General features: G+C 36.0%; 63 protein-coding genes and 1 other annotated feature (1 of these 64 only partly in view). Of the genes, 51 read left to right on the top strand and 12 right to left on the bottom strand.

Annotated features, from left to right (window positions below):
• The 17 genes from Q5760_RS18920 to Q5760_RS18840 form a co-directional block, all read left to right on the top strand.
• Positions 1-1073: the 3' portion of an HD family phosphohydrolase gene (locus tag Q5760_RS18920; protein ID WP_428912631.1), read on the top strand. 1075 nt of this gene lie to the left of the window's left edge; 1073 of the gene's 2148 nt are visible here — the last part of the coding sequence; its start codon lies off the left edge, out of view; it ends in the stop codon at positions 1071-1073.
• Positions 1070-1540 (top strand): rRNA maturation RNase YbeY, encoded by a 471-nt coding sequence (ybeY, locus tag Q5760_RS18915; protein ID WP_428909167.1) that lies wholly within the window; start codon positions 1070-1072, stop codon positions 1538-1540. The genes Q5760_RS18920 and ybeY overlap by 4 nt, the downstream gene beginning before the upstream one ends.
• Positions 1518-1892, top strand: a complete 375-nt coding sequence (locus tag Q5760_RS18910; RefSeq protein ID WP_428909166.1) for a diacylglycerol kinase family protein — start codon at positions 1518-1520, stop codon at positions 1890-1892. The genes ybeY and Q5760_RS18910 overlap by 23 nt, the downstream gene beginning before the upstream one ends.
• A gap of 210 nt (positions 1893-2102) precedes the next feature.
• Positions 2103-2486: a cytidine deaminase gene (locus Q5760_RS18905; protein ID WP_428912630.1), complete on the top strand. Its 384-nt coding sequence runs from the start codon at positions 2103-2105 to the stop codon at positions 2484-2486.
• A complete protein-coding gene (gene era / locus Q5760_RS18900) occupies positions 2479-3405 on the top strand; it encodes a GTPase Era (protein WP_428909165.1) in 927 nt (308 codons plus the stop codon). Before Q5760_RS18905 ends, era begins: the two co-directional genes overlap by 8 nt.
• A gap of 152 nt (positions 3406-3557) precedes the next feature.
• Positions 3558-3701, top strand: coding sequence for a YqzL family protein (locus tag Q5760_RS18895; protein WP_428909164.1), 144 nt, complete (start codon positions 3558-3560; stop codon positions 3699-3701).
• A 29-nt stretch (positions 3702-3730) separates the two neighbouring features.
• On the top strand, positions 3731-4474 hold the full coding sequence (recO, locus tag Q5760_RS18890) for a DNA repair protein RecO (protein WP_428909163.1): 744 nt from the start codon (positions 3731-3733) through the stop codon (positions 4472-4474).
• A 52-nt stretch (positions 4475-4526) separates the two neighbouring features.
• Positions 4527-4723: a binding site (T-box leader), on the top strand.
• A 64-nt stretch (positions 4724-4787) separates the two neighbouring features.
• A complete protein-coding gene (glyQ, locus tag Q5760_RS18885) occupies positions 4788-5672 on the top strand; it encodes a glycine--tRNA ligase subunit alpha (protein ID WP_428909162.1) in 885 nt (294 codons plus the stop codon).
• Positions 5672-7747 carry a glycine--tRNA ligase subunit beta gene (glyS, locus tag Q5760_RS18880; protein ID WP_428909161.1) on the top strand — a complete coding sequence of 692 codons (2076 nt, stop codon included), beginning with the start codon at positions 5672-5674 and terminating at the stop codon, positions 7745-7747. The genes glyQ and glyS overlap by 1 nt, the downstream gene beginning before the upstream one ends.
• 172 nt (positions 7748-7919) lie before the next feature.
• The gene (locus tag Q5760_RS18875) at positions 7920-8564 is read left to right on the top strand and encodes a helix-turn-helix transcriptional regulator (protein WP_428909160.1); all 645 of its coding nucleotides are present in this window, start codon (positions 7920-7922) and stop codon (positions 8562-8564) included.
• A gap of 36 nt (positions 8565-8600) precedes the next feature.
• Entirely contained in the window at positions 8601-9419 is an 819-nt protein-coding gene (locus tag Q5760_RS18870) for a pyruvate, water dikinase regulatory protein (protein ID WP_428909159.1), read from the top strand.
• Positions 9420-9956: 537 nt separating this feature from the next.
• On the top strand, positions 9957-11768 hold the full coding sequence (dnaG, locus tag Q5760_RS18865; RefSeq protein WP_428909158.1) for a DNA primase: 1812 nt from the start codon (positions 9957-9959) through the stop codon (positions 11766-11768).
• A 34-nt stretch (positions 11769-11802) separates the two neighbouring features.
• Entirely contained in the window at positions 11803-12927 is a 1125-nt protein-coding gene (rpoD, locus tag Q5760_RS18860; RefSeq protein WP_428909157.1) for an RNA polymerase sigma factor RpoD, read from the top strand.
• Positions 12928-13100: 173 nt separating this feature from the next.
• Complete coding sequence (locus Q5760_RS18855) at positions 13101-13622, top strand: hypothetical protein (RefSeq protein ID WP_428909156.1); 522 nt, start codon at positions 13101-13103, stop codon at positions 13620-13622.
• A 146-nt stretch (positions 13623-13768) separates the two neighbouring features.
• Positions 13769-14131 (top strand): cytochrome c550, encoded by a 363-nt coding sequence (gene cccA, locus Q5760_RS18850; RefSeq protein WP_428909155.1) that lies wholly within the window; start codon positions 13769-13771, stop codon positions 14129-14131.
• Positions 14132-14519: 388 nt separating this feature from the next.
• Complete coding sequence (locus tag Q5760_RS18845; protein ID WP_428909154.1) at positions 14520-15230, top strand: tRNA (adenine(22)-N(1))-methyltransferase; 711 nt, start codon at positions 14520-14522, stop codon at positions 15228-15230.
• The gene (locus tag Q5760_RS18840) at positions 15227-16342 is read left to right on the top strand and encodes a Nif3-like dinuclear metal center hexameric protein (protein WP_428909153.1); all 1116 of its coding nucleotides are present in this window, start codon (positions 15227-15229) and stop codon (positions 16340-16342) included. Before Q5760_RS18845 ends, Q5760_RS18840 begins: the two co-directional genes overlap by 4 nt.
• 32 nt (positions 16343-16374) lie before the next feature.
• On the opposite strand, the gene Q5760_RS18835 is transcribed toward Q5760_RS18840, so the two are convergent.
• A complete protein-coding gene (locus Q5760_RS18835) occupies positions 16375-17316 on the bottom strand; it encodes a 4-hydroxy-3-methylbut-2-enyl diphosphate reductase (protein WP_428909152.1) in 942 nt (313 codons plus the stop codon).
• A gap of 275 nt (positions 17317-17591) precedes the next feature.
• Positions 17592-18143, bottom strand: a complete 552-nt coding sequence (gene vrrA, locus Q5760_RS18830) for a VrrA/YqfQ family protein (protein ID WP_428909151.1) — start codon at positions 18141-18143, stop codon at positions 17592-17594.
• Between the two features lie 229 nt (positions 18144-18372).
• Between vrrA and Q5760_RS18825 the strand changes: the two genes are divergently transcribed.
• Positions 18373-19677: a DEAD/DEAH box helicase gene (locus Q5760_RS18825; RefSeq protein ID WP_428909150.1), complete on the top strand. Its 1305-nt coding sequence runs from the start codon at positions 18373-18375 to the stop codon at positions 19675-19677.
• Positions 19678-19701: 24 nt separating this feature from the next.
• Positions 19702-20595 carry a deoxyribonuclease IV gene (locus Q5760_RS18820; protein ID WP_428909149.1) on the top strand — a complete coding sequence of 298 codons (894 nt, stop codon included), beginning with the start codon at positions 19702-19704 and terminating at the stop codon, positions 20593-20595.
• A gap of 388 nt (positions 20596-20983) precedes the next feature.
• On the opposite strand, the gene Q5760_RS18815 is transcribed toward Q5760_RS18820, so the two are convergent.
• Complete coding sequence (locus Q5760_RS18815; RefSeq protein WP_428909148.1) at positions 20984-21238, bottom strand: DUF2624 domain-containing protein; 255 nt, start codon at positions 21236-21238, stop codon at positions 20984-20986.
• A gap of 161 nt (positions 21239-21399) precedes the next feature.
• On the opposite strand from Q5760_RS18815, the gene Q5760_RS18810 reads away from it, so the two are divergent.
• The 4 genes from Q5760_RS18810 (at position 21400) to Q5760_RS18795 (ending at position 24249) form a co-directional block, all read left to right on the top strand.
• Positions 21400-22185 (top strand): metal ABC transporter ATP-binding protein, encoded by a 786-nt coding sequence (locus Q5760_RS18810; protein WP_428909147.1) that lies wholly within the window; start codon positions 21400-21402, stop codon positions 22183-22185.
• 3 nt (positions 22186-22188) lie between these two features.
• The gene (locus Q5760_RS18805) at positions 22189-23031 is read left to right on the top strand and encodes a metal ABC transporter permease (protein ID WP_428909146.1); all 843 of its coding nucleotides are present in this window, start codon (positions 22189-22191) and stop codon (positions 23029-23031) included.
• Positions 23032-23041: 10 nt separating this feature from the next.
• Positions 23042-23461 carry a Fur family transcriptional regulator gene (locus tag Q5760_RS18800; RefSeq protein WP_428909145.1) on the top strand — a complete coding sequence of 140 codons (420 nt, stop codon included), beginning with the start codon at positions 23042-23044 and terminating at the stop codon, positions 23459-23461.
• Positions 23462-23622: 161 nt separating this feature from the next.
• Positions 23623-24249, top strand: coding sequence for a hypothetical protein (locus Q5760_RS18795; protein WP_428909144.1), 627 nt, complete (start codon positions 23623-23625; stop codon positions 24247-24249).
• A 46-nt stretch (positions 24250-24295) separates the two neighbouring features.
• Here Q5760_RS18795 and ispG read toward each other — a convergent pair whose 3' ends face one another.
• Together ispG and Q5760_RS18785 are read right to left on the bottom strand one after the other, a co-directional pair.
• On the bottom strand, positions 24296-25384 hold the full coding sequence (ispG, locus tag Q5760_RS18790) for a flavodoxin-dependent (E)-4-hydroxy-3-methylbut-2-enyl-diphosphate synthase (protein ID WP_428912629.1): 1089 nt from the start codon (positions 25382-25384) through the stop codon (positions 24296-24298).
• Positions 25385-25526: 142 nt separating this feature from the next.
• The gene (locus tag Q5760_RS18785) at positions 25527-25859 is read right to left on the bottom strand and encodes a hypothetical protein (protein WP_428909143.1); all 333 of its coding nucleotides are present in this window, start codon (positions 25857-25859) and stop codon (positions 25527-25529) included.
• Between the two features lie 147 nt (positions 25860-26006).
• Here Q5760_RS18785 and Q5760_RS18780 point away from each other — a divergent pair, with 147 nt between their 5' ends.
• The 3 genes from Q5760_RS18780 to Q5760_RS18770 all read left to right on the top strand — a co-directional run bounded on the left by Q5760_RS18780 (position 26007) and on the right by Q5760_RS18770 (position 29247).
• On the top strand, positions 26007-26672 hold the full coding sequence (locus tag Q5760_RS18780; RefSeq protein WP_428909142.1) for a GntR family transcriptional regulator: 666 nt from the start codon (positions 26007-26009) through the stop codon (positions 26670-26672).
• Between the two features lie 399 nt (positions 26673-27071).
• Positions 27072-28520 (top strand): hypothetical protein, encoded by a 1449-nt coding sequence (locus Q5760_RS18775; RefSeq protein WP_428909141.1) that lies wholly within the window; start codon positions 27072-27074, stop codon positions 28518-28520.
• Between the two features lie 67 nt (positions 28521-28587).
• Positions 28588-29247 (top strand): NAD(P)-binding domain-containing protein, encoded by a 660-nt coding sequence (locus tag Q5760_RS18770; protein ID WP_428909140.1) that lies wholly within the window; start codon positions 28588-28590, stop codon positions 29245-29247.
• Positions 29248-29301: 54 nt separating this feature from the next.
• Here the strand turns inward: Q5760_RS18770 and Q5760_RS18765 are convergent, their stop codons facing one another.
• On the bottom strand, positions 29302-30675 hold the full coding sequence (locus tag Q5760_RS18765) for a hypothetical protein (RefSeq protein WP_428909139.1): 1374 nt from the start codon (positions 30673-30675) through the stop codon (positions 29302-29304).
• A 410-nt stretch (positions 30676-31085) separates the two neighbouring features.
• Positions 31086-31421, bottom strand: a complete 336-nt coding sequence (locus tag Q5760_RS18760) for a hypothetical protein (RefSeq protein ID WP_428909138.1) — start codon at positions 31419-31421, stop codon at positions 31086-31088.
• A 399-nt stretch (positions 31422-31820) separates the two neighbouring features.
• Between Q5760_RS18760 and Q5760_RS18755 the strand changes: the two genes are divergently transcribed.
• The 9 genes from Q5760_RS18755 (at position 31821) to Q5760_RS18715 (ending at position 38353) form a co-directional block, all read left to right on the top strand.
• Positions 31821-32153, top strand: a complete 333-nt coding sequence (locus tag Q5760_RS18755) for a 2Fe-2S iron-sulfur cluster-binding protein (RefSeq protein WP_428909137.1) — start codon at positions 31821-31823, stop codon at positions 32151-32153.
• 39 nt (positions 32154-32192) lie between these two features.
• A complete protein-coding gene (locus tag Q5760_RS18750; RefSeq protein WP_428909136.1) occupies positions 32193-32960 on the top strand; it encodes a creatininase family protein in 768 nt (255 codons plus the stop codon).
• Between the two features lie 197 nt (positions 32961-33157).
• On the top strand, positions 33158-33889 hold the full coding sequence (locus Q5760_RS18745; RefSeq protein WP_428909135.1) for a TenA family transcriptional regulator: 732 nt from the start codon (positions 33158-33160) through the stop codon (positions 33887-33889).
• Between the two features lie 164 nt (positions 33890-34053).
• The gene (locus Q5760_RS18740) at positions 34054-35517 is read left to right on the top strand and encodes an aldehyde dehydrogenase family protein (protein WP_428909134.1); all 1464 of its coding nucleotides are present in this window, start codon (positions 34054-34056) and stop codon (positions 35515-35517) included.
• A 16-nt stretch (positions 35518-35533) separates the two neighbouring features.
• On the top strand, positions 35534-36007 hold the full coding sequence (locus Q5760_RS18735; protein WP_428909133.1) for a GlcG/HbpS family heme-binding protein: 474 nt from the start codon (positions 35534-35536) through the stop codon (positions 36005-36007).
• Positions 36008-36113: 106 nt separating this feature from the next.
• Entirely contained in the window at positions 36114-36707 is a 594-nt protein-coding gene (locus tag Q5760_RS18730; RefSeq protein WP_428909132.1) for a chromate transporter, read from the top strand.
• Positions 36704-37234, top strand: coding sequence for a chromate transporter (locus Q5760_RS18725; RefSeq protein WP_428909131.1), 531 nt, complete (start codon positions 36704-36706; stop codon positions 37232-37234). Before Q5760_RS18730 ends, Q5760_RS18725 begins: the two co-directional genes overlap by 4 nt.
• 35 nt (positions 37235-37269) lie before the next feature.
• Positions 37270-37950, top strand: coding sequence for a GntR family transcriptional regulator (locus Q5760_RS18720; protein WP_428909130.1), 681 nt, complete (start codon positions 37270-37272; stop codon positions 37948-37950).
• A 52-nt stretch (positions 37951-38002) separates the two neighbouring features.
• Positions 38003-38353, top strand: a complete 351-nt coding sequence (locus Q5760_RS18715; protein ID WP_428909129.1) for a 2Fe-2S iron-sulfur cluster-binding protein — start codon at positions 38003-38005, stop codon at positions 38351-38353.
• A gap of 37 nt (positions 38354-38390) precedes the next feature.
• On the opposite strand, the gene Q5760_RS18710 is transcribed toward Q5760_RS18715, so the two are convergent.
• A complete protein-coding gene (locus Q5760_RS18710) occupies positions 38391-39167 on the bottom strand; it encodes a DUF1189 domain-containing protein (RefSeq protein ID WP_428909128.1) in 777 nt (258 codons plus the stop codon).
• A 152-nt stretch (positions 39168-39319) separates the two neighbouring features.
• Between Q5760_RS18710 and Q5760_RS18705 the strand changes: the two genes are divergently transcribed.
• Entirely contained in the window at positions 39320-39799 is a 480-nt protein-coding gene (locus Q5760_RS18705; protein ID WP_428909127.1) for a DUF456 domain-containing protein, read from the top strand.
• A 62-nt stretch (positions 39800-39861) separates the two neighbouring features.
• Here Q5760_RS18705 and Q5760_RS18700 read toward each other — a convergent pair whose 3' ends face one another.
• On the bottom strand, positions 39862-40566 hold the full coding sequence (locus Q5760_RS18700) for a Crp/Fnr family transcriptional regulator (protein WP_428909126.1): 705 nt from the start codon (positions 40564-40566) through the stop codon (positions 39862-39864).
• 248 nt (positions 40567-40814) lie between these two features.
• On the opposite strand from Q5760_RS18700, the gene Q5760_RS18695 reads away from it, so the two are divergent.
• The 7 genes from Q5760_RS18695 (at position 40815) to phoU (ending at position 49218) form a co-directional block, all read left to right on the top strand.
• Entirely contained in the window at positions 40815-42047 is a 1233-nt protein-coding gene (locus Q5760_RS18695) for an MFS transporter (RefSeq protein WP_428909125.1), read from the top strand.
• 159 nt (positions 42048-42206) lie between these two features.
• Positions 42207-44324 carry a peptidoglycan D,D-transpeptidase FtsI family protein gene (locus Q5760_RS18690; RefSeq protein ID WP_428909124.1) on the top strand — a complete coding sequence of 706 codons (2118 nt, stop codon included), beginning with the start codon at positions 42207-42209 and terminating at the stop codon, positions 44322-44324.
• 235 nt (positions 44325-44559) lie between these two features.
• Positions 44560-45567, top strand: a complete 1008-nt coding sequence (locus Q5760_RS18685; protein ID WP_428909123.1) for a PstS family phosphate ABC transporter substrate-binding protein — start codon at positions 44560-44562, stop codon at positions 45565-45567.
• A gap of 126 nt (positions 45568-45693) precedes the next feature.
• Positions 45694-46668 (top strand): phosphate ABC transporter permease subunit PstC, encoded by a 975-nt coding sequence (gene pstC, locus Q5760_RS18680; RefSeq protein WP_428909122.1) that lies wholly within the window; start codon positions 45694-45696, stop codon positions 46666-46668.
• Between the two features lies 1 nt (position 46669).
• Positions 46670-47554, top strand: a complete 885-nt coding sequence (gene pstA, locus Q5760_RS18675) for a phosphate ABC transporter permease PstA (RefSeq protein WP_428909121.1) — start codon at positions 46670-46672, stop codon at positions 47552-47554.
• Between the two features lie 44 nt (positions 47555-47598).
• The gene (gene pstB, locus Q5760_RS18670; protein WP_428909120.1) at positions 47599-48417 is read left to right on the top strand and encodes a phosphate ABC transporter ATP-binding protein PstB; all 819 of its coding nucleotides are present in this window, start codon (positions 47599-47601) and stop codon (positions 48415-48417) included.
• A 141-nt stretch (positions 48418-48558) separates the two neighbouring features.
• Complete coding sequence (gene phoU / locus Q5760_RS18665; RefSeq protein WP_428909119.1) at positions 48559-49218, top strand: phosphate signaling complex protein PhoU; 660 nt, start codon at positions 48559-48561, stop codon at positions 49216-49218.
• A gap of 86 nt (positions 49219-49304) precedes the next feature.
• Here phoU and Q5760_RS18660 read toward each other — a convergent pair whose 3' ends face one another.
• The gene (locus tag Q5760_RS18660) at positions 49305-49682 is read right to left on the bottom strand and encodes a hypothetical protein (protein WP_428909118.1); all 378 of its coding nucleotides are present in this window, start codon (positions 49680-49682) and stop codon (positions 49305-49307) included.
• A gap of 538 nt (positions 49683-50220) precedes the next feature.
• Between Q5760_RS18660 and Q5760_RS18655 the strand changes: the two genes are divergently transcribed.
• The 6 genes from Q5760_RS18655 to Q5760_RS18630 all read left to right on the top strand — a co-directional run bounded on the left by Q5760_RS18655 (position 50221) and on the right by Q5760_RS18630 (position 54719).
• Positions 50221-50829, top strand: coding sequence for a hypothetical protein (locus tag Q5760_RS18655; protein WP_428909117.1), 609 nt, complete (start codon positions 50221-50223; stop codon positions 50827-50829).
• 238 nt (positions 50830-51067) lie between these two features.
• On the top strand, positions 51068-51217 hold the full coding sequence (gene rpmG / locus Q5760_RS18650) for a 50S ribosomal protein L33 (RefSeq protein ID WP_428909116.1): 150 nt from the start codon (positions 51068-51070) through the stop codon (positions 51215-51217).
• A gap of 69 nt (positions 51218-51286) precedes the next feature.
• Complete coding sequence (locus Q5760_RS18645; RefSeq protein WP_428909115.1) at positions 51287-51850, top strand: 5-formyltetrahydrofolate cyclo-ligase; 564 nt, start codon at positions 51287-51289, stop codon at positions 51848-51850.
• On the top strand, positions 51850-52635 hold the full coding sequence (locus tag Q5760_RS18640; RefSeq protein ID WP_428909114.1) for a DUF92 domain-containing protein: 786 nt from the start codon (positions 51850-51852) through the stop codon (positions 52633-52635). The genes Q5760_RS18645 and Q5760_RS18640 overlap by 1 nt, the downstream gene beginning before the upstream one ends.
• A 65-nt stretch (positions 52636-52700) precedes the next feature.
• Complete coding sequence (locus tag Q5760_RS18635; protein ID WP_428909113.1) at positions 52701-52895, top strand: hypothetical protein; 195 nt, start codon at positions 52701-52703, stop codon at positions 52893-52895.
• Between the two features lie 270 nt (positions 52896-53165).
• Positions 53166-54719 carry a rhomboid family intramembrane serine protease gene (locus Q5760_RS18630; RefSeq protein ID WP_428909112.1) on the top strand — a complete coding sequence of 518 codons (1554 nt, stop codon included), beginning with the start codon at positions 53166-53168 and terminating at the stop codon, positions 54717-54719.
• Here Q5760_RS18630 and Q5760_RS18625 read toward each other — a convergent pair.
• Positions 54676-55554 (bottom strand): hypothetical protein, encoded by an 879-nt coding sequence (locus Q5760_RS18625; RefSeq protein WP_428909111.1) that lies wholly within the window; start codon positions 55552-55554, stop codon positions 54676-54678. The genes Q5760_RS18630 and Q5760_RS18625 overlap by 44 nt on opposite strands.
• Before the next feature lie 350 nt (positions 55555-55904).
• Here Q5760_RS18625 and Q5760_RS18620 point away from each other — a divergent pair, with 350 nt between their 5' ends.
• A complete protein-coding gene (locus Q5760_RS18620; RefSeq protein WP_428912628.1) occupies positions 55905-56108 on the top strand; it encodes a YqgQ family protein in 204 nt (67 codons plus the stop codon).
• A gap of 84 nt (positions 56109-56192) precedes the next feature.
• Positions 56193-57380 (top strand): M14 family metallopeptidase, encoded by a 1188-nt coding sequence (locus Q5760_RS18615; RefSeq protein WP_428909110.1) that lies wholly within the window; start codon positions 56193-56195, stop codon positions 57378-57380.
• Positions 57381-57419: 39 nt separating this feature from the next.
• On the opposite strand, the gene Q5760_RS18610 is transcribed toward Q5760_RS18615, so the two are convergent.
• Complete coding sequence (locus Q5760_RS18610; RefSeq protein ID WP_428909109.1) at positions 57420-57593, bottom strand: DUF2759 domain-containing protein; 174 nt, start codon at positions 57591-57593, stop codon at positions 57420-57422.
• Between the last annotated feature and the right edge of the window lie 78 nt (positions 57594-57671).

Below are 57671 nucleotides of genomic sequence, written 5' to 3'. Positions count from 1 at the left end.
AAAAGCTAGCAATCTTTACAGCCCTTATTACAACGATTTGTGGAAGCATTATGTTTAATGAAGGGGTTACAGGAACCTTTCACATGACAATTGGGGTTTATATCTTATGTAGCGGGATAGCGGGAATTATGTTCTTGCGAAACTATAATAACCGGTCTAACATATTAATGACCGGCTTATATGTTGCTTTCATTAATGTACTTGTCATTTTAGCGATTGTGCTTCTAAGAAATGGGCAGTACAATTTACAGGATTATGGGGGGATAGGTGTGATAGCCCTGATTTCGGGTCTATTATCATCAGTCCTAACCATCGGATTAGTACCATTTTTTGAGGCAGGATTTGGTATTTTATCAACGATGAAATTAATTGAGTTATCGAATCCGAACCATCCTTTATTGAAAAAGTTACTGATTGAAGCACCTGGAACCTATCATCATAGTGTCATGGTAGCGAATTTAGCAGAAGGTGCATGTGAAGCAATTGGTGCTAATGGCTTACTTGCAAGAGTTGGTTGCTATTATCACGATCTTGGTAAAACGAAAAGACCAAACTTTTTCATTGAAAATCAAATGAGTAAAGATAATCCTCATGATGAACTACCACCTGAAACAAGCAAGGAGATTATTCTTGCCCATACAATAGATGGAGTAGATCTGTTAAAGGAATATAAAATGCCTAAGGAAATCATTGATATTGCCGAACAGCATCATGGGACGACTTTATTAAAGTTCTTTTATTTTAAAGCAAAGCAGGATGATTCAGATACGACTGAGGAGGAATATCGATATCCTGGACCAAAAGCACAAACAAAAGAGGCAGCAGTTGTTGGAATTGCGGATAGTGTAGAGGCAGCTGTCAGATCCATGTCGCAACCAACACATGAACAGATTGAAAATCTAGTGCGAAAAATCATCTCCGATCGACTTCAAGATGAACAATTTAATGAATGTGATATTACATTAAAGGAACTAGAAAAAGTGGCAGAAACATTATGTGAAACACTCAAGGGAATTTTCCATTCAAGGATTAAATACCCGGAATTGTCTAAACAGGAGGTTAAACATGCGTGAATATCATCATCGATTTTAATGACGAAACAAATGAACTTTCAGAAGAAGAAATAAATACAATCGAAAAGATTCTTCAACTTGCGGCTAAAATGGAAAAAGTAGAAGATGACAGTGAGTTGTCGGTTACTTTTGTTACAAATGAGCGTATCCAAGAAATTAATAAAGAATATCGTCATAAGGATATGCCAACAGATGTTATTTCGTTTGCGATGGAAGAATTAGGAGAGGGTGAAATTCCATTAACAGGGATGGATATGCCAAGAGTTTTGGGTGACATTATTATCTCGATTGCAAAAGCTAGAGCTCAAGCGGAAGAATATGGACATACTTTTATTCGAGAACTTGGCTTTTTAGCTGTACATGGATTTCTACATTTGCTTGGGTATGATCATGAAATTGAGGAAGATGAAAAGATTATGTTTTCAAGGCAAAAGGATATTCTAGATGAGTTCGGACTTACGCGATAAAAAATCCAAAGGGGTACTGTATTCGTTTAAGTATGCGTTGGAAGGAATCCTTCATGGTGTCATATCTGAACGGAATTTGAAAATTCATACTGTAATTGCCGTGATCGTGATCCTTTTTGGATTCCTATTTAAAATTAGTTCTACAGAATGGATGTTTATTGTTATTGCAATAGGTGGGGTGTATTCATTAGAACTAATGAATACAGCGATCGAACGAATTGTTGATCATGTCTCACCACAATATCATCCATTAGCAAAACAAGCAAAGGATGTTGCTGCAGGCGCTGTTTTGATTTATGCGTGTATGTCTGTTATCATTGGTTGTATAATATTCATACCGAAAATATTATAGTTGATGGGTACGATGAATAAAATCGTACCCATTTTTATGCTCTAACGATATGGTCAAATACCAAATGTTAAAAATTTTAAAATTCGGAAAATTCTATATAATTTCAAAAAAAACACGCTTAGACTAATGAAATTTTAATTTAATTAGGGTAAAATAAGAGGAAGCAAGAGGGTCTTTTAGAAAGGTTGGTCAAACTTGAATATCGAAGAAATGATTGAAGAAGCGATAAAGGCTAGGGAAAAGGCATATGTTCCATACTCAAAATACCCTGTAGGTGCAGCGCTTTTAACAAATGCGGGAAAAGTCTATCATGGTTGTAATATTGAAAACGCTGCTTATAGTATGTGTAATTGTGCTGAACGAACGGCACTTTTTAAAGCTTATTCAGAAGGTGATAGAGAATTTTCAATGTTAGTGGTTGTAGCAGATTCGAATCGTCCTGTGCCGCCATGTGGTGCATGCAGGCAAGTAATCAGCGAACTATGCCCTAAAGATATGAAAATCATTCTTACAAACCTACAAGGCGAAAGAAATCAACTAACAGTAGAAGAATTACTACCAGGAGCATTTTCAGCGGAGGATTTAAATGAATAACGAACAAACACAAAAATCAACTTATAAATCAGGTTTTATCTCAATCATTGGAAGACCTAATGTTGGTAAATCCACATTTCTTAACAGGGTCATTGGACAGAAAATTGCTATTATGAGTGATAAACCACAGACGACAAGAAATAAAGTCCAAGGGGTTTTAACGACCAATGATACACAATTCATTTTCATTGACACCCCAGGAATCCATAAACCAAAAAATAAACTTGGCGACTTTATGATGAATGTCGCACAAAATACGCTAAAAGAAGTCGATTTAATATTATTCATGGTCAATGCCGAAGAAGGGTATGGACGTGGTGAGGAATTTATCATTGAAAAGTTCCAAAACATTAAAACACCAGTCTTTTTAATTATTAATAAAATAGACAAAGTACATCCAGATCAATTAATCACAATGATTGACTCATACCAACAGAAATTTGAATTCACTGAGATTATTCCAATTTCAGCCTTACAAGGAAATAATGTTGATCGACTCTTAGATCAGATAAAGGAATATCTTCCAGAAGGTCCACAATATTATCCAGCAGACCAAGTTACGGATCACCCTGAAAGATTCATTGTTACTGAATTAATACGTGAAAAGGTTCTCCATTTGACTAGGGAAGAAATCCCGCATTCGATCGCAGTTGTTATGGAACAAATGAAGCGTGAAGATGAAAATAAGGATCTGATTCATGTGATGGCTACCATTATTGTGGAGCGTGATTCACAAAAAGGAATCGTCATTGGTAAGCAAGGGAAAATGTTAAAGGAAATTGGAAAACGGGCACGAATCGATATAGAGAATCTTTTAGGATCTAAAGTGTATTTAGAGTTATGGGTAAAAGTTCAAAAAGACTGGCGAAATAAGGCAACTCAACTTCGTGATTACGGATTCCGTGAGGATGAATATTGATCTGACCCTATTTACATTATTAACGTAAAGTGACAAATATGCATAACTTCTTATTAGCAAAAATTACTCCTCATGATTTATTGAGTGACAGGCAACGATAAAGTTAAGGAAAAATTCAATAGCTAGTCCAACAAATGAGAGGTGGGTTTCAAATGTTAGATTTTACTTGGAAAGTTTTTTCGCAAACAGGTAATATTGACACATATCTTCTTTTCAAAGAATTAGAAAAGGAGAATTCAGGAACACCCGAGGGAAAGGACGATGAGCTAGACGAAGTAGATTTTCCTATTATGTAGTCTGTCTCTATTTTAGGGATGGTGTAGGAATGCTACAAAAATGCGAAGGGATTATCCTTCGAACAACAGATTATGGTGAAACAAATAAAATTGTTTCTTTATTTACTCGTGAATGGGGTAAATATGGTGTGATGGCAAGCGGCGCAAAAAAGCCAAAAAGCCGTTTGGCAGCCATCACCCAGCCCTTTACTTATGGAATCTTTTTAATACAAAAAGGCAGTGGTATGGGAAGTATTCAACAGGGAGAGATTATATCCTCTTTTCGATCGATAAAAGAGGATATTTTCTTAACGGCATACGCTGCTCTTTTACTGGAATTAACAGATAGGAGCATTGAGGAAAAGAAAAGTAACCCTTTTTTATTTCAATTATTGCTGCAATCCTTAACGTATTTAGATGAAGGGTATGACCCTGATATTATTAAGAATATCTATGAAATCAAAATGTTAAATGTACTTGGTCTACACCCAGAATTAAATCAATGTGCTTCATGTGGAGGTAGGGAAGGGACCTTTGTTTTTTCTATTAGAGAAGGAGGAATCCTTTGTCATCGTTGTGTACATATCGATCCCTACCACCTAAAAATATCCCGAGCAACAGTTAAGCTTCTACGAATCTTTTATTATATTGATCTAGATCGTTTGGGGAGCATTTCTGTTAAGGATGAAACAAAAGCAGAGTTAAAAAGAGTCATTGATAGCTATTATGAGGAATACTCAGGTTTATATTTAAAATCAAAGAAGTTTTTAGATCAATTAGGTTCGTTGATGTAAGACATTGACAAGAGAATTGGATTTCGTTATTATTCTTTTTAAGTAGATAAAATTTTGTGCTGTGAAGGAAAGGAGTACTTAACCTCCTCTATTTGAAGCGATTCCGGGATGGTGAGAGCCGGATATAGGGTGTTAAGGAAGGGCGTTCTGGAGCATATTTTGTGTCGTATTAGACACAAGAAAAGTGGCTTACCTTACTTTAGGGTTAAGCAAATAGGGTGGAACCGCGGGTAAACTCTCGTCCCTATGCTGTTAAAGCATAGAGATGAGAGTTTTTTATTTTGAGAAAGAAAATTAAAAAAGAGGTGTCGTAGTGAATATTCAAAATATGATATTAACGTTGCAAAAGCACTGGTCCCAGCAAGGATGTATTTTAATGCAGGCATACGATACAGAAAAAGGGGCAGGCACAATGAGTCCTTATACGTTCTTAAGGGCGATCGGACCTGAACCATGGAATGTTGCGTATGTGGAACCATCTCGTCGTCCAGCTGATGGTCGTTACGGTGAAAATCCAAACAGACTTTATCAGCATCATCAATTTCAAGTGATTATGAAGCCTTCTCCTGATAATATTCAGGACCTCTATCTAGATTCCTTAAAGGCGCTCGGAATTGATCCACTTAAGCATGACATTCGCTTTGTTGAGGATAACTGGGAAAACCCGTCACTAGGCTGTGCAGGACTTGGATGGGAAGTATGGTTAGATGGAATGGAAATTACTCAATTTACCTATTTCCAACAAGTAGGTGGACTTGAATGTAAACCCGTTTCAGTTGAAATTACATACGGGATTGAAAGATTAGCTTCGTATATTCAAGATAAAGAAAATGTGTTTGATCTTGAATGGACTGAGGGTTTTACCGTACGTGATATTTTCCTTCAACCTGAATATGAGCATTCTAAATACACGTTTGAAACATCTGATGTTGACATGCTGTTCCAATTATTTAATACGTATGAAAAAGAAGCACACCGACAAATGGATGAAGGTCTTGTACATCCAGCTTATGATTATGTGTTGAAATGCTCTCATACCTTTAACCTACTTGATGCTAGAGGAGCGATATCGGTTACAGAAAGAACAGGATACTTAGCACGTGTCCGAAACTTAGCTCGAAAAGTTGCCAAAACCTTTTATGAAGAACGTGAAAAACTTGGATTCCCAATTTTAAAAGCAAAGGAGGAAAATAACTAATGGCAGCAAAAGATATTTTACTTGAAATCGGCTTAGAAGAGCTACCGGCGCGATTTGTCACAGACTCCATGAATCAGCTTTCGGACAAAATCAAGGATTGGTTACAATCCAAGAAAATTTCCTATCATGACGTTCAAGCATACTCAACCCCTCGCCGTTTAGCTGTACTTGTATCTGATGTAGCACATACTCAAGAAGACGTACACGAAGAGGCAAAAGGACCTGCACGAAAAATTGCCTTAAATGAAAACGGAGAATGGACAAAAGCAGCGATGGGTTTTACTCGTGGACAAGGCATGACGGTAGAAGATATTTATTTCAAAGAAATCAATGGGGTAGAGTATGCCCATGTGAATAAATTTATTCAAGGAAAGAAAACAGTTGATTTGCTTCCAGAACTAAGGGATATTGTGACAAGCATTCATTTTCCAAAAAATATGCGGTGGGCGAACTATGATATGAGATATATTAGACCCATTAAATGGATCACCGCTCTCTATGGTCAAGAGATTATTCCGTTTTCAATCACGGATGTTCACACATCAAATGATAGTTTAGGTCATCGTTTTCTAGGCGGAAAATTTCAAATTACAAACCCAGGAGATTATGAAGAGTTACTAATAAAGCAATATGTGATTGCCGATCCGACAAAACGGAAAACTATGATTCTTGATCAATTAAAACAATTAGAGGAACAAAATAATTGGACAATTCCTGTAGATGAAGACCTACTGGAAGAGGTAAACAATTTAGTTGAATATCCTACTGCTCTATATGGTGGATTTGAAGAGGAATTCTTGGAGCTTCCTGAAGAGGTTTTAATTACTTCCATGAAGGAACATCAACGATATTTCCCTGTTAAATCGAAGGATGGTAAGTTACTTCCTCATTTTGTAACCGTCCGAAATGGCGGATCTGATTACTTAGAAAATGTAGCCAAAGGAAACGAGAAAGTATTAAGAGCCAGACTATCTGATGCGGATTTCTTTTACCGTGAAGACCAAAAACTGGAGATTGACCATTTCTTAAATAAGTTGCAAAGCATTGTCTATCATGAGGAGATCGGGACATTAGCCCAAAAAGTAGAAAGAGTGCGTAACTTAACCAATATCCTGACTGAAAAATTGTCATTTTCTAATGATGACAAACAAGCAGCAGATCGTGCAGCTCAAATCTGTAAATTTGACTTAGTGACGAATATGGTCTATGAATTTCCAGAATTACAGGGATTTATGGGTGAAAAATATGCTCGTCAAAAGGGTGAAAGTGAAGCTGTAGCCGTTGCGATTAATGAACACTATATGCCAAGGAATGCGGAAGATCAAACACCTACATCCGAGGTAGGGGCAATTCTCGCGGTTGCTGAAAAGATGGATACAATCGCATCCTTTTTCGCTATTGATATGATTCCAAGTGGTTCACAGGATCCATATGCATTAAGACGTCAGGCAACGGGAATTGTACAAATTCTTTTACACAAAGATTGGAATATTTATTTTGAGGATTTAATTCATGAATCGATATCGTTATTGCAAGCAGAAGGCAAGCTTAAACAAAGTGTTGAGCATGTAACAAAAGAGCTTGTGGGCTTCTTCAAGTTACGTTTAAAACATTTATTACAAGAAAAATCGATTCGCTATGATTTAATTGATGCTGTTTTAGGAGATGATCTGGGAGATATTCACGGTTTATTCAACCGTGCTGAAGTTTTAGAAGCGAAGAAAGATGAAGCAGATTTCAAAGAAAATATCGAAGCTCTAAGCCGTGTCCTAAATATTGCGAGTAAAGCAGTAGCACAAGGAGAAATTAACGAATCCTTATTTGAGAACGACCATGAGCAACGGTTATATGAAAGATATGGATCCGTGAAACAGCAATTAAGTCATCCGGTTTCAGAAGAAACCTATTATGAGTTACTCGTATCAATGAAGCTAGAGATTAATCAATATTTTGATCATACCATGATCATGGTTGACGATGAAAAAGTAAAGCAAAATCGACTTAATCTTATGTTATTAATAGCAGAGCTGATTAAAAAGTTTGCCAATGTAAATGATATCATTACAAAATCATAATACCCCATTTTTTTCATGTAGGGCTGTATCTACCTGTAGATCAGCCCGAAATGCATGCCCATACGCGTTCTAATATGAAATTATGCTAGTTAATCTTTTCATTTCTGGAAAATAGTATATAATAATTTATGTAATAGTATAACATTATTGAATCTTTAATTGGGCATGATAGGTGGTGTTAACAATAGAACTGAATAAGCGGCAAGAACAAATATTAGAAATTGTAAAAGAAAATGGGCCAATAACAGGTGAACATATTGCAGATCGACTCAATTTAACAAGAGCAACCCTTAGACCGGATTTAGCTATTTTAACAATGGCAGGATTTTTAGATGCTAGACCGCGAGTAGGTTATTTTTATACAGGAAAAACGGGTGTTCAACTCCTTACAGATAATTTGCAAAAATTATATGTTAAAGATTATCAATCCATTCCCGTTGTGGTGAATGAAAATGTTTCTGTGTATGATGCCATTGTTACAATGTTTTTAGAGGATGTAGGTACACTTTTTGTAGTCGATAGCCAATCTCTACTGGTTGGGGTATTATCTAGAAAAGATTTATTAAGAGCAAGTATAGGGAAACAAGAATTGACTACATTACCAGTAAATATCATTATGACAAGGATGCCGAATATTACTTTTTGCTTCAAAAATGATTTGTTAGTGGATATTGCAAAAAAGTTAATTGAAAAACAAATCGATTCCATCCCAGTTGTGAAAGAGTCTGAGTCGACGCAGGGTGGTTATGAGGTAATTGGTCGAATCACGAAGACAAATATAACGAGAGCATTGGTTACATTATCAGAAGATAAATAATGGTAGTTGTAGTTGTGTAAAGGGGATGTTGAATGGATGAGCAAATTGCCGATCATCTATGTTGTTTCTGACTCGTTAGGAGAAACGGCAGAACTCGTCACGAAGGCGGCTATTAGCCAATTTAATCAAACAGATCATTTTATGATCAAACGGTTTCCGTTTGTTGAAGAGATATCAAATGTTGATGAGGTTATTTACTTAACGAAACGAGATCAAGGAATGATTGTTTATACACTCGTAAGACCGGAAATACGAGAATATTTAAAAGAAGCTGCAAAGAGGGAACAAATCATTGCTTATGATGTAATTGGACCGTTGATTAATCATATTCAAACGGTATCGGGAAAACAGCCATTATATGAGCCTGGTATTATGCATAAATTAGATGAAGATTATTTTAAAAAAGTTGAGGCCATTGAATTTGCCGTTAAATATGATGATGGTCGAGATCCACGTGGAGTACTAAAAGCGGATCTTGTTTTAATTGGTGTTTCAAGAACATCAAAAACACCTCTTTCCCAATATTTAGCACATAGAAGGGTCAAGGTAGCCAATGTTCCGATTGTTCCAGAGGTTGATCCACCTGAGGAGCTTTTTTCCATTGATCCTAAAAGATGCATTGGTTTAAAAATAAGTCCAGAAACATTAATCGGAATTAGAACCGAACGTTTACGCTCTTTAGGCTTAAGTGATTCTGCAAACTACGCGAAAATAGAGAGAATTAAGGAAGAACTTTCTTATTTTGAGAAAGTCATTGATCGAATTGGGTGTCCTGTTATTGATGTCACCAATAAAGCGGTAGAGGAAACAGCAAATATCATTCATAGCATGGTTCAAAAAAATTATCTGAAATAGCACATCATTAAAAATGTGCTATTTTCTTTTTTTTATTAGTCCGAATAAAAAAGAATAGTTGGGTATTATTTAACCCTATCCTGATTATAATAAATAGTTAAAATTAAGTATAAAAGGGATGCAAAATACAATTATTTATACTATAATAAAAAATTGTGATAAAAATTTATCATATTAGGTTTAGAGTTTCATTACAAGGAATAAACTATTTATTGTGAGATGTCAAGGGGATTTGAAAAATTCGACAAGATTTTAAGAGAAAAGTCATTTTTGAAAGAGGAATATGTGGAGTGATGTAGAATTATTAGAACATAAGGTAATTCAAATATTTAAATATCACTGATTCATGTTGGCAAAAAGATTTTGTCGAAACAACTATCTTCATAGGTATGGTGAAAAGTGATTTTTGCAATGGTAAATCCATAATAATGAAGACTGGTTGATTTTTTAAAAAAAGAGTTTTAAAAAAATGTCTGTATTTGCAGGATTTTAGGTTTTTTTGACGAATACCTCATAAAGTAAACGGAGGTGTTCACATTGTCAGAGCGTATTGCCGAGGAAACCCTGAATAAAATCCGGCAAGAAACCGATATTGTGGATATCATTAGTGATTTTGTCCAACTAAAGAAACAGGGACGAAACTATCAAGGTCTTTGTCCATTCCATCACGAAAATACCCCGTCATTTTCAGTTTCTCCTGATAAACAGGTCTATCATTGTTTCGGTTGCGGAGCTGGCGGTAATGCTTTTTCATTCCTTATGGAAATTGAAGGACTAAATTTCCAAGAAGCTGCAGTAAAACTTGCAGAAAAAGCGAATATTGATGTTAGTAATAGCATACCTACAATAAGCAAGCCTAAATCTGTACCAGATCATATTAGGCAAATGATTGATGCACACAATCTATTGGGTAAATTTTATCATCATTTGCTTATGAATACAAAAGAGGGTCAGAAAGCTTTAGAATACTTGTTGACGAGAGGTTTTTCAAAACAGTCCATTGAAAAATTTCAAATCGGTTATGCCTTAGATTCTTGGGATTTCGATTATAAATTTTTAATGAATAAGAATTTTAAACCTGAATTAATGGAAAAAGCTGGGCTAATTATTAAACGGGATCAAGATGATAGCTACTTTGATCGATTTCGAGATCGGATTATGTTCCCAATCTTTGACCGGAATCATGATATCATCGCTTTTTCGGGTAGAACATTAGGTGCAGAGCAACCTAAGTATTTAAATAGTCCTGAAACAGCAATTTTTAATAAGAGTAAAGTTTTATATAACTACAATTTAGCAAGACCGACAATTAGGAAACAACAGCATGCCGTTTTATTTGAGGGATTTGCTGATGTCATAGCTGCTGATCGATCAGGAATTGAAAATGGAGTAGCTACAATGGGAACATCGTTAACAAACGAACATGTTTCCATGCTTACAAAAAACGTTCAGTCGATTACGATTTGTTACGATTCGGATTCGGCAGGGATCGAGGCTGCATACCGAGCAGGGAATTTGCTGCAAGATGCAAATTGCCAGGTGAAAGTGGCAGTCATGCCAAAAGGAATGGATCCTGATGATTATGTAAAGAATTATGGTGAGGAGAAATTCCGTAACGATGTAATCAAATCTAGTTTAACCTTCATGGGTTTCAAAATGCAATACTACCGTAAAGGGAAAAACCTACAGGTTGAAGGAGATCGGCTGCTTTATATCGAAGAAGTATTAAAAGAAATTAGTTCACTTGATAATGTTGTTGAGATCGATCTCTATTTACGACAATTATCAGATGAATTTAACCTTTCTCTTGAGGCTTTAAAGGAGCAAGTTAGGCGAAATTCAAAACAATCTGAGAAAAGTGGATCTAATCGTGAAAAAGAACCTCCAGCTCAATTCACAATTGTTCCTAAGTCTGTAGAACGTATAAAACCAGCATATCATAATGCTGAAAGGTTTCTTATTGCACATATGTTGAAAAGTGCAGATGTTACGTACAAAGTACAGGAACTTCTTGAAGGTCATACATTAAATATTGATGAGCATCAAGCTATAATAACTTATTTATATGGATTTTATGAACAGAATCAAGTACCTGATTTAAATAGCTTTCTCAATTATGTTGAGGATGGGGACTTAAGGCGGATCATTGTCGATATCGAAATGACGCAAATTAATGATGAAATATCCGATCAAGAATTGATGGACTATATAAACCAGGTGTTGAAATATAAAAAAGGGTTAAAAATAAAGGAAAAAGAAGCAGAGCTGCAAGAAGCATTTCGCCAAAAGGATTCAGATAAAGCAAGAGTACTTTGGCAAGAAATTCAACAAATGCGTAAAACAATGTAATTGGTTTCTTTGATTTTTTGAAGGAGGGGGACAAATGGCTGAAAAATCAGCTCGTTCTAAAGAGGTTGAATCAGAATTGACCCTGGAGCAGGTAAAAGAGCAGTTAACCTTATTAGGAAAAAAAACAGGCGTCCTTGCCTATGATGATATTGCAGAAAAGTTAGCAACATTTGATCTTGATTCACACCAAATGGATGAATTTTATGAGTACTTAGGTGATCATGGTGTTGAGTTAGTAGGTGAATCGGAGGAAGATGATCCACCGGCAAAGGATTTAGAAAAAAATGAAGAAGAATTTGATTTAAATGATTTAAGTGTTCCCCCTGGTGTTAAAATTAACGACCCTGTTCGTATGTACTTAAAAGAAATTGGACGCGTGAATCTTCTTTCAGCTGAAGAAGAAGTGAATCTTGCGTTAAAGATTGAACAGGGAGATGAGGAAGCTAAAAGACGATTAGCTGAAGCCAATCTCCGTCTAGTCGTTAGTATTGCTAAACGATATGTAGGGCGCGGAATGCTATTTTTGGACCTTATCCAAGAAGGAAATATGGGTCTCATTAAGGCTGTAGAAAAATTTGATTATCGAAAAGGGTTTAAATTCAGTACGTATGCAACATGGTGGATTCGACAAGCCATTACAAGAGCGATTGCTGACCAAGCGAGAACGATTAGAATCCCTGTTCATATGGTTGAAACGATTAATAAGCTCGTACGTGTTCAAAGACAGTTACTTCAGGATTTAGGTCGTGAACCAACACCGGAAGAAATTGGTGAGGATATGGATTTATCTCCTGAAAAGGTAAGAGAAATATTAAAAATAGCTCAAGAGCCTGTTTCCTTAGAAACACCTATTGGTGAAGAAGACGATTCTCATCTTGGTGACTTTATTGAAGATCATGAAGCAACATCACCTTCAGACCATGCAGCATATGAGTTATTAAAAGAACAACTAGAAGATGTTCTTGATACTTTGACTGACAGAGAAGAAAATGTACTGCGTCTTCGTTTCGGGCTTGATGACGGTAGAACACGTACTCTTGAAGAAGTAGGTAAAGTATTTGGTGTTACTCGTGAGCGTATACGTCAAATCGAAGCCAAGGCCTTAAGAAAATTAAGACATCCAAGCAGAAGCAAAAGATTAAAGGACTTTTTAGAATAGGGATGAAAAGAAATAGTTTACTTCTTATAATAGAAGTGAACTATTTTTCTTTTATAAAGGCAATTTTCAATGTTGATTGTAGTGACCGGAACGGATAACAACAACCAAGCTTAACAGTGCCTTTATAGAAAATCTTTAAAACTATAGCATATACATATTAAGGTCGTGATTAGATGCAACAAAACCGAAAACAGATCATTATTCATGAAATTCTTTATTGGAAAGAAAATCAATTACTCCCTACAAAGTATTGTGATTTCTTGCTAGCTCTCTATACAGAGGGTAGTGGATTGCCAGAAAAGCCGTTAGAACGAAAATCACGAAGACATTATTTATTTTATTTATTGTTCATTCCAATTGGTCTATTTTTATTATATTTTACTGAATTATCTCTCACTTTGCAAATCGTCTCAGGAATAATTTTTGTCATGCTTGGCATTTATTTAACCATGATTTCAGCTAAAAAGAAAATGTTCTTTCATATTCCGCTCATTCTAACGGCTATCATTGTATTGTTTATTTCCGTCGAATTAACATTATCACATACATCCAATCAAATCGGTTTATACATCGTGATTGGTTGTAACTGTGTGGTATGGCTCTTGACTGGACTGAAATTTAAACAATTGTATTTTTCCATCTCTGGGATAGCAGGGACAATATTATTGATTTTTTTCATGTTTTTCCCTTTCTAAATCCTCTATTTTGTCTATTTTGTTAACTAAAAGTGACAAAGTTATGTGAAATGCTTTAACTTCTTTCCTTTTTGAAGTAAAATAGAAATTGTTTAAATATACTAATTAATTGAAATGTTTCCACTACATAAGGGGAGGGGTTTTACTTGAAGAAAGGACCATTATTACCATTTGCAATCATTATGGTTTTAGGAGTTTTGACAATGCTTCTGCTATCCTTCAAAGGCTTAGGAGATTCAAAAGATCTCGCTGCAGAAATAGAAGGCGGTGGAGAGGAAACAGAACAAGTAGCAGCAAGCCCTGAGGAAATCTATCAGAGTTCTTGTATTGGCTGTCATGGTGATCAATATCAAGGTAGCGGAAGTGCACCAGCATTAACAGGTGTTGGTGAGAGGTTATCTCCTGAAGAAATAGAAGATGTTGTTGTAAATGGACGAAACGCCATGCCACCAGGATTAGTAGCTCCAGAACAAGCTGGTGAAATGGCAGAATGGTTATCAGGATTATAAGGGATAAATGGAAAGTTCTTTGCATATGCAAAGAACTTTTCTTATACTTAAATAGATTAATGTCTAGCGCAAGCAGCCATCCCCCTCGAGGGCACAAGCGTGTCTAGTGTCGGCTCCCTGGGCAGTCTCCTATACATTTATTACAATCCGTCAAGAAGATTAAAGGACAATCTTCTTGACGGCTCGTCTTGTGCTTGGCCGTACCGGCATAAGTGCAACTACTCCTAATCTCCGCCTTACGGCTTGCCAGTTGGAGAGTTTACTTTATCGGGGGTAAGCACATCAGGGAAGGCTTCCTTGAATTTGCTTCACAGGAACAAAAGACTTTTTGTTCCGAAGGCGCTTGCGCTTTTCTAATTAAATAATACTTAGGTTATGTGGTGAAAGAATGAATAGTGAAAAGTTATCGAAACGATTAGAAACCGTCGCCAAATATGTTCCAGTTGGGGCGCGTCTTGCTGATATTGGTTCAGATCATGCCTATTTGCCGTGCTATTTGGTCAGCAATGGGCTTATTTCTCACGCTATTGCAGGAGAAGTGGTAGAAGGTCCCTACCAGTCTGCTAAACGCCATGTTGAAGAATTAGGCTTATTCCAGAAGATATTAGTCAGAAAAGGAGATGGCCTAGAGGTTATTCAACCAGGAGAAGTTGATATAATTTCGATTGCTGGGATGGGTGGCTCTCTCATTGCAAGCATATTGGAACAAGGCAAGGAAAAATTAGAGCAAGTAAAAAGACTCGTTCTCCAGCCAAATATTAGTGCTATTTCCATTCGTGAGTGGTTGCTAGATAATGGTTGGGGATTAATAATAGAGGAAATCATAGAGGAAGATGATAAGATCTATGAAATACTTGTTGCTGAGAGAGGAAATGAACACGAGCCTTATCAAAATAATCTGGAACAGGGGTTGCTATTAGGACCGTATTTGCTACAAGAAAATAATCCTGTTTTCCGGAAAAAATGGCAAATGGAAAAAGAAACATGGTTAAAAATTCTAAACCAACTCCAACATGCTTCTCCTTCTTCTCAAAACGAGGATAAGAGACAAGAACTCTTGAAAAAAATAAAACTTGTAGAGGAGATACTAGAGAAATGAAAAATATAAATGGACATCAACTTATAGGCATTTTTGAAAGATTTGCACCTAAATATTTGGCAATGGAAGGCGATAAAATTGGGTTACAAATTGGACGTTTAAATAAACCAGTTCAAAAAGTGATGGTTGCCCTTGATGTGCTTGAGGAAGTCGTTGACGAGGCCATTGTAAAAGGGGTAGACCTCATAATTGCTCATCATCCATTAATCTATCGCCCATTAAAAAATATAACAACGGATCAACTTCCAGGAAGAATGATTGAAAAATTAATCAAACACGATATCGCCGTTTATGCGGCACATACGAATTTGGATGTTGCTAAGGGTGGGGTGAATGATTTATTAGCAAGTGCATTAGAATTGACCGATACGGAAGCTCTGGTACCGACTCATGAGGTAAAATTAAAAAAGCTTGTTGTCTTTGTACCTGTAAGTGATAGCCAAAAGGTGAAAGAAGCAATGGGAGATGCTGGAGCAGGAGCGATTGGAAATTACAGTCACTGTCTATTTTCTGTAGAAGGAACAGGTCAATTTTTACCAAATGAGGATAGTAATCCGTATATTGGGCAAGGAGGACAATTAGAGCAGGTAGAAGAAGAAAGAGTGGAAACGATATTTCCAGAGTATCTTGAGAAAAGTGTTCTTCAAGCGATGTTAAAGGCACATCCATACGAAGAAGTGGCTTACGATATTTATTCTCTTGAAAATAAAGGAGAAACACTAGGACTGGGACGAGTTGGAAAGATAGAAGAGATGACATTAGCCGAATTTGCTAATAAAGTGAAAAGGGCTCTTGAGGTGCCAACCGTTCGGGTTGTTGGAGATTTAAACGCTAAAGTGAAAAAGGTAGCGGTTTTAGGCGGAGACGGAAATAAATATATCTCATCAGCAAAATTCAAAGGTGCCGATGTGTACGTAACGGGAGATCTCTATTATCATGTGGCACATGATGCGATGATGATGGGATTGAATGTGATTGATCCAGGGCATAATGTTGAAAAAATTATGAAAAAAGGAATCGCCCATTCTTTAACAAAGGTTTGTTCTGAAAAAGGATACAATGTAGAAATATTTCCATCAGAGGAAAGAACAGAACCTTTCCAATTTCTATAAGAACATAAAAAATAAGCACCCATGAAGGGTGCTTATTTCGCTTTTACTTTTGGAAGTATTTTGGTAAGTGGAACTTTGTTTTCTTTTTTCCATGTATTTGGATCTTCTGGATCATATTGCTCAATGAAAGTAATGACTTCTTTTGTAATTGGAGTTGGAGTCGAAGCACCGGCTGTTACAGCTACGGTCTTAGCTTCTTTAATCCAATCTAAATCAAGTTCAGTGACATCGGCAATACGATACGCTTTTGTATGAGCAATATCCTCTGATACTTGTGCAAGACGATTCGAGTTATTACTTCTCGGATCACCAACAACGATTAAGACATCTGCCTGCCCGGCTTGCTCGGCAACAGCCTCTTGACGAACCTGTGTGGCCATACAAATTTCTCTTTCAAATTCGGCATGAGGATATTTTTCTTTAATTTTGTCCATAATATCTGCTACATCCCATTGACTCATTGTGGTTTGATTCGTCACAAGAATTTTATCTGAGGAGATATTTAAGTCATCAACCTCTTGTTCATTTGACACAAGGTGTACAGCATCTGGAGCAACTCCAACGGCTCCCTCTGGCTCTGGATGATTTTTTTTACCAATATAAATAATAGTATAACCTTCTTTTTCCTTTTCGCGAATTAAATCATGAGTTTTTGTGACATCCGGACATGTAGCATCAATGGCAACAAGTCCTTTTTTTCTTGCAATTTCACGAACTTCAGGCGAAACGCCGTGTGCAGTAAAAATAACCGTTCCTTTGTCAACTTTTTCAATGATTTCTTTCCGATTTTGCCCATCTAATGTGATAATTCCTTCGTCTTCAAAGGCATCCGTAATATGTTTATTATGAACGATCATCCCTAATATATAGATTGGCCGTGGTAATGTTTTATCTAAAGCCGCATTCCGGGCGATTACCATTGCATCAACAACACCATAGCAATAACCACGCGGAGAGATCTTGATTACTTTCATTTTAAAATCCTCCTAAGTATCTACTTTTCCTTCTATACTATTATAGTAAACAATCTCTTTATAATCAAAATCCAAATTCAAACAGGAGGTTTTTAAATAAAAAGGTGGTGAATAAGAGGTTGGTTCAACTCTCTTTCATTTTGGTTCAATTAACTTCAATTTGGAGCAATTAACCTCCTTTTTGTTTCAATCCCTCAATAATTTGGTTCAATCCACTCCATCTCTCAAAAATTCAGGTAAAAACAATAAAAAAAGAATGCTAAGATTAACATTCTTTAAATATATAGCTTCGGTTTTGAGGGAGATGGTTGATTATTTGTATGTTCGACTGTATCTGCTTCGTGATCGGAGCTGCTTGATTCATAGGAAGCTACATCCTTTTTCTCGCTTTTTGATGATGAACTTGATTCATCCTGATTTTTACTAAATTCAGGTGCGTCCTTGAGTCCACGATATAACTTCCACATCATCGGAATATTTTTCACAATTGGACCGTACTGCTGAACCATGGGTCCGACTTGTTGGGCTGTGCTTAATACTTTTTGTGTGTTCGTTAAAAAGCCATTAATGGTGTTCGGGTTTGATAGTGTCTTTAGTAGTCCGCCACCACCCCGAGCCGCTTGTTGACCAAAACCGCTAAAAGGTTGTACGGCTGCGCGATTTCCTGTTTGATTAAAAAGTCTAGATAAAAACCCACCGCCACCACGCTGTTGTGGCAGCCTTGGTCTTGCCATCATAGGGTTGGCAGGTGGCATTCGATTGTATGAATGAAAGCCCTGAGGTGGCATTCTATGCTGCATATGGGGATGTTGATATCTCGGGTACATGTTTCTTCCTCCTTCTAAGTTCGTCTACTTCACATTTTTATATTTCATCATATGCTAGTGAAACCTAAATGGTTTGTGTGGGTAAAGGGGAATTAAAGTAAATTATAAGCTAATGGTGGTGATTCTCTTTAAAATTCTTTATAATATTATAATGGTCTTAAAAGGCTTTATGAACGATACTTTGGCTATACTAATAATTGTTAAAGTGCGTATTAAAAGGAGTATAAATATGAGTGAAACAAAATTTGATCGATTTAACCTAAAGCCATTTATTATAGAAGCTGTTAAGGAATTAGGCTTTTTTGAACCGACTGAAATACAAGAAAGATTAATTCCAATCGTGTTAAAAGGGGAAAGTGTGATCGGTCAGTCCCAAACAGGGACTGGAAAAACCCATTCTTATGTATTGCCGATCCTTGAACAAGTGGAACCTGCGAAAGAACATGTACAAGCTGTTATTACAGCGCCAACAAGAGAGCTTGCGGCACAGATTTATCACGAAATCCTAAAGATTACGAAGCATTCAGACGAAGAAATCGCGGTCCGTTTATATATTGGGGGAACGGATAAGCAGCGAACAATTGAAAAATTAAAACAGCAGCCACATATTGTGGTGGGAACACCGGGACGAATTCATGATCTTATAAAGGAACAAGCTTTATTTGTGCATACTGCTCCTATTTTTGTTGTAGATGAAGCGGATCTTATGCTAGAAATGGGCTTTTTAGAAGATGTGGATCAGATTGCAGCGCGAATGGCAGCTCAATTACAAATGTTAGTTTTCTCTGCAACGATTCCAGAAAAGCTAAAGCCGTTTTTAAAAAAATATATGGAAAATCCGAAATTTATTGCAGTAGCTCCACAACAAGCGACTGCAGCGAATATTGAGCATTATGTATTGCCATCTAGACATCGAAATAAGCTTGGGCTAGTTCACGAGGCACTTATCCATTATAATCCATATCTTGCGATTGTATTTACTAACACAAAGAAAATGGCAGATGAAGTAGCGGATGGGTTAATGGCAAAAGGATTAAAAGTCGGAAGAATTCATGGGGATTTGTCACCTAGAGAACGAAAAAAAATGATGAAGCAAATTCTTGATTTAGAGTATCAATACATTGTTGCGACCGATTTAGCTGCTCGTGGTATTGATATTCAAGGAATCAGTCATGTCATCAACTATGAACTTCCAACTGACCTTGATTTTTATATTCATCGCGTAGGTAGAACGGCTCGTGCTGGTTTCTCAGGAATCGCCTTAACCATTTATGAGGACAAGGATGAAGATGCTTTGAACAAGCTTGAAAAAATGGCGATTGAGTTCAAGCATGTGGATATTGGAAAAGATGGTTGGGTCGATTTAGGAGACCGAAATAAACGAAGAAAACGCCAAAAACAAGTGGATGAAATTGATTTGAAAGTGAAAGCCATGGTGAAAAAACCTAAAAAGGTAAAACCAGGCTATAAAAAGAAGTTACAGCAAGAAACCGAGTCTATTAGAAAAAGACAAAAAAGATTGAAGAGGAAATAGTTAAAACGCAAGGGAGAGGGAGTCATGTTAAAAATAGGTTCACATGTATCAATGAGCGGGAAAAAGATGTTGCTAGCTGCTAGTGAGGAAGCTGTTTCTTACGGATCCAATACATTTATGATTTATACAGGCGCACCGCAAAATACAAGAAGAAAAAAACTGGAAGATTTAAATATTGAAGCGGGTAGAAAACACATGGAAGAGAACGGAATCCATGAAATCATCGTTCATGCTCCGTATATTATTAATATTGGAAATGCTGCGAACCCAGCAACCTTTGAATTAGGAGTTAATTTCTTAAGAACAGAAATTGACCGAACCGAGGCAATTGGAGCAAAGCAAATTGTTTTACATCCAGGCTCACATGTAAAAGAAGGCGCTGAAGTTGGAATCAAAAAGATTATCGAAGGCTTAAATGAAGTTTTATCCCAAGACGATCAGGTGCAGATTGCTCTTGAAACCATGGCGGGTAAGGGTTCTGAATGCGGAAGATCTTTTGAAGAATTAGCGATGATTATTGATGGCGTTACTCACAATGAGAAGCTAAGTGTTTGCTTTGATACCTGTCATACACATGATGCCGGTTATAACATTGTTGAAGATTTTGATGGGGTATTGGAAGAATTTGATCGGATGGTTGGAATTGACCGGATTAAGGTTCTTCATATTAATGACAGTAAAAATGTGCGCGGTGCAGCGAAAGACCGCCATGAAAATATTGGTTTTGGACATATTGGTTTTGATGCTTTAAATTATATTGTTCATCATCCACAACTGATGGATATTCCTAAAATTTTAGAAACTCCTTATGTGGGTGAGGATAAGAACAGCAAAAAGCCACCTTACAAGCATGAAATCCAGATGTTACGAAATCAAAAGTTCAATGAAAATCTTCTAAATGATATCGTGAGTGAATAATAATGGTAAAAAAGATGTCAGGGATATGTCCTGACATCTTTTATCTATTTTGAAGGTAAAGATTTCTGAAATTTGATTAATGTCTAGCTACAACGCATACCCCCTCGAGGTCACAAGCGTGTCTAGTGTCGGCTCCTAGGGACTAGGGTCATAAGCCAAGTAATTCTGAAGGCAAAGAACGCCTGAAAATTACTCGTCTTATGCCCGTCATCCCTGTCGCCTATACATTTCTTTCAATCCGTCAAGAAGATTAAAGAACAATCTTCATGCCGGCTCGTCTTGTGCTTGGCCGTACCGGCATAAGTGCAACTACTCCTCTGACTGCGCCTAAAGGCTTGTCAGTCGGAGAGTTTTCTTTATCGGGGGTGAGCAAGGCGTTTCCGCTTTTCTATTTGGTAAACGATGATAATAAACGATCCACTTCTTTTGCTGTTTGAGGATTTGTGATTCGCTCTAATGCCTTTATTAAACGGGCGCGCTCACTATCATTGAAAATATCCACTTTTTTCCCTTTTAAGAACCCGGTAACTTGGGATGCTTCTTTTCTAGAGATGGATATTTGAAATTGATTTGCATATTTTAATAATTCATCAGTGGTTAGATGATTAATTTTATGATTGATTACTTTTTGGAATATACTCATGCCATCACTCCTTCATAGCATGATATGGAAGGACAAATCAAAAAGTGATGAAAAGGATTCAGATTAGCTGAATACATAGAGGATTATGTTCTTTTATTTACTTTTTCAGTGAATTCCTGTAAAATACTAAATCGGAATGATTTCGGAAATTAGGTGAATGTATGTGTAATGACAAGTCTATTATTAAAATAAAAGGATTGACCTATCGTTACGAAAAAGAACCCGTGTTAGAGGATATTGAGCTTTCGATCCATGAGGGGACTTTTCTTGGGATTGTTGGACCCAATGGTTCAGGAAAATCGACTTTATTAAAGTTAATTCTTGGGTTGTTGAAGGTTCAACAAGGAGAAATTAAACTGTTTGGTGATGATCAATCACAATTTAAACAATGGGAAAGAATTGGTTTTGTATCACAAAAGGCGAATTCTTTTAATACAGGTTTTCCTGCCACCGTTTTTGAAGTGGTTAAAAGCGGATTAACGAAAAAAATTGGTTTATTCCATCGCATGAATAAGAAACAGCAGCAAAAAGTATATGAGGCAATTGAATCCGTTGGTTTGACCCCATTTATTAATAGAAATATTGGGGAACTGTCAGGAGGACAGCAACAACGTGTTTTTATTGCAAGAGCTCTTGTAAGTGATCCAAAATTATTGGTTTTGGATGAACCTACTGTTGGGGTAGATGCATCACATGTACAATCTTTTTATCAAATCTTAGAGCATTTAAATAAAAATCTCGGGATTACACTTGTCTTGGTGACCCATGATATTGGGGCGATGACAGAGAAGGTAAATGAAGTTGTCTATCTTAATAAAAGAATATGGTTTCATGGAAATGCGAAAGAATTTGGCGAGTTACAAACAAATGGGGTCTCCTCATTTGTTAGCCTTGAACCTTTTATGTTCAATCAGGCTCAAAGTATTCTTCAACACAGGGGGACATAACACATGATTTCAAGTATCCTGCAATATGAATTTTTACAAAATGCTTTTCTTACAGGGATGATCATTGGAATTATTGCCCCGTTAATAGGTGTTTTTGTAGTCGTTAGGAGATTATCCCTCATCGCTGATGCGTTAAGTCATGTGACTCTTGCTGGAATCGCAGCCAGTCTTCTTTTAGAAAAAAAATTTTTTTTACCAGGTACGTTAAATCCAACGTATATGGGGATGTTTTTTTCGGTTGCCGGATCTTTGTTAATTGAAAAGCTAAGATCGGTTTATAAGCACTATGAAGAATTGGCGATCCCCATCATTATGTCAGGTGGAGTAGGGTTAAGCGTTCTATTTATTTCACTGGCGGATGGTTTTAATACAGATCTTTTCGGATATTTATTTGGAAGTGTATCGGCTGTAAGTAGACAGGATTTATGGGCAATTCTCATCATTAGTGTTTTTGTGATCTCTCTAGTTATTTTGCTCTATAAGGAGCTTTTTATTATTTCCTTTGATGAAGAACATGCACAGGCTTCCGGTATTCCTGTGAAGAGACTGCATTTGTTGTTTATAATCATGGTGGCTCTTGTTATTGCTTCTTCAATGAGAATTGTCGGTGTTTTATTAGTGTCCTCCTTAATGACATTACCGGTAGCAGCAGCGATAAGACTTGCAAATGGTTTTAAGCAAACCATTATTTATTCGATTATTTTTGGGGAAACCTCTGTACTTGGTGGATTAATCATTTCGTATTATTTAGATCTGGCTCCAGGAGGAACCATTGTCATTATTTCGATTATTTTATTGATTTTAGCCATTCTTGTAAAAAAGTGGTTGTTAAAAAGAAAGGTTTGAGGTGCGTATAATGAATGTTACAGAAGCCATGAACTTGCTAAAGGAGAAGGGGTATAAGCACACAGGAAAAAGGGAAGAGATGTTACAGCTTTTTGCTGACTATAATAAATACTTAACTGCAAAGGATGTTTTAGATCTTTTAAAAGACCAATATCCTGGCTTAAGTTTTGATACGATTTATCGTAATTTATCTTTATTCGTTGATCTTGGAATTGTTGAAATGACAGAGTTATCTGGGGAAAAGCATTTTCGTTTAACATGCTCGCACCATCAGCATCATCATCATTTTATTTGTTTGGATTGTGGGAAAACAAAAGAAATTGAAACCTGTCCAATGAACCAACTATCAGAAAGCCTGAAGGGGTATGAGATTTCAGGACATAAATTTGAGATTTATGGAACATGCCCTGAATGCCATATCCAAAAATAATCAACCTTTGAAGAGTATGTCTGAGCATACAATAATTGCTATTGTAAATGAACCATCTTTCGCACAAAATATGAAGGCCTAACAGATTGGACGATTTAGTTCAAGACGAAGGCAGTTCAATTTAGATTGAACATAACAGCTTATGAGAGCGAGGGATATAGGTGGCAGATCTAGACGAACGCCAACGTTTTGGTCAAGGTCAGAATAATGCAAGCCAAGCTCAAAGTAATGCAAGCCAAGCTCAAAGTAATGCAAACCAAACTTCAAGTAGTATAGGTCAATCTCAAAGTAATACTAATCAGGTTCAAGTTAATGAAAGCCTAGCACAAAATAATGTGAGCCAAAATCAATACTATGTAGGTCCAACTAAAGGAAATGCTAGTCAATCTCAAAGTTATGCGAACCAATATCAAAGTGATACAAGCGACGAACAACTTTATGCAAGCCTGGAACAAAGTAATGTCAGGCAGTTTTCAAATGACGGTTTTAACGGAACAGAAGGCTATCAAGAAGAAACTGCAGCTGAACTAGCACCAACGATGTCAAGCTTCGGACAAGAAGCGAGTACACGTGATCAAGGACAAACAAAAGAAGGCAGCACAGCAATGGGACTGGCTGCACTTGCACTTTCCATTCTTTCATTGTTTGTCTTTCCGGTTCTATTTGGAATAACCGGTATTGTTTTAGGGTTTATCGCTCGTGGCAGAGGGGCTAAAACAGGAACATGGGCGATTACCATTGGTGCGATTTCACTTCTTTTAGGAATATTCATCCTCCCATTTTTTTAATTGGGTGTAAGATAAAAAAACGAAGGCATCATCGCCTTCGTTTTTTTTATGCATTTTGTTTTTGTTTTTCAAAATATTCTTGGGCAATTTGGTCAATTTCTTTTTTCAATTCTTCAACCATAGTTGCCTCAGGCACTTTTCGAACGATCTGTCCTTTACGGAATAATAGTCCTTCTCCACGTGCACCTGCAATTCCGATATCAGCTTCTTTTGCTTCTCCAGGACCGTTTACAGCACAGCCCAGTACAGATACTTTAATCGGTGCCTTAATGGTCGAAATATACTCTTCAACTTCATTGGCGATGCTAATTAAATCAATTTCGATTCTACCGCATGTAGGACATGAAATAAGCGTTGCTGCATTTGAAGAAAGTCCAAATGATTTTAATAATTCACGAGCTACTTTTACCTCTTCAACAGGATCTGCGCTTAAAGAAATACGGAGAGTGTTTCCAATTCCTCTGCTTAAAATAGCACCTAATCCAGCAGCACTTTTCACTGTACCAGAAAACAAAGTTCCCGATTCAGTGATTCCAAGGTGTAGAGGATAATCGAATGTTCTGGCTGCTTTTTCATAGGCCTCAATCGCTAAGTTCACATCAGAAGCCTTCATCGATACAATAATATCGTGGAAATCTAGGTCTTCAAGAATCTTGATGTGATGGAGGGCACTTTCAACCATCCCGTCAGCAGTAGGGTAACCGTATTTATCAAGAATCCGCTTCTCAAGTGAGCCAGCATTAACGCCAATTCGAATCGGAATTCCACGTTCCTTGGCTGCTTTTACAACGGCTTCTACTTTTTCACGTTTTCCAATGTTACCTGGATTGATACGGATTTTATCTGCCCCGCCTTCAATGGCTTTTAAGGCTAATTTATAGTCAAAATGAATATCAACGACAAGTGGAATATTAATTCTTTTCTTAATCTCAGCAATCGCATCTGCAGCTCTTTCGTCAGGGCAAGCAACACGTACGATTTGGCACCCAGCTTCTTCTAATCTTTTGATTTGTTCAACTGTTGCTTCCACATCATGTGTCTTTGTAGTCGTCATACTCTGAATAAACAGTTCGTTACTTCCGCCAATTGTTAAATTGCCAACCTTCACCGGTCTTGTTTTTGTACGATGTATAATCTCACTCAATGGTGGTTCGCTCCTTTTATAAAAAAATCATATTTAATCCACACCATTATTATTGTAGCAATGATGTTAGGAAATTGACAAGGATGTTGACGGAAAGATTATTGCCAATTACTAAAGTTCGTAATGAGGGTATTTATTCTACCCTTTGGTAGTCAGGAAATTTATACTTTTTGCCAGACTGTATTTCCTGAGGTGTAAGGTCTTGATTGAGTGTTTTAAAATCACTAACAACATCAGAAATTGGAACGGGAATGGATCCACCAAGTTGGCCCTCAATAATAGATAAAACTGTATCGCCGTTTTGAACTGTATGCTCAAAATAGGGCATAAGATCGTCAGAGTCATTGTGGTTGGTTTCTTTTACTTGTTGTTGGATCGAAACAGCAGGAAGGGTACCATGATTTAAATCATAATAAATGACATATAGGACTAATACTGTGACTAGGAATAAGATTAGGCGCTTCATAAGGCTCCTCCTGTAACTCATAATCACTTATTTCTATGCTTGTCCTTTTTGAAATAGAACAAAGGTAGAGGTAACAATATGATTGAAATTTAAGAATTGTATAAGATATAATCGGTATGATTGAAGCACAGAGAGAAGGGGAGAACATTGGCAAATAACTGGTCAGAAGAAAATCTTCTTTCAATTCGGGAAAGAGCCTATTTGTATCTAAAGGATTTAATTCTAGAAGGCGAATTAAAAGCTGGAGACCGTTTAGTGGAAAGAGAACTAGCCGAAAAGTTAAATATTAGCCGCACACCAATTCGGGAAGCATTATTTAGATTAGAGTCACAAGGTTTTGTAAAAACAGTACCGAGAAAAGGAGTCATTGTCGCTGAAATTTCTGAAAAGGAAATACTCGAGGTCTTTACCATTTTATCTTCATTAGAAGTATTAGCGGCGAAATTGACAATTGAAAAGCTAGATGGCGATACAATTTCAAAATATAAAGAGTACATTAACAAAGTTGAGGAAAGTTTACAGAATGAAGAAAGTACTGATTATTCAGCCCTGCATAAAGAATTAAATCACTTGATTTATAGTACGGCAAAGAATGCGAAATTGTATGAGATTCTAAGTGGATTATCTGATTATATTCGTGCATTTGCAAAAATTGGCTATAAGAATGAGGGTCGAGCGATACAATCAATGAAAGAACATTTGGATATCATGAAGGCGATTGTTAATAAGGAAATAGAAATGACCGAGTATTTAACAAAAATCCATATCGAAAACTCTAAAAAGGCGTATACAGAGGCCTTGAATAAAGAGTAGTCTAAAAAAAGAGAAGCTTTGCTTTTCTTTTTTTTGTTCGACCTGTTAACTAGGTTGTTGCTTTCCTCTCAACTATCCCGATCCATCTCGACACTTTTTGTCTCCGGTGTCTTGCTTGTTTCGCTTTTCCCGCAAGAGGTATTCGTGCTTTCCACTACTATTAACAACAGATTTAACAGTCTTCTGTTTATTCACAAGTAAAAAATACCTATAAAAATAAAATTATGTAATATTCAAAATTGTTTGGACAATTAAGAATATTGATGGTATATTATTAACATTATCACGATAGTGAAAAAGGGGTGGTTTGTTCGAGAAAATTTAGGTATACAATATACGAAATACAAAAAGAAGTTGGAATGAATCAGTTTTAAAATATTTTAATAATGGAGGGGAAATATGGAATTAACATTTGCACACTGGATCTACGTGTTGGTGACTCTGTCGGTAATTATAACCATGCTTTTTAGAAAAGGCGTTGTATTGCCAGTTCTTATAGGAACCTTTCTTGTTGCTGCATTCTACAAAGGAAGTCTAGTCTCAGGATTTCAAGCTGTATTTAATGCCAATTTAGTGGCTGCAAGAGAATTATTTAGTATTTTCTTGATCATCACGTTAATGATCGCAATGCTAAATGCTTTAAAGGACCTTGGAGCCGACCAAAGAATGGTTGCACCGATTCAAAAAGTAATGGTAAATGGGCATGTTTCATTCTTAATCTTACTTGGAGCAACCTATATCATTTCCCTGTTTTTTTGGCCAACACCAGCCGTTCCTTTAATCTGTGCTCTCCTAGTACCAGCCGCAGTAAGAGCAGGTTTACCTTTAATGACCGCAGCGATGGTTGTTTGTATCGCAGGCCAAGGTATGGCCTTATCCTCAGACTACATTATGCAGGTTGCACCAATGCTAAGTGCAACAGCCGCAGGAATTGAAACAGCACCAGTGACAGATAAAGCGTTAGTTCTATCCCTTATTACTGGATTAAGTGCACTTCTATACGTATATATAAGAAATTATAAAGTCATCAAAGATAATTCACTTTTAAAATCGAATCGAGTATTCAATGCAGAAGAAAAAGCGTATTTCTCCGCATCAGAAGAGCTGGCTGCAGCCATTGAAGAACCTGAGTTAGCGAAAAGAAAACAAAGCTACGGGAAGTTTTTTGCCGTTTTAGTACCTCTATCATTATTAGCGGTTATGATTTATATGTTTACCAATAAATTTACCGGTGGTACGGGTCTTGAAGGAGGAGATGGAGCAGCCTTTATTGGCGGTGTAGCAGTTATTCTCTTAATCTTAGCCACCCTTGCGATGAATCGAATCCATGCCCTTGATAAAGTGAGTGATCATTTAACAGACGGATTTGTTTTTGCCTTTAAAGCAATGGCACCTGTTATTCCGATTGCCGGGTTTTTCTTCATGGGTAGTTCTGATTTTACTGGCGCGATTCTTTCGCTTGGAGAAGATGTAGCAAAACCAGCGTTTCTATTTGATGTCATTCAAGCAGCACAATCCTATATTCCGCAAAATCCATTCTTAGCAGGATTTGGTCTCCTTATTGTTGGGATCGTAACAGGTCTTGACGGTTCAGGTTTTTCTGGGTTACCATTAACAGGTGCATTATCCGGAGCGTTAGCTACTGGCAATGGAATTGATCCTTCTACATTAGCGGCCATTGGACAGATGGGAGCGATTTGGGCAGGTGGAACAATCGTTGCTTGGTCATCACTAGTTGCAATAGCTGGTTTCTTAAAATTATCGCCAATGGAATTAGCACGGAAAAACTTTACTCCAGTCATCATGGGGTTATTCTTATCAACATTAGTAGCCGTTTTGATATGGTAGAGTATTTATTTAATTAACTTAAAATTTATAATAGTGTTTAAATTATAGCATCAGTAAGGAGAGCATTATGAAAGTTGCTTTAGTCGGAATTGGGAGATTAGGAACAGCATTAATGAAACATTGGTGCCTAAATGACATCCGTATTGGGATTTCTCACCCTGATCGAACAAAGGCAGAACAGTTTGTTAAAAAGTATAGTAATGGTTATGTGCTGACGAAAAAAGAATTAAGTGAAATGGATTATATCATACTGGCATTATCAGCAAAAGATATCGCTCCGTTCCTTACTGAGTTTGGTACAAGCCCAAAGAGCGAATTCATTAATATGGCAACAGCCCTTTTGACAAGCGATTTGAAAGAGCAATTTCCGGATTTAACGATTACAGGCATTAAGTATATGGGACATTCAAAAGATTTGTTAGATAATGGAAATGGCTTATTTATTACGGAATCTCCTATACCAAGTGGGGTAGCAGACTTATTCAATTATCAGGGTAAAATAGTTGTAGACTCTGAAGAAACGCTAAATGAAGTGAATAAAATAGCTACTTATTATAGTATTAAAGCCGCGATGAAGATTGAATCGATTATGGAAGAAAAGGGGCTATCTTCAGATTATGTCGGAAGGGCACTGACATCGATTGCACCTCAAGTCATTAAATCTTATTATGAGGGCAATTTAGGTCATTTTGCGAAACGTATTGTAACGGAAATTCAAAATAAATAAGGATAAAAAGGTGCATTGCTAGGGCAATGCACCTTTTTTTATATGGTTTTTGCTTTAGCCAAGAAACATATTTAAAACTAAAAGATAGAGAAGTGAAAATCCAATATATACAGAAGTAAAAGAAAGATTCCAATTGGAAACCTTAAATGAACTCTCTTTTAAAATATTAGACATCAGTCCTAGTGTTGCATTATAAGGACCGACTAAAAAGGAAGAAACGGCACCGATTAACATAGAAACAGTTAGAATATGTGGTGATATACCAATTACACTTGGATCCAAGGATCCAGCGACAAGAGATAGACTAACGGCTGGGTGTAGTCCGATAAACGCTAGGGCTAGTGGGATAAGTGGCAACAGGAGAATAAAAATTTCAGCCCCAATAGCATCCACAAGAGTTAAAACCCAATGATTCAGCACCTCATTACTTTTTGAAAGGTGGATCGTAGAAATAAAAAAACCTGCACATAAAAAAATGAAAAATTGATCCTTCATCGTAATCGATATTCCTTTTAATTGATCAAGCAATTGAACGATATATTCCTTCCCTTTATGAATCATAAGTGACCAGGTTAGTGAAAACGGGATCACTAAAATCGAAACAAGAATAAGGAAAGATAAATCAAATGTTGATTCAAAAAAAGACATGAATAAGTTAAAAATTAAGATAGCAACTAAAATATGAAGTACCCTTTTTGGGGAATGAGTAGGGGATCCCTCGGCAGTTGCAGCTTGCTCATTATGGTTTAGTACTTCTACCTTTTGAGTAGATTTTTTTTGTCCTAGTTGCCAATCAATGAATAGACCCATTACACTTAAAGGAATAACAAATGGTAAAATGGATACCCAGCTTACACCAGTCATCGTTACAACAATTCCAACAATCGGTGTAACCGGTGCCCAAAGTAAAGGCATTGCAAAGCCACGGGTGATTGCTCTACTCATGAAGCGATTTTTCTCTTTGATCGGAAAATGAGGTAACGCTGGTTTCATTGAGTAGTAGGTCATCGGTAAAGTGGCCAAGTTCATAAAAATACTAAAAAAATACGAAATACCTGATGTTAACATATATAGTTGTCCGGTCGTTTTTACCTTTTTTTGAATAATGGTTTTTAAACTTTCGTTATAATCGCCAATTTTAATCGGGATACCTAAAATCGGAACAAGTGAAAAAAGGGTTAGCAGATCGAGCATCGGACCAAATGATAGGATGTATTGCTGCCAACTAGCACCGCTGTGACATAACAACCATCCCCCTAATAGTAAAAAGAAGCAACCTAACACTCTGACTAGTTTTTTCACTTTACCTACAGTCATAATGACTATTACAAAACACATCCCTGATAGGAGCCAACCTATTTTAAAGATTGGAAATAGGGTTGACACTAAATATAAAATAATGACCGATAAAAACAATAAACGTAACATGGCACACCCCCATTTAAAATATAATTGACCGTTTCGTGGTATACCAACACCTGTTTTTCATGTTTAATTTAACTGAAATTTCACTATTTTTAAATTAAATTTGGTATTTGGTATACAATTTGATTGATTTTTGCATAGAATGTAGTAAGATAAAAGTAACAAATGATTAGGGGGTAATCAAGTTGTTTAAATATTTATTCTACTCAAAAAAGGCTGCACAAAAGGCTGAAAAAAAATTGGCCTCATTGAGAAAAACATTAAAGTTTTAATCCATATTTCCCGTCACATGGTGACGGTTCTTTTTTTGTTCATTTTTATCTATAAATAATGAAAACCGGAGTGAAATTCTTCATCTCCGGATAAAAATATCTTCTTATTAAGCAGTTAAGGTAGAATCCTGAACAAGCCTTTTATACAGCAAGATCCTCAGATTTAACTAACTTCGAGTATTTAGAATCTTCTCCGTTACCAGATGCTTTTACAATTTCATTTAATTCTTCTCTAGCTTCTTCAATAGTTGGAAATGTTTCAAAGAACTTTACATGGATGTTGTTAATATATTCTTTTCCTTCATATTTTTCATATAGTTGAATTTTAAAAGAATCCTTTACAATCTTGGCAATGGTATATTTAGATTTTAATTCATTAAAGAAATAAAAATGATAGGTTTCTATAGGCTGGAATCCATCATTATCTAAAACAGTTTGAAAGGAATCCTTATTTGTTAATACAATATACTTTTCCATTACACTCACTCCTATTTTTAGATTTGGATTTAATTTGGTTGTTGATTTCTGTTTCAGGTACATCGTTTTCTGCTCATTTACCCTTGAGCTACCTATCTTGATGTCTTAAGTTGTCTTGCCTTTTTCGCTTCCCCCATAGGAGTCTTTGGGACTTCTACTCCTATCAACAATAGTCAAAATCAACCAAAAACTTTAAAACAGCTTTTATTTTTAATGTTCTAAACATTGATATAAACGCAGTTTTTTAGGTGATTTTAAAATTTCACCTCTCTTTCGGAATTTTGTATACCATTTTCTATTGAATATTGTATACCAAGGTGGTAAAATGTTCAATAAGAATTCAAAATTTTCTAATTTATTTTTATATTTAAACAAATAAAAAAGAAAAGGGGCGGTTTTATGCCAAAAGTGATCCTTCATGTTGACGGTATAACGATTGAACAGGAAGTAAAGGAAAATGCCAATTTAGTCGTTTTAGCAGGCATTCGTCAATTTCCAAAATTAAAGTATGGTTGTGGAATGGGAAGATGTACAAAATGTGTGTGCCAAGTCGTAAATGGGGCTGATACTCTTTCAGCACCAAACTGGAAAGAGGAAAAGATGCTGGGGGATAAAATTAGTGAAGGCTATCGATTAACGTGTCAATTGAACATTCAAAATGATATAGAGATTTCTCAAGAGAATATTACAGTGACCTCACCTAAAAAACAATCATCTTTGTTATCGAAATAATAGATTATATTTTAAAAGAACTGAGGCAGGTGACTTAAAATGGAATATTATGATTTAACATCTATGACATGGGAAGAAGTTAAAGATGCATTAGATACGATCCAATTTGCAATTATTCCTATCGGGGCACACGAACAACATGGACCGCATATGGTAGAAAGTTGTGATGCTGTACTTGCTGAAAGAATGGCTAAGAAGCTTTGTGAAAGAATGCATCCGTATGCAGTCGTGACTCCTGTAATTAATATGGGAGTTTCACAGCATCATTTGAATTTTCCGGGTACGATTGCGTTACAGCCAACCACTTTAATCGCTATTTTAAGAGATATGATAGCGTCTTTACAGTTTCATGGAATTAATAAGTTTTTGTTATTAAATTCCCATGGAGGTAATCAATCTACTTTAAATCTCGCATCGTTAACACTCTCAAAAGAGTTGTCAGTAGAAATTTATTTTGCAAAAACAACGGCTTCTGCAAAACATTCCATTAAAGAATTCATCACTTCACCATTATTCGGTCATAGTTGTGAACGGGAAGTATCAGAAGCTTTATATTTAGCACCAGAGCTTATTCGACCAGACAAAATAACTAAGGGAACTATTCAAGATCAGGGCAGATGGAAACAATTGAGACCAGGCAATGCGATTCAAGGCTATTATTCTTATGATGAAATGACGGAAAATGGATGCATTGGAGACGCGACTAAGGCTAGTAGAGAAATTGGAGAGAGGATCGTGGAAGAAGCATTAGACAATTTGGTTAGAGAACTGTCACAATTACTGAAGATCAGAGTGGATGTTCAGTAACTAGAATTAGAATAGATTAAAAATTTAAAAAATTCATAAAATTGTGTTTACAAATTTAGAAAGATGTTTTATTATATGTTTAACGGTATACCAAATACCTCATAAACACGTTAAAAGTGTAAGGGTTACCTAATTTTCTTAATTCATTTTGGTATACAAAATATAAAATACTATTAATAAAATGGAGGGAATTAATGATGACAGAATTATTATCAAAAGATGAATTTCGTAAAGCTTTAGAGGATGCTATTAAAGGAAATCATAGTCAAAGAGCTCCATTTACCGTTGCTTGGGCAGAAGGAAAACTAGAAAGAAAACATTTTGCAAGATGGGCAGAAAATCACTATCACTACGTAGGACCATTCGCTAACTATTTAGCTTACATTTATCATAACACTCCAGATATCCCAGAATATGAATCTGCAAAAGACTTTATTTTACAAAATATGTATGAAGAAGAAATTGCTGCAGATCGTCATACAGATCTACTTATCCGATTTGCTGAAGCATGTGGAACAACAAGAGAAAGAGTTCAAGATCCAAATAATATGACACCAGTAACAAGAGGACTTCAAAGCTGGTGCTACGCAGTTGCAGCAAGAGAACATTTTGTAGTGGCAACAGCTGCGTTAGTCGTCGGTTTAGAATCACAGGTTCCAGATATTTATCGTAAACAAACTCCAGTATTACGTGAAAAATATGGATTTACAGACGAAGAAATCGAATTCTTTGATTTACACATCGTTTCAGATGAAATCCATGGTGAGCGTGGTTATAAAATTGTTCTAGATCATGCAGATACACCTGAATTACAACAACGTTGCATCGATATCGTTCGCGTTGGTGCTGATATGAGACGTGCTTATACAGACTCTCTATGGAGAGAATACCTACAAGAAGACCTTGGAGATTTAGTAGAAATAAAATAACAAAAGCGGGAGCGTCTTGCTTACCCTTCGAGGGGGTAGGCGATTGAGCTGGACAATAAGAAAACAAAGACCATTCATGGCCGTCAAAAAAGAATCTTGGAATTACGAGGTTTATGTGACGGCCTATTTTTTTACAAAAAAGATAAAAAGGAGTCGTGATAGATGTGCTATCAACAAAAGTTGAAGTATACAGCAACTATATAAATGGAGAATGGAAGGAATCCATTCATAAGAGAACCTTTGAAAATATTAATCCAGCAGATGTTGAGGACGTTGTTGGACTGTTTCAAGCATCCAATGAACAAGATGTAAAAGAAGCCATTGAGGCAGCAAAAGCGGCATTTCCCCAGTGGTCAAAGGTATCCCCTTCTAAACGAGCGGCAATCTTAAATAAAGCGGCTGACATTCTAGAACAGAATGCGGAAAACTATGCAGAAGAGTTAACAAGAGAAGAGGGAAAGCCAGTGACCGATTCCAAAAATGAGGTGCTGCGTTCAGCCCAAACCTTGCGTTTTTATGCGGTTGAAGGTCAAACCTTTACGGGTGAAACATTCCCAAATGATGATCCAAATATGAAGGTTTCAACGGAAAGAGAACCATTAGGAGTTGTGAGTGTCATCACTCCATGGAATTTTCCCATTTCAATTCCTTCTCGTAAAATCGCCCCAGCTTTAATAACTGGTAATACGGTTGTATTCAAACCTTCATCAGATACTCCACTAATTGCAATACGCCTTGTTGAAGCCTTACATAATGCAGGGATTCCAAAAGGTGTCATTAATTTAGTGACAGGTAAAGCTTCTGATGTTGGGGATTTACTTGTAACAGACCCGGCCATAAAGGCGGTTACCTTTACAGGATCAACCTCAGCAGGTGAGGACATATATGCGAAGTCATCCTTTACAACTAGAACACAAATGGAGTTAGGTGGAAAAAATCCAATTATTGTTATGGACGATGCAGACATCGATTTAGCAGCTACTCTTACCATTAATGGAGGATTTTCATTATCAGGTCAGGCCTGTACGGGAACAAGCCGAGTCATTGTATTAAAAGATGTGAAGGATGCATATGTTGAAAAGTTGATCGAAAAAGCCAGTGCGTTAAAGATTGGAAACGGTTTTGAAGCGGGTGCCAAAATAGGACCACTAGCAAATGAGAAACAGCTAAAAAATGTATTGAAATATATTCAGTATGGAAAAGAAGATGGCGCGACAACAGCCTATGGTGGTGAACAAATAACAGAAGGCGACTATAAAAAAGGTTATTATGTTCAACCGACCATTTTTACAAATGTAAAAAGGGATATGAGAATTGCGAAAGAGGAAATCTTTGGTCCTGTTATAGGCGTTATAGAGGTAGATTCTTATGAAGAAGCAATTAAAGTAGCCAATGATGTGGAGTATGGGTTGTCTGCTTCAATCGTGACTAATAATTTGAAAGTGGCCCAAGCATTCACGAAAGATATTCAAGCAGGAACTGTTAAGGTGAACCGAACAACAACCGGAAATTTAATGAATGCTCCGTTCGGAGGTTTAAAAAATTCAAGTACTTCTACGTTTAGAGAATCTGGTCGAGTTGGTTTAGAATTTTTCACACAAGTAAAAACGGTATATATCGGATATTAATAGGGAGGATTTTGAAATGAAAACAGCATTAAAATTAGAACTCGAAGAAGCAAAATTGATGATTGAGGCTGCAAAGAAAAAGTCAGAAGAGGTTAATGCGTTTGAAACGATTGCCATTGTTGATGATGGTGGGAACTTAATTGCTCTTGAAAGGATGAATGGGGCTCGTATAACTGGTCCTGAAATTGCCATTGCGAAGGCTTATACGGCGGGAGGTCATAAGCGTTCTACCCATTTATTCAATAAGGAGCCAAATGGTCCTGCTTTACCAGGAAATGAGGCGTTTGGAATTCAACATATGCTCAATGGCAAGTTTGCTGTTTTTGTTGGTGGATTTCCGATTGTAGTCAATGGAGAAGTAGTTGGAGGGATTGGGATTAGCGGTGGAAACGGTGAGCAAGATACAGCGGTCGGAACAGCCGCACTCGAAGCTTTACAACAGCATCTAGAAGGCTATGAAGTGATTGTTACAGCCGATATCAAAAAATAAAACAGTAATTGGATCTCATTTGCAACGAATATTTTGTAATTGGGATCCTTCTTACCTATAAATCTATTATGCTCAATTTTTACTAGAAGAAAGAAGGAGATTTCCTTTGAATCAATATGTGGAGTTAGCCATTGGCTTTGCACGCACGGGTGTTACCGGATACGGAGGTGGACCGTCCACCATTCCATTAATTGAATATGAAGCAGTGAAGAAATACAAATGGATGAATGAAGATGAATTTGGTGAAATCTTGGCATTGGCCAATACGTTACCAGGCCCGATTGCGACCAAAATGGCCGCTTATATTGGCTATAAAGTAAAAGGTATTTTAGGATCGGTTATTGCCATTGCCACACATATACTCCCTTCGATTATTGCGCTAATTGGGCTATTAGGGGTTCTTTACATGTACAAAAGTTCCCCTATCGTTGCAGGGATGGTATTAGGGGTTTCACCTGTAATCGGGTATATGTTAGCAGAAATGGCATATCGTTTTTATGAAAAAGGACATAAAGGTTTAGGACTTTCAAAAATGTTGATTTTTACGGTTCTGTCTTTTGTTGTCATGCAAATTCTAGGTATTCATCCAGGTATTTTAATTGCCGCTTTTCTCTTATCCGCATTTATTATTGCTTATCGTAAAAAACAGGCTGCGAAAACAACAGAGGTCGTTGTTGGGCAGAAGGAAAGAAGCCTATGATGTATTGGGATCTTTTTTGGTCATTTTTCATTGCGAATATATTGGGGTATGGTGGCGGACCTGCAACGATTCCTTTAATTCAAAATGAAGTGGTCAATAATTATGAGTGGATGACATTATCAGAATTTGGGGATTTATTGGCGATTGCCAATGCTTTACCAGGACCGATTGCCACGAAATTAGCTGGTTATATTGGATTTGAGCTAGGGGGAGTACTCGGTGCAGTCATTGCCTTGTCTGCTACCATTCTTCCATCTGCGATTGCTGTCGTTATTCTCTTTAAGTTTGTAAATCTATTTAAAGATTCTGCTGAAGTTAAATTGATGACAAAATCGGTTCAACCGATTATTGCAGTACTTCTAGGTGTTATGGCGTACCAATTCTTTTTAGCAGCTTTCCAAGACAGTGGAGTCTTTCATCTCTTATTACTAACTGGATTAAGTTATTTAACATTAAGCAGATGGAAGGTACATCCGTCCTTTGTCATTCTTGGTGCTCTATGTTATGGCGGTGTTTTTCTATCCTAATACCTCCATATTTCGTTTAAGGAAGGAGGGATTAGATGGAGATCAAATGGGAAGAAGGACACTTATTATCAGTACGCGACCATGCTTATAAGTATTTAAAAGAATTAATTTTACAAGGAACTTTTAAAGCAGGGGATCGTCTTATCGAAAGAGATCTTGCAGCAAAACTAAATATTAGCCGTACCCCCATTCGGGAAGCTTTGTTTCGGCTAGAATCACAAGGCTATGTAAAAACCGTTCCAAGAAAAGGTGTTATTGTTACTGATATTTCTGAGCAAGAAGTCATTGAAGTTTTTACCATATTGTCTTCTCTTGAGGTTCTTGCCGTCAAACTTGCTGCTGAAAGAATGGAGCCTGCAACCAAAAAGCTATTAGATCAAAAAATCGAGGAATTAAAAAAGATCGAAGCAGAAGATGAAAATGATTTTGATTTACAGCATATTGAAATGAACCAGTTGATTAATCAAGCATCGAAAAGTCCGAAATTATTTGAAATTCTATCAGGTTTACTTGATTTTATTCATATGTCAGCAAATATGGGTTATGAAACACCGGGAAGAAGAAAAGAATCTTTACGCGAACATATTGAAATTATGAAGGCTTTAAGAGATGGAGAAGCAGAAATGGCTCAATATTTAATGAAAATTCATATCGAAAACTCAAAAAAAGCCTTTGTTTTATATATGAAAAATAGAAAGAAGAAAACAACCATTTAATGGGTTAATTTTTTCTTCAAATCTATATGATCCGATATGAGGAGGAGTTTTGATGCCAAAAATTAATTTTATCAATAGTAATAAAGTGATTGATGTTCCAGAGAACTCAAGTGTTTTAAGAATGTCCCTACGCTATGATGGTGAATTGCCAAATCGCTGTGGTGGTGGAATTTGTGGAAACTGTGTGTTTAAAATTGAAGAAGGTGCGGAATACCTAGATCAGGTTAAAACACATGAAAGAAGAAAGCTTGGGGATGAACTAGTAGAAAAGGGATATCGCTTAGGATGTCAAACCTTTGTGATAGATGGTGATATCGCCATTTCTTGGAATGAAGAAACAAGAAAAGAAGTAGTAAAAAGAAAACCAGAAAAACATAGAGTTTCACCGCAAACGATAAAATGATAAAAAGAGCTGTCATCTTGACAGCTCTTTTTATGCTCTATTCTTCTTTAGCTTCTTGGGAAGGAATTTCTTTCAATACGAGAACGAGCATAATGATCGCAACCAACCAATAAATAAGGAATCCACTTGGAACGATGGTTCTTAATGCCTCCATTATCATAAAGAAAATGGTCGGTAATGTGATACTATAGGCTGCAAGTCGCCATAGTCTTCCATATGTAAGGTTTCTTCTTAGCGTATTGTTTAAGATGAGACCAATTAATGCTAAAAAGAATACACCAATAAATTTACCTACAGATGATAAGAGATAAATGATAACAAGGACGATTGGAATAAAGATCGGTAAGAAGGATTCCATTGATGAGGTTAGTTCTACCACGTCTTCTTTCGTTAAATTTATCCCCTCTAGAACGGTGTATGGCAATGATTGAGATTGTCCTGCAAAGGTATAAATTACTTCATTTTTCAATATATAAATCGAATTGTTTGTATTTCCTGCATCATCACTTGTTACGGTACCGGTACTATCGAACATGATGGTGAAATCATCTTTATTAATTGTAATTGGAGCCTTTTCTTCAGAGCTTAACTCGCCATTTTCAATCGTAAACGAAGGTAAATCGTTTTGAACGGTAGTTTGCATCATTTGAAAATCATTCACGACCGTTGTACTGAAAAAATAAAAAGAAGGCAATAAAGAGATGAACGTAAGGAAAAATACGTAAAGAATCGTCTTCCCAATTCCTTGATTTCGAAAAGTTGAGATATCCTTTGGAGAATATAGACTGACAATGAGTTGTTTAAATATATTCATTTCACACATCCTTTAAGATTAATACTTATTTGAGCCTTATCATTGGAATTTAGACCATTCATAATTGTACCGTTTATAAAATAAATTGTACAATAATTAGAGGATTAGCATGATTATAGGAATAAAATGTAGGTAAAACAAGGAGGTAGGGTATGGAATATATCTATTGGGGTCTTATTATTATACTGTTTATTATTGCATTTATTGGTCTTGTGTATCCGATTATTCCGAGTGTACTTTTTATATTTGCGGGATTTCTATTATATGGTTTATTATTTTCATTTGAACCGTTTAATTGGGTGTTCTGGCTCATTCAAGGATTATTAGTTCTTTTATTAACAGGTGCTGATTATGTTTCGAATTTAATCGGTGTCAAAAAATTTGGAGGCACAAAAGCCGGTATTTGGGGAAGTACCATTGGGTTACTGGTAGGACCTTTTATTATTCCTTTTTTAGGGATCATCTTAGGTCCATTTTTAGGGGCATTTCTAGCAGAATGGATTGTTCACCGAACAAGTGTAAATGAAGCATTAAAAATTGGATTTGGTTCTGTCGTAGGGTTTATTAGTAGTATTTTTACAAAAGGAATCATCCAATTGATCATGATTCTCTATTTTATTTGGATTATTTGAGGGATGCTAAAAGCTAGGGATCAAAAATCGGTGAAAATGGTTTTTGATCCCCTTTGGATAATTTAGTTCAATCCACAAATTTGTTTACTACAGTTTTGACAGTCTACTTCATGTCTTAGGTAAGCTAAATTTTTAACCGTAAACCGTTGATGCTCATATGAGATCACATCTTTTTCTCTAAGTTCCTTTAACATTCTTTGAATCACTTCACGGGTACCGAATGTTAAATTAGCCAACTCTTGATGGGTAATAGGTAAATCAATTAAAATGCCATTCTCGGTTACAATACCATAGCTGTTGCATAATCGAATTAATATGGAATATAATCCACCTTTTTTACCGTTCATAATTAAATCTTGGCATTTTATTTGTGATTTTATATATCGAGTACTTAAATGATTAGATAGTGCTGCTAAAATACTTGGTTCATTTAATGCATACTCTTCAAATTGGGTTCTTTTAATCACAAGGATGTCGCAATTCGACATCGTTTTTGCAAAAAAATGATAAGAAGGATGTTGTTTAAATAATTCATACTCTATAATCACTTCTTCGCCACTTAAAATTTTTAAGATAAATTCCTTTCCTTTAACATGAACTCTTCCAATCGAAATGCTCCCATTTAATAGTAGATAGATATTCTCTACTTCTTCCTTTTCTTGAAATAAGAAGGAACCAACAGGTATTTTTTGAATCGGTTCTTTATCAATAAAATGTTGAATTAATAAACTATAGAGGGAAATGTTTAGTTCTTTAATATTTAACATCCGTTACACCCCTTTGGAATTACAATCTCTAATTTGATTTAATCAAAAAGTAGAATCTTGAGCAATATCGGTTCTCACCAATTAAGGATAAAAAGTGAACGGAATATGACTTATATCGTTGACATGACAGCTTTTTGGATATTCATGACAATTTATTGAATTTTAATAATGAAATGACTTTCCTATTCATTGAATAACGTCATCTTATTTGTTCAAACTACCCCTTATAGACAAAGGGGAGTTTTTTTATGAGTAAATTCAAAAAGCATCTGTTCGGAGAAATTGATTTAACGAAAGATTTGATACTTTTACTTTTGATTGGTGGGCTATATTCGCTTAGTATTGCTCTGTCTAATACGTTTGTTAATATCTTTTTATGGAAACAAACAGGGGATCTAATTGATATTGGTTTGTATAATTTAATGTCTGTTATTGCCCAACCATTGACCTTTATTCTGGCAGGAAGAATGGCAAAAAAGATCGACCGTGTTATCGTTCTAAGAATTGGTGTTATCTTTTTAGCCCTGTTTTATTTAAGCGTTTTGGGTTTTGGGTCAGATGCTGCTAAATACTTATTGCTACTAGGGGCTGTCCTTGGAATTGGCTATGGTTTCTACTGGTTAGCATTTAATCTTCTTACTTTTGAAATCACTGAGCCAGAAACAAGGGATTTCTTTAATGGGTTTTTAGGGATCTTAACATCTGCTGGTGGTATGGTTGGTCCGTTTGCAGCTGGTTATATTATTTCAAAAATGACAAAAACGTCTGGGTACTCGGTTGTATTTGGAATTTCATTATCCTTATTTGCTCTAGCTGTCGTACTAAGTTTCTTTTTAAAAAGAAGACCCGCAAGTGGAAAATACGCATTTAAAAGAATTCTAGCAGAGCGAAAAAATAATTATAATTGGAAAATGGTTACCAATGCTCATGTTTGTCAGGGATTAAGAGAAGGTATTTTTGCCTTTATGATTTCTGTTCTCGTCTTTCTATCGACTGGCACAGAAATGGCACTCGGAAAGTACGGATTACTGAATTCAGGTGTTTCGTTTGTTAGTTATTTTGCCGTATCGCGCTTAATCAAAAAAGAGCAGCGATTAAAATCGATATTAATAGGAGGAATTTTGTTATATGCAGCTTTATTCCTCATTGCTTTTGATGTTACTTACATGAAGTTAATGATATATGCAGTTACGATCGCAATTGCATACCCATTACTTCTTGTACCATATTTATCGATTACTTATGATGTAATCGGATCGGGTTGGCAGGCTGCTGAAATGAGAATCGAATATATCGTTGTTAGAGAAGTGTTTTTAAATATAGGAAGAGTTCTTTCGATTCTATTATTCATTATTATGGTAAAATTCATGGATACAAAGCAGAGCCTTCCCATTTTATTCTTGGTACTTGGTGCAGGTCATACGTTCATCTATTATTTTATAAGACGTGTGTCATTCAACACACAAACAAGAGAGGTCTAGTACCTCTCTTTTCCATTGAAAAATATTCATGTAAGGTTTCTGTGGTATTCTAGTACATTTTCTTTTAAAATAGAAATTGAATGGCTAGAGAAGGAAGTGAGAGGTTAGTTGAACAAGAAAAAGAAAAAGAAGAAGACTCATATCCCATTTCGACTAAATATGCTCTTTTTCATTGTATTTTTATTATTTTCAGTTTTAATTCTTCGTCTAGGCGTTGTTCAAATTGTTTACGGGGAAGACTATAAACGTGAGATTGAACGTACAGAAGATGTGACGGTTAATAAACCCGTTCCAAGAGGAAAGATGTATGATACGAACGGAAATATTGTAGTCGATAATTATCCAGAAAGAGCCATAACGTATACCAACAATGGAGTAAGCCAGGAGGAAATGATTGACGTAGCTACTAAGCTTGCGAAACTAATTGAAAAAGACACAAAAAAAGTGACTGAAAGGGATAAAAAAGACTTTTGGATTTTAAATAATAAGGAAAAAGCCGAAAAGAAGGTTTCGGAGAAAGAGCGTAATGAACTCAGCAAAAAATATGAAGATAAAGAAGAATTCAATAGTCAAGTTTATAAACTAACATTAGATCGGATTACAGAAGAGGATTTGAACTCATTATCTGATGAGGAGTTAGAGGTATTAGCCATCTATCGAGAATTTACAAGTGGTTATAAATTCACGCCGCAAATCGTTAAAAATAAAGGGGTAACAGCTAAGGAATTTGCTATTGTAAGTGAAAATCTGCAGCATCTACCTGGCGTTGATACTACAACTGACTGGGGAAGGTCTTATGCATATGGTGATACCTTAAGATCGATTTTAGGTGAAGTATCAAGTTCTGATAAAGGACTACCAGCAGAAGAAATCGACTACTATTTATCAAGAGGTTATAGCCGAAATGATCGAGTTGGTGTCAGTTATTTAGAAAAGCAATACGAAGATGTTCTACAAGGGCAGAAAGCAAAAAAGAAAAATATTACGGACCAATCTGGTGAAGTTGTAAGTTCAGAAGTGATAGCGGAAGGACAGCGAGGGAGAGATCTTGTCTTAACCATTGACATGGACTTACAGCGTGCTGTAGAGGCGATTATCGAAGATGAGCTGCGTTCGGCAAAAGCAATGGGAGGAACTAGACTTTTAGATCGTGCCTACGTTGTTTTAATGGATCCCAATACAGGTGAAATCAAATCTTTAGCCGGTAAAAGAATCGTAAGAGACGAGAAAACAGGCAAGACCGAAATGCAAGATGATGCACTTGGTACTTTTACAACTACATATACAGTAGGGTCGGTTGTAAAAGGTGCAACGATATTAACTGGATTCCAAACAGGTGCGATTTCACCTGGTACGGTGATTTATGATACACCGATTCGAATCAAGGGATCAAATCCATTTAGATCGTGGAAACCTTTAGGTCCTGTTAATGACGTTACAGCGTTAAAGTATTCATCTAATATATATATGGCGCAGACATTCTTTAGAATTGCTAATGCGAACTATGTGCCAAATCGATCTTTAAAATATGATCCTAATGCTTTTGGTACAATCAGACAGCATTTTGCTCAATTTGGATTAGGGGTTCGTACTGGGATTGACTTACCGAATGAACAAAATGGCTATAAGGGAGGACCTACGCTTGCGGGGTTAATGTTCTTGGGAATAGGACAATATGATACGTACTCCACTTTGCAACTTGCGCAATATGTATCCACCATTGCGAATGGGGGATACCGAATGGAACCGCATATGGTGAAGGAAATTCGTGAGCCGCAATTAGATAATGAGCTTGGACCTGTTGTACAGGAGATCCAGCCTAAAGTATTAAATCGTCTAGATCTAAAAGACGGATGGATTGAAAGGGTTCAACTTGGCTTTAAGAAGGTTACGCAAGAAACAGGTGGAACCGGTGCAAGTTACTTTAAAGGAAAACCTTATTCACCTGCTGGAAAAACTGGAACAGCTGAAGCCTTTTATGATGGCCCGTTAAGACAGTACAGAATGGATGAAGTCACGACGTTAAGTTTCGTAGGCTATGCTCCTGCAGAAAACCCTGAAATCGCTATGGCTGTTTTAGTGCCATGGGCATATCAAGGTGGAAATAATCCAAAATCCAACATGAAAATTTCCGAGAGAGTAATGGATACTTACTTTGAATTGAAAAAGCAACGGGCAATGAATGAAACGATTGAACAGAATTCGACAAATGAGCAGAGCAATGGCGATCAAGCAACAGGGGAAGAAGTGCAAGAAGAAAATAGCCCACAAGAATAGAGGAAAATACTGCTACAAATTAATGTAGCAGTATTTTTTTGGTCATTATGTAGAAACTATAATTAGGTTTAAAAACTCCATGAATTTGATTGAAAACATCCAAAATTCGACAAATTTACACAAGATTAAATGAAATTTACACTAGATTTACATTTCTTTTAAACGGAGTTAATAGTAAAGACTTATTCTTGGACATGTAGGACAAAACTAACAAAAAATTGGGGGATTAAGAGAAATGCAGAGTCTTAAAAAATTAAGCTTATTCTTGATTTTAGCAGCATTTATGGTTATTGCTGCAGCATGTGGAGGAAATGATGATTCAGCTGGAAATGCTGATGGTAATGATGATGCTGGTAATGATAATGCAGGAACAGAAGAAACAGCAGAATTAGAAGGTAGCGTTGTGGTTGACGGTTCTGGTACAGTTTTCCCATTCATGTCGAAAATGGCTGAAAACTACATGACAGAAGAACAAGAAAATGTTTCTGTAGAAGTAGGTCGTTCTGGAACTTCTGCTGGTTTCAAAAAATTCTTAGTTGAAGAAAACGGAACAGATTTTAACGATGCTTCACGTCCGATGAAAGATGAAGAAAAAACTCAAGCTGAAGAGTTAGGAATAGACGTACAAGAATTAAAAGTTGCTCTTGATGGTTTAACATTTGTTATCCACCCTGACAACGATTGGGCAAAAGAACTTACTGCTGAACAAGTTAAAAACATTTTCTTAGCAGAAGGAAATATTACAAAATGGTCTGATGTTGATCCAACATTCCCTGACGAAGAAATTAAGCGTATGGGACCAAACGAAAACCACGGAACATATGAATTCTTCTGGGAAAACATTCTTGAAGAAAAAGATTTAGCTGAAACAAATCTTCAACAAGAATACTCAACATTAGTTGACCTTGTATCAAAAGATAAAAATGCAATTGCATTCTTTGGCTATGGTTACTATGAAAGCAACAAAGATAAGCTACAAGCTGTAAGCATTGACTTCGGAAATGGACCTGTTGCACCAAGTGTTGATACAATTGGTGAAAGTGAAGAATTTGGTTATAGCGAATTCACTCGCCCAGTATTTACTTACTTAAACACTGGTAATGCAAAAGAAAAACCACAAGTTTTAGACTATGCTATTTATACAATGGAAAATGCACGTGAAGTAGCAGGTGAAACTGGTTTTGCTCCACTACCAGAAGAAGAAATTCAAGCTTCTCTTGATGCATTAAATGCTTTAAAATAATCCTGGTGATTATTGCCAAGAAGATGAGAAGTCGTTCTCATCTTCTTGCTTTTTTGTGAAAAAATTGGTACTTTTTGGATGATAAGATGAGATTTTTCTCCTTACATAACGCTATTATGGTTAAGGATGAAAGGGGTTATTACTTTGGAAAAGGCTTCTAATGAGAAGATAACAAACGGAACAAATATAAGAGAATTAATTGAAAAAAACAAGAAATCCTTTTCTGTAACGACAGTTACTGAAAAAATTATGCCTATATTACTTCTACTTATTGCCCTCGTTTCAATTTTAACAACTGTAGGGATTGTAGTTACTTTATTGGCTGAAACCATTGAATTCTTTAAGAGAATTCCATTTGTTGAATTTTATACTGGCACGATTTTAAAACCATTAGGGGATAATGCACAGTTTGGAATTTTACCGCTTGTGAGTGGAACCTTAATATCAACTGGAATTGCGATGCTTGTTGCCATCCCAATTGGATTAATGACAGCCATTTACTTAAGTGAATATGCAACCGATCGAGTTCGAAAAGTGTTAAAGCCTATTCTGGAATTATTAGCTGGTATTCCAACAATTGTATATGGATTCTTTGCCCTTACATTTGTTACTCCTTTATTACATGCAATTATACCGTCTTTACAACCAACAAACATTTTAAGTCCTGGGATTGTCATGGGAGTGATGATTATACCGATGGTTGCCTCACTCTCCGAAGATGCGATGAGTGCTGTACCGAATTCGATGAGAGAAGGGGCGCTCGCTTTAGGTGCAACCAAACTAGAAGTGACATGGAAGGTTGTTATACCTGCAGCGACTTCAGGGATTATTGCTTCATTTGTATTAGGTATTTCCCGTGCAATTGGTGAAACGATGATCGTGACAATCGCAAGTGGAAGTAATAAAAACTTCACATTCGATGTCACCCAATCCATGCAAACGATGACTGCTTATATTGTAGAAGTAACAGGTGGAGATGCTCCTGCTGGGTCGACTCTTTACTTTAGTTTATATGCAGTAGCCATGACATTATTTGTCTTTACATTGTTAATGAATTTACTTGCACAGTATATCTCTCGTAAATTCAGGGAGGAATATTAATATGAAATATATCGATTCATCACAAGTCGAGAAGCGAATGGGTTCTCGCTTAGCTAAGAATAATGTTGCAAAAACCATGTTCTTTTTATCAACACTTGTTGGACTAGTTGTACTAGTAGTATTATTTTATAGAGTCATTAGCGGCAGTATCGGTTGGATTGATTTTGAATTTTTAACAAACCGCACATCAACAGATCCTGATAAAGCAGGGATCCTAGGTGCCCTTATGGGATCGTTTTGGTTAATGGTCGTAGTGGCTCCTATAACACTTATATTAGGTGTGGGAACAGCGATTTACTTAGAAGAATATGCGAAAAAAGGGAAATTACAAACCTTTATACAAATGAATATTTCAAATTTAGCCAGTGTCCCGTCCATTGTTTTCGGGTTGTTAGGGATGACTGTCTTTTTAAGAGGAATGGATCTTGGTAATATCGTGCTTACAGGAGGATTAACCATGTCCTTGCTAATCCTTCCGGTAGTGGTTGTGTCTGCACAGGAAGCGATTCGTGCAGTACCGGGATTTCTAAGAGAAGCTTCTTTTGGTATGGGTGCAACTAAGTGGCAAACGATTCGTAATGTCGTATTACCAACAGCACTACCTGGAATTCTTACAGGTGTCATTTTGGCTCTTTCACGTGCAATTGGAGAAACAGCTCCATTAACTGTACTTGGAATACCGGCCCTATTAATGCCAATTCCAGAAGGTATTTTTGATAAATTTACCGTATTACCACTACAAATTTATTATTGGACGATTGATTCAGCATTAGTGGCTGAATATGCAAGCTTGGCTTCTGCTACGATTGTTGTATTGCTAATTTTATTATTCTTGATGAACTCAGTGGCAATCTTAATTAGAAATAAGTTTCAAAAGAGATTCTAACTTCTTTTTGGCTAGAAGTTAAAAATTGATGGAGGGGTATTCAAATGGCTGTAATTGAAAATATAAAGGTAACAGGTAACGATAAAGAGGAAAAGACTAGAAATGAAAAAAATGTTGTGTTTGATACAAAGGGTTTAAATTTATGGTACGGTGAAGATCAGGCACTAAAAAATATTAACCTTGAAATTAAAGAGAATGAGGTTACGGCAATTATTGGACCTTCTGGTTGTGGGAAATCAACGTATATCAAAACGTTAAATCGCATGATTGAGTTAATTCCATCTGTTAAAACATCAGGAGATATCTTGTACAGAGGAAAAAATATTTTAGATAAATCCTATAAAGTTGAAGATTTACGTACAAACGTTGGAATGGTTTTTCAAAAACCAAATCCATTTCCAAAATCAATTTATGAAAATGTGGTATATGGCCCTAAAATCCACGGAATCCGAAATAAAAAGATTCTCGATGAAATTGTGGAGAAAAGTTTACGCGGTGCAGCTATTTGGGATGAAGTGAAGGATCGTTTAAAGGAAAATGCGTATGGACTTTCTGGTGGACAGCAACAAAGACTTTGTATTGCACGTTGTCTAGCCATTGAACCAGATGTTATTTTGATGGATGAGCCGACCTCTGCACTTGACCCGATTTCAACATTAAAAGTAGAAGAACTTGTGCAGGAATTAAAGAAAGAATTTAGTATTATTATTGTTACACATAATATGCAACAAGCTGCGCGTATCTCTGATAAGACAGCTTTCTTCCTAAATGGTGAGGTTGTTGAATTTGATGAAACGGATAAAATCTTCTCTACACCTCAAGATAAACGTACTGAAGATTATATTACAGGTCGATTCGGTTAATAGAACTAAACACAGACGTTGCTTTGAGTAGCGTCTGTGTTTATTTTGACAATACTAGAAATTTGTTCAACAAATAGATATGATATAAATTACATAATATATAAGAAGGAATGTGATGGGTTTATGAAGGAGGACCAAAAGGTGCCAGTACGAGGAAAATTTGAAGATGAACTAAAAGAATTACAAGATAAACTTGTAAAACTTGTTGCAATCGCTGACAATGCCTTAGATTTAGCAATGAAAGCTTTAGAAACTCATGATGTTGATTTAGCTCTAAAAGTAATGGAAGACGATACGGTTGCAAATATGCTGTATGAAGAAATCGATGATTTTGCCATTTTATTAATCGCTAAACAACAGCCAGTTGCGATTGACCTTCGCCGAATTATCGTATCCATTAAAATCGCTTCTGATCTCGAGAGAATTTCTGATTTTGCTAAGAATATAGCTAAATCAACGATCCGCATTGGTCAAGAAGAGCATCTTAAAGAAATTATAAGATTGAAGAAAATGTATCGAATCACTTCAAGTATGCTTAAGGATGCCTTAAAAGCTTATCAAGAAGAGGATCTTGGTTTGGCGAAAAAAGTGGCTGATTTAGATAATGAAGTGGATTCGTTATATGGAGAAGTGATTAAAGATTTATTTGCATTAAATAACGAAAAATCTGAAAACTATGATCAAATCGTTCAAATGTTGTTTATTAATCGCTACTTGGAAAGAGCAGCTGATCATATTACAAATATTGCTGAACATGTATTTTATATGGTTAAGGGAAAACATTACGATCTAAATGAATAAACAAAAAAGGAACAGCTTAATTAGGCTGTTCCTTTTTTGTTTATTCATTTAGATCCTGTACAAGTCATACGGAGCTTACACTTCTCTTATTTATTGCCTTTAAAAGAAAATTCCATAATAATGGCTTGTACGTCTTTAACTTTTAAAGAAGACTGTTTAGCAATTTGTTCGATAGGAATTCCTTGTTTAGACAAAGACCAAACTTGATTTTTGATAATGTCATGAATATCATTTTTCTCTCTAGGAGAAATCGATGACATGGGGGATGGCTGATCTAAGTCTGTAACGAGTAGTTCTTCTTCTAATATTCTTAGTTTCTTTTTAATTTGATACACTTCTTGTAGTTGCTGCATCGAAAATTGATCTAGTTCTTCTCTCAATTCTTTATAAGGATCTTTTATAAAAAAGGAGATAGTAAAGAGTACAATCGCTAACAAGAATAAAATGATTAAAATAATCTCCATGGTTGTCACCTCAATAAATCAACTAATCGCTTCTAAACTATCTTATCATGATCTTTATTAAAATTCGACTGCCTGTCATTTGGGAGCAATAAATGTCGAGAAAAATCGGAAGATATTCGTCGAGTTTTGTCGAATATTAGTGAAAGTAAACAATATCGGGGGTTCAAAAAAATTATTAAACGGTTTAACCACACATTGTGAGAGGATTAGCAGAATACGACAAAATCTGTTTGTTGTAGCACGAATCAATAAATGCTACCATTATATTACAGATTTAAACATATAAATAAGTTGTTAAGAGTACTGTTATTTTTTTAGATAACCCTTGTTAAAGGTTTGTTTATGTTGATTTTTGACTTCTGTTGATTGAAGTGTATGGAACGTAAGTCTCACACAGTATCTAATAGAAAGCAAAGTGCCTAATATGGAAAAACAACATAGTTTAACAGAGCAGCTAGATCAAACGATTACAGGGGTTACGTCAAAGTATGATAAAAAATTTGAAAAGTGAAAATAAAGATAAAATAGGTGTTTATAAATGACAAAAATAATTGAGAATATTATTCCATTTAAACGAAAACAAAAACTATTTGACCAATTAATCTTTACACCAGGCATCTGGATTAACGGTAAGACATATTGGATAAAAAATAAAAATGAAATCTTTCTAATATCAGAAGGAATTTCCGTTAAAGTTCTACAAAAATCAAAACATTCTAAAGTAAATTATTTTGATATTTTTGTTACAAATCATAGTAAACAGGATAAGCAAGTAAAACTATTAATGATGTATCACCATTATAATCAAAGGAAAGAACAGGTTTCCTTTATCTCACCTGTGGAAAATGTCATTTATCATATTTCAGGGGGAATGGTTTATCTTGTAAATGGAATGTATAATGGAAACGGTTTTAATCATTATACGATTCAACCCAAATGGAATATTTCTAGTAACATTTTTTGGGAATGCCCAAAAAAAGGTAAACTTAACTATCTCCCAATGTTAAAGGGTTCTATAGCGAGTATTTATACATTTGACATGAATATTAGTGCAAGAGATGTGCAAAAATGTAGCTCTTGGTCTATATTGGGAAATAATAAGTACGAAATTAGCGAATTAAATAATCGCTTATTAAAAACATACTAGCATTTCGAAAAAAAAAGTGATATTATAGAAAAGTCGTATGAACGAACTAGCTTAGCTTCATTCAGCAGTATCCCTTTACTTCAATGGGAAGGGATAGAAGTTAGAAGGTTCTATTATTCAGTAGGGTTTTCAAACCTGCTGAATGAGGCTAAGCCTCCGGCGGATGTCTCGGATTTTTTACAATCCGAACGTAAATTCGACGGAGCGAATTTGAACATAAGTTTGGAGGGAAATAAACATGCGTGTTAATATTACGTTAGCTTGCACTGAGTGTGGAGACCGTAACTATATTTCTGTAAAGAATAAACGAAATAATCCAGATCGTCTTGAGCTTAAGAAATACTGCCCAAGAGAAAAGCGTACAACTACACACCGTGAAACAAAATAAGTAGCAGGGATTTATCCTGCTGCTTTTTTTGTTATTCTTGCATTCACCTGTAAAAGAGGAGTGACATATATGTTAGAAAAAACGGAACTACGTAAGAAAGTATCAGAAAGACTAAAACAGTTATCAAGCGAATTATACATAAAACAATCGGAAAAGATTGCTGACTATTTATATCAAGAAGAATGCTGGAGGAGTGCGAATACTATCGGGATTACCATTTCTAGACCACCTGAGGTAGATACTTATGCAATAATAAGGAAGGCGTGGGGAGAAGGAAAAAGAGTAGTCGTTCCAAAATGTATTCCAAAAGGAAGAAAAATGGATTTTCGGATTTTGGAGAATTTTGATCAACTCGAATCGGTTTATTTTGGGCTACTTGAGCCAATCGAATCACAAACCATAAAAATTGAACCAGAGCTGATTGATCTCCTTTTTGTTCCAGGATTAGCATACTCAAATGATGGTTATCGACTTGGATTCGGGGGCGGTTACTATGATCGTTTCCTAACCCATTATAAAGGAAATACGATTTCGCTAGCCTTTCACCAGCAAATGGTGTCAGTCCTTCCAATAGAAGACCATGATCTTCCTGTTAAGAAAATGATAACAGACATAGGGAGTTTAAGTATCTAATGTTTTTTTTCATAGTTGTTGTCTTGTTTATATTATTAGGGGTAATTGAGGGGAATCGTTCTCGCCTTTTATCTGTTTCAGGGTCTATTGCAGCGTTTTTTACAGGGGTTATTGTATATGCCGGACTTGGATTAAAAGGATTATTTCTCCTGGGGTTGTTTTTCTTAAGTTCAAGTGCATGGTCTAAAATAAAAAATACGAAAAAACAAAAGGCAGAAGAAATCCTTGTGAAAGGCTCCCAGCGTGATTGGCAGCAAGTACTAGCAAATGGTGGGCTTGCTGTATTCGCAAGTGCTTTATATTTACTCACAAATGACTGGGATTGGCTGCTTATCTTTTGTATCGCCATTGCTTCCAGTAATTCCGATACGTGGGCATCTGAAATCGGGTCTATGAGCAAAGGAATGCCTTATAATATCAAAACCCTAAAAAGAGTCGATAGAGGCACCTCAGGGGCAGTTAGTCCTCTTGGTACGCTAGCTTCGATTGCGGGATCATTTCTTATTGCCTTAGCTGGTTTCTTCCTTTTTCATTTGAATGTCATTGAGTTGGTTTTTATCACCGTTTTAGGGTTTGTTGGCAATGTAGCTGATACGTTCTTAGGAGCCTATATACAAGCAGGCTATCAATGCCCACAATGTGGAATGAAAACGGAAAGAACCCTTCACTGTGATCAAACGACAAAATTAATTAAAGGGTATTCAGTCTTTAATAATGATGTAATAAACTTTGTATCAGGTTTTATTTCTTTCGTTATTGGCTTATTGATTTTGAAAATATTCTAAGCAATTTTTGTTTCAATGGATAATTTAGTGTAGTTTTATCAAACTATTAACAGGAGGGATGATCAATGTCTAGAATTTTATCAATCCTGTTAATGGGAGTCGGCGGATACTTTTTATTTAAAAAACGTTTTCGATTTTTAAATGCGGCTTTAGGAAATCCACTGATTAGAAAAATAGCAGTAAATGCTTTTATGCGTATCCCTGGAATGAGGAACCGCATCATGGGATCTGTTTTTTCTCAAGGACCGAATCCCATTTAAAAGGAAAAATGATGAAAATCTAATCTTTTGGGAAAGGCCCACTATGGGTCTTTTTTGTATTTCCTGTTAAGTTGAGTATTTTGAAGGTAGATTACTGTCTAGCTGTTTTCATTATCGGGGTGAGCACATCAGGGAATGCTGCCTTCACAGGAACAAAAGACTTTTTGTTCCGAAGGTGCTTGAGCTTTTCGGAGTAATTTCTTTACTGAAAGTGAAAAATTGCCTATAGTAAAGTTAAAATGAAACGCTAAATAGAAAGTGGGAACCGTTTTGAGTTTTCGAGAAGAATTTCTCTTTTGGAGGCTGGCGCATTTACTGATCAGTGAAAATGGGTATCGCTTATTACAAATTTCAAAAAGTCAAAAAGAAATTTGGTTAGAAAATACGAATTCTAAGGAACCACAAGTGGTTAGGATTTTATTGCATCCACTTGATTGGAGTACTTGGATGCAACGAGATATTGGATTAACTTTAGTAAATAGTGAAAGAGTGCGTAAACAACTAAGAAAACGCAGTTTACATGTGTTTAATATATATGTGACACCATATCCGCCTGTGGATGATTATGAATTTCGTATTCATAAGCCAGCGGTTCATCCGAAGAAAAAGGCAAAGGTGACTTCGATTATTTGTGATGCACAAAATGGTGTGCAAAATCTAGCGAATCTTTTTTCAACTCCTCTATCTCTTCATGTAAAAGATGAGTATGAGGAATCTGAAGTGGAATGGGAGAAAAACTCTACTTTGTTGGCGATCAAAGAAAAGGTAAAGTCTGAAAAAGCAATATTTAATAATGCGAAGCCGGTTTTTACTTATCTTTTCATGGTTATTCAAATCCTTGTTTTTATTTTGATGGAATTTGCCGGAGGAAGCACCCAGTCTGCCGTGTTAATCGAATTTGGGGCAAAAGTCAATGCGTTAATTCTTCAAGGTGATTGGTGGCGGCTGTTTACCCCTATTTTCATCCATATTGGGATTTTACATTTACTCATGAATACACTGGCCCTATATTATCTCGGAATGACTGTTGAGAGAATATACGGTAACTTTAGGTTTCTTTTTATTTATGTTGCTGCTGGTTTTTTTGGTGCTTTAGCCAGCCTTCTTTTTAGCCCAAGTATTTCTGCTGGTGCGAGTGGAGCCATTTTTGGTTGTTTTGGTGCTTTATTATATTTTGGCACCATCTATCCGACTCTTTTTAAAAGGACGATGGGATTTAATATTTTTATCGTAATTGCGATTAATTTAATCTTCGGTTTTTCCGTATCTGGAATCGATAATGCAGGCCACATCGGTGGTTTAATAGGCGGATACCTCGCAGCAGCTATTGTTCATTTTCCTAAATCGAAGAAGGTTTTGTATCAAGGTACTTCATTGATTTTAAGTCTTATGCTTATAGGAATTGCTTTTCACTACAGTCAAAATAATCCTGGTAAATTAATTGATGAACAATCAGCTCTAATCCTTGGGCAAACTTATATTCAAAATGATGAATTCGATGAAGCCTATACCATTTTGAATAAATATAACGAGTATAATAGCAAAACCGTAAATACCCTTTTCCTTCTTTCTTTTTCAGAGATTAAAACAGGCAGAGTAGAAGAAGCAAAAAATCATTTACATGAAGTGATCCAATTGGAACCAAATTTCCATGAGGCCTATTATAATTTATCGTTGCTTTATTATAGTGAAGAAGATTTTCTGAAAGCAAAGGAATATGCAAGCAAGGCTGTAGAAAAACAACCATCGAATAATGATTATCAAAGTCTATTAGAGGAAATCAAGGAACATGATTCTCCTGAACCCTCTGCTTTAGGAGCATAATCTCACCATCATTCAATTCACTAATGACTAGAAGATGGGTTTGGTCATTTGCTAATAAGATTAACGGGGTGGTACTGCCGATCGGCTCTGTTACGGTACCATCTTGTTTTCTGATTCCAAGAAAATAGTTTTTATAAATTCCTTCCCATAATCGCCCGATAATTTCTTTAGACTCTCTTTCATTGAAGCCTGGAAGAGGATGATCTTCATATTGATAAATAGTAGTTAATGGAAAAATCGTATATTGATTACGTTGGAAGGAATATTGTTTCTCAGCATTTTCAAGAGTATGCACCCATTTTTTATTAATGTAATCGTCTATGAGTTTTTTCCATTCTTCATCCTGTTTGTGTACTGGAATTCGAAAAGAATGCAAGGGATGAAATTTAGAATCTAATACATAGAGAGCATCATGCGAGTGTTTTTGAGAACTTGTAATTTGATCATTCTCATGAATTTCAGCATGGTGAAAACTGATCGCTTCAAAATAGGTGCTCTCGTTGTGAATAGTGGAATCTTCAAGCGTTATTTTATCTTCGTTCCGTTTCCAATCTTTCCCCATAATAGCTATTAATTTTCCATTGCCAAACAACAGACTTATATCTTGTCGTAAGTAGGCTTTACGATCAAGAACGGAGCTTGTCCGCCATAATAACTCATAGCCTTTCTGGGTGTCATTCATAAACGTTAATGTCGTTTCAGCTGACTGGAATAAAGCAGCCTCGTTGGATGGAAAATAAGTGAAGCTCTCTTCTACTTGCTTTTTTGGGTTAAACATCGTAAATATCATTAACGATAGAACAAACATCGTGGTCATTCCAATATATTTTCTCAAGTGTCATTCTCCTTTTCCAGTTTTAGGGTAAAGGGTTGTCCGAGATAAATATATTCATAGATCGGGAAAATATACGTACAGGGACCCAAAGGATATATTGTGAGGGATATTTTTTTCGACTATAATTAATGGGAATTTACTAAAGGGTAGTTTTAAAAATGCATGTTGATTTTAAACTACTGTTGATTGTAGTGGAAGGCGCGGAGACTCCTACGGGAGAAGCGGAACAGGTAAGACAGCTAAGACATGAAGTGTCAAAGTGGCTCAGGCGTAGCTGGGTGGAAAGAAAAGTTCCATGGAAATCAACAACCAAGTTTAACAAAGTTATTAAGAAAAATGAGGAATATAAAATGAAAACAATTTATGACATACAACAATATTTAAAAAAGTTTGGGATTCTTATTTATATTGGAGATCGCATTTCGGACCTTGAACTCATGGAGTCTGAAATACACGAGTTGTATCGAGCACAGTTAATGGATGTCAGAGATTATCAGTCAGCAGTTTTATTGCTACGACATGAAATTCAATTATTAAAGAATCATAAGAAGTAAAGTAGGATTCGTTTCAGAAATTGAACTAGTCATGATTTCTTCTTTCTCATCATAAGTATGTTGTGGTGGGAAGGAGGAAGAAAAATGAAGGTAAAAGTCCGTCAAGGCGACACACTATGGCATTATAGCCGTTTGTTTATGATTCCTATCAATTTAATTTTGGATTCTAATCCAATGGTAAGTGCTGATCAATTACAAATAGGGCAAGAAATTAAGATACCAGGGTTTACGACCCAAACATATACGATTAAAAACGGTGATACTTTTTGGAAGCTTGCTCGATCAAGGAACCTATCGGTAGATGCGTTGCTATTGTTAAATCAATCGATAAATCCCAATCGATTAAATGTTGGTCAATCCATTCAAATTCCCCAACGAGTGATTCATTCCATCATTCAGCGAAATATAAATTATGATTATGCTCAAATGGTAAGAGATATTCGAACCTTAAAAAGTCAATTTCCATTTATTAAGATAACTCAGATCGGAAGTAGTGTACTAGGGAAGCGTCTTTATGAAATTAGGATTGGGAAAGGCACAAAAAAGGTTCATATCGATGCTTCGTTTCATGCAAATGAATGGATTACCACTCCAATCTTAATGGCTCATTTAAATACCTTTTTACTATCATTAACCAATAGTCAGCCAATACGAGGGTTAATGACTAATCCTTTATATCAATCTGTAGATTTATCTATTGTTCCAATGGTAAATCCAGATGGTGTCGATTTAGTATTGAATGGACCTTCTGCCTCTAGTAGAGAAGAGGTATTAAGAATCAATAATGGAAGTACCGATTTTAGCAATTGGAAAGCGAATATACGAGGTGTTGACTTGAACAACCAATTTCCTGCAAATTGGGAAATTGAAAAGGAAAGAAAAGAGCCGAAATCACCTGCACCAAGAGATTATCCTGGTGATGCACCGTTAACAGAACCTGAAGCCCAAGCAATGGCTGAGCTTGCTCAAAATAATAACTTTGATCGATTACTAGCTTATCATACACAAGGGGAAGAATTTTACTGGGGCTATGAAGGGTTGGAGCCGCCTGAGGCAAGTGTAATAGCAGCAGAATTTGAGAGAGTTAGCGGCTATCAAGCGATTCAATATATTGATAGTCATGCTGGATACAAAGATTGGTTTATTCAGGAGTTTAGAAAACCTGGATTTACGCTTGAATTAGGTTCTGGTGTCAATCCGCTGCCAATTTCACAATTTGACGAAATATATGAAGAAGTATTGGGGATTTTCCTTGCGAGTATGTATATGTAGAAACCATGATTCATTAAAAAAGCACCCGAGGGTGCTTTTTTAATGTGTAGCTGGAAATCCACTGTTTAAAAATGTCATAATTGAAAACCAACCAAACACAGCAAAAGTACCAAAAGCAAAGAGGATTCCTAAAATATTTTTACTTTTTAAAGAACGTAAGAGACCAATAGCCGCAAGAATTGCTACTAGTAGAAAAATAATGACAGTACCCATAAAAAAGCCCCCCTATTGTTTGATCTCATTATTAACACATTTTACTTTAGGTTAACTCCTACTATTTTATAATTTTTC

The sequence above is a fragment of the Niallia sp. Kr1 genome, assembly GCF_050389805.1.
Taxonomy (GTDB): domain Bacteria; phylum Bacillota; class Bacilli; order Bacillales; family Cytobacillaceae; genus Bacillus_BD.
This window is presented reverse-complemented; position numbering and strand designations above follow the sequence as displayed.

Excerpts from the sequence above, each read along its gene's own strand:
- pstA (WP_428909121.1), top strand. The coding sequence starts at position 46,670 with ATGAAATATATCGATTCATCACAAGTCGAGAAGCGAATGGGTTCTCGC.
- Q5760_RS18785 (WP_428909143.1), bottom strand. The coding sequence starts at position 25,859 with ATGAAGCGCCTAATCTTATTCCTAGTCACAGTATTAGTCCTATATGTC.
- rpoD (WP_428909157.1), top strand. The coding sequence starts at position 11,803 with ATGGCTGAAAAATCAGCTCGTTCTAAAGAGGTTGAATCAGAATTGACC.
- Q5760_RS18615 (WP_428909110.1), top strand. The coding sequence starts at position 56,193 with ATGAAGGTAAAAGTCCGTCAAGGCGACACACTATGGCATTATAGCCGT.
- Q5760_RS18685 (WP_428909123.1), top strand. The coding sequence starts at position 44,560 with ATGCAGAGTCTTAAAAAATTAAGCTTATTCTTGATTTTAGCAGCATTT.
- Q5760_RS18895 (WP_428909164.1), top strand. The coding sequence starts at position 3,558 with ATGTTAGATTTTACTTGGAAAGTTTTTTCGCAAACAGGTAATATTGAC.
- rpmG (WP_428909116.1), top strand. The coding sequence starts at position 51,068 with ATGCGTGTTAATATTACGTTAGCTTGCACTGAGTGTGGAGACCGTAAC.
- Q5760_RS18870 (WP_428909159.1), top strand. The coding sequence starts at position 8,601 with ATGAGCAAATTGCCGATCATCTATGTTGTTTCTGACTCGTTAGGAGAA.
- Q5760_RS18735 (WP_428909133.1), top strand. The coding sequence starts at position 35,534 with ATGAAAACAGCATTAAAATTAGAACTCGAAGAAGCAAAATTGATGATT.
- Q5760_RS18690 (WP_428909124.1), top strand. The coding sequence starts at position 42,207 with ATGCTCTTTTTCATTGTATTTTTATTATTTTCAGTTTTAATTCTTCGT.
- pstC (WP_428909122.1), top strand. The coding sequence starts at position 45,694 with ATGAAAGGGGTTATTACTTTGGAAAAGGCTTCTAATGAGAAGATAACA.
- Q5760_RS18760 (WP_428909138.1), bottom strand. The coding sequence starts at position 31,421 with ATGGAAAAGTATATTGTATTAACAAATAAGGATTCCTTTCAAACTGTT.
- Q5760_RS18610 (WP_428909109.1), bottom strand. The coding sequence starts at position 57,593 with ATGGGTACTGTCATTATTTTTCTACTAGTAGCAATTCTTGCGGCTATT.
- Q5760_RS18810 (WP_428909147.1), top strand. The coding sequence starts at position 21,400 with ATGTGTAATGACAAGTCTATTATTAAAATAAAAGGATTGACCTATCGT.
- Q5760_RS18825 (WP_428909150.1), top strand. The coding sequence starts at position 18,373 with ATGAGTGAAACAAAATTTGATCGATTTAACCTAAAGCCATTTATTATA.
- Q5760_RS18800 (WP_428909145.1), top strand. The coding sequence starts at position 23,042 with ATGAATGTTACAGAAGCCATGAACTTGCTAAAGGAGAAGGGGTATAAG.
- Q5760_RS18775 (WP_428909141.1), top strand. The coding sequence starts at position 27,072 with ATGGAATTAACATTTGCACACTGGATCTACGTGTTGGTGACTCTGTCG.
- vrrA (WP_428909151.1), bottom strand. The coding sequence starts at position 18,143 with ATGTACCCGAGATATCAACATCCCCATATGCAGCATAGAATGCCACCT.
- Q5760_RS18910 (WP_428909166.1), top strand. The coding sequence starts at position 1,518 with ATGAGTTCGGACTTACGCGATAAAAAATCCAAAGGGGTACTGTATTCG.
- Q5760_RS18655 (WP_428909117.1), top strand. The coding sequence starts at position 50,221 with ATGACAAAAATAATTGAGAATATTATTCCATTTAAACGAAAACAAAAA.
- Q5760_RS18720 (WP_428909130.1), top strand. The coding sequence starts at position 37,270 with ATGGAGATCAAATGGGAAGAAGGACACTTATTATCAGTACGCGACCAT.
- era (WP_428909165.1), top strand. The coding sequence starts at position 2,479 with ATGAATAACGAACAAACACAAAAATCAACTTATAAATCAGGTTTTATC.
- glyS (WP_428909161.1), top strand. The coding sequence starts at position 5,672 with ATGGCAGCAAAAGATATTTTACTTGAAATCGGCTTAGAAGAGCTACCG.
- Q5760_RS18770 (WP_428909140.1), top strand. The coding sequence starts at position 28,588 with ATGAAAGTTGCTTTAGTCGGAATTGGGAGATTAGGAACAGCATTAATG.
- pstB (WP_428909120.1), top strand. The coding sequence starts at position 47,599 with ATGGCTGTAATTGAAAATATAAAGGTAACAGGTAACGATAAAGAGGAA.
- Q5760_RS18905 (WP_428912630.1), top strand. The coding sequence starts at position 2,103 with ATGATTGAAGAAGCGATAAAGGCTAGGGAAAAGGCATATGTTCCATAC.
- Q5760_RS18635 (WP_428909113.1), top strand. The coding sequence starts at position 52,701 with ATGTCTAGAATTTTATCAATCCTGTTAATGGGAGTCGGCGGATACTTT.
- Q5760_RS18710 (WP_428909128.1), bottom strand. The coding sequence starts at position 39,167 with ATGAATATATTTAAACAACTCATTGTCAGTCTATATTCTCCAAAGGAT.
- Q5760_RS18700 (WP_428909126.1), bottom strand. The coding sequence starts at position 40,566 with ATGTTAAATATTAAAGAACTAAACATTTCCCTCTATAGTTTATTAATT.
- Q5760_RS18820 (WP_428909149.1), top strand. The coding sequence starts at position 19,702 with ATGTTAAAAATAGGTTCACATGTATCAATGAGCGGGAAAAAGATGTTG.
- Q5760_RS18640 (WP_428909114.1), top strand. The coding sequence starts at position 51,850 with ATGTTTTTTTTCATAGTTGTTGTCTTGTTTATATTATTAGGGGTAATT.
- Q5760_RS18835 (WP_428909152.1), bottom strand. The coding sequence starts at position 17,316 with ATGAAAGTAATCAAGATCTCTCCGCGTGGTTATTGCTATGGTGTTGTT.
- Q5760_RS18855 (WP_428909156.1), top strand. The coding sequence starts at position 13,101 with ATGCAACAAAACCGAAAACAGATCATTATTCATGAAATTCTTTATTGG.
- Q5760_RS18755 (WP_428909137.1), top strand. The coding sequence starts at position 31,821 with ATGCCAAAAGTGATCCTTCATGTTGACGGTATAACGATTGAACAGGAA.
- Q5760_RS18660 (WP_428909118.1), bottom strand. The coding sequence starts at position 49,682 with ATGGAGATTATTTTAATCATTTTATTCTTGTTAGCGATTGTACTCTTT.
- Q5760_RS18705 (WP_428909127.1), top strand. The coding sequence starts at position 39,320 with ATGGAATATATCTATTGGGGTCTTATTATTATACTGTTTATTATTGCA.
- Q5760_RS18695 (WP_428909125.1), top strand. The coding sequence starts at position 40,815 with ATGAGTAAATTCAAAAAGCATCTGTTCGGAGAAATTGATTTAACGAAA.
- Q5760_RS18645 (WP_428909115.1), top strand. The coding sequence starts at position 51,287 with ATGTTAGAAAAAACGGAACTACGTAAGAAAGTATCAGAAAGACTAAAA.
- Q5760_RS18805 (WP_428909146.1), top strand. The coding sequence starts at position 22,189 with ATGATTTCAAGTATCCTGCAATATGAATTTTTACAAAATGCTTTTCTT.
- Q5760_RS18620 (WP_428912628.1), top strand. The coding sequence starts at position 55,905 with ATGAAAACAATTTATGACATACAACAATATTTAAAAAAGTTTGGGATT.
- Q5760_RS18815 (WP_428909148.1), bottom strand. The coding sequence starts at position 21,238 with ATGAGTATATTCCAAAAAGTAATCAATCATAAAATTAATCATCTAACC.
- Q5760_RS18840 (WP_428909153.1), top strand. The coding sequence starts at position 15,227 with ATGAAAAATATAAATGGACATCAACTTATAGGCATTTTTGAAAGATTT.
- Q5760_RS18845 (WP_428909154.1), top strand. The coding sequence starts at position 14,520 with ATGAATAGTGAAAAGTTATCGAAACGATTAGAAACCGTCGCCAAATAT.
- Q5760_RS18765 (WP_428909139.1), bottom strand. The coding sequence starts at position 30,675 with ATGTTACGTTTATTGTTTTTATCGGTCATTATTTTATATTTAGTGTCA.
- Q5760_RS18725 (WP_428909131.1), top strand. The coding sequence starts at position 36,704 with ATGATGTATTGGGATCTTTTTTGGTCATTTTTCATTGCGAATATATTG.
- recO (WP_428909163.1), top strand. The coding sequence starts at position 3,731 with ATGCTACAAAAATGCGAAGGGATTATCCTTCGAACAACAGATTATGGT.
- Q5760_RS18715 (WP_428909129.1), top strand. The coding sequence starts at position 38,003 with ATGCCAAAAATTAATTTTATCAATAGTAATAAAGTGATTGATGTTCCA.
- Q5760_RS18745 (WP_428909135.1), top strand. The coding sequence starts at position 33,158 with ATGACAGAATTATTATCAAAAGATGAATTTCGTAAAGCTTTAGAGGAT.
- Q5760_RS18750 (WP_428909136.1), top strand. The coding sequence starts at position 32,193 with ATGGAATATTATGATTTAACATCTATGACATGGGAAGAAGTTAAAGAT.